Origin of the sequence: Staphylococcus marylandisciuri (assembly GCF_025519785.1) — a bacterium.
GTDB lineage: Bacteria > Bacillota > Bacilli > Staphylococcales > Staphylococcaceae > Staphylococcus > Staphylococcus marylandisciuri.
Genome location: NZ_JAOPKZ010000003.1, coordinates 1 through 57,671, shown reverse-complemented (window position 1 = coordinate 57,671; position 57,671 = coordinate 1). Strand labels below are relative to the sequence as shown.

At 35.8% G+C, this 57,671-nt stretch carries 56 protein-coding genes and 1 pseudogene (1 of these 57 running past the window's edge); 11 read left to right on the top strand and 46 right to left on the bottom strand.

From position 1 onward, the window contains the following. Nucleotides 1-302: the 5' portion of a DUF1798 family protein gene (locus tag N9R04_RS02205; RefSeq protein WP_262854691.1), read on the bottom strand. Its footprint begins 40 nt before the window's first position; 302 of the gene's 342 nt are visible here — the first part of the coding sequence; its start codon is at nucleotides 300-302; the stop codon falls past the left edge of the window. A 17-nt stretch (nucleotides 303-319) separates the two neighbouring features. Continuing rightward, nucleotides 320-454, bottom strand: a complete 135-nt coding sequence (locus tag N9R04_RS02200; protein WP_262854687.1) for a hypothetical protein — start codon at nucleotides 452-454, stop codon at nucleotides 320-322. A 93-nt stretch (nucleotides 455-547) separates the two neighbouring features. Between N9R04_RS02200 and recU the strand changes: the two genes are divergently transcribed. Together recU and N9R04_RS02190 are read left to right on the top strand one after the other, a co-directional pair. Beyond that, on the top strand, nucleotides 548-1,174 hold the full coding sequence (gene recU, locus N9R04_RS02195) for a Holliday junction resolvase RecU (RefSeq protein WP_262854682.1): 627 nt from the start codon (nucleotides 548-550) through the stop codon (nucleotides 1,172-1,174). After that, a complete protein-coding gene (locus tag N9R04_RS02190) occupies nucleotides 1,171-3,393 on the top strand; it encodes a transglycosylase domain-containing protein (RefSeq protein WP_262854675.1) in 2,223 nt (740 codons plus the stop codon). Before recU ends, N9R04_RS02190 begins: the two co-directional genes overlap by 4 nt. A 394-nt stretch (nucleotides 3,394-3,787) precedes the next feature. Here N9R04_RS02190 and N9R04_RS02185 read toward each other — a convergent pair whose 3' ends face one another. From N9R04_RS02185 to cmk, 27 genes are all read right to left on the bottom strand, one after another. Next, complete coding sequence (locus N9R04_RS02185; RefSeq protein WP_262854671.1) at nucleotides 3,788-4,129, bottom strand: YpoC family protein; 342 nt, start codon at nucleotides 4,127-4,129, stop codon at nucleotides 3,788-3,790. A gap of 5 nt (nucleotides 4,130-4,134) precedes the next feature. Next, nucleotides 4,135-4,794: an endonuclease III gene (gene nth / locus N9R04_RS02180; protein ID WP_262854666.1), complete on the bottom strand. Its 660-nt coding sequence runs from the start codon at nucleotides 4,792-4,794 to the stop codon at nucleotides 4,135-4,137. A 1-nt stretch (nucleotide 4,795) separates the two neighbouring features. Further along, entirely contained in the window at nucleotides 4,796-5,470 is a 675-nt protein-coding gene (locus N9R04_RS02175) for a DnaD domain-containing protein (protein ID WP_262854661.1), read from the bottom strand. A gap of 290 nt (nucleotides 5,471-5,760) precedes the next feature. Further along, entirely contained in the window at nucleotides 5,761-7,053 is a 1,293-nt protein-coding gene (gene asnS, locus N9R04_RS02170) for an asparagine--tRNA ligase (protein ID WP_262854658.1), read from the bottom strand. A 203-nt stretch (nucleotides 7,054-7,256) separates the two neighbouring features. Next, on the bottom strand, nucleotides 7,257-9,968 hold the full coding sequence (locus tag N9R04_RS02165; RefSeq protein ID WP_262854653.1) for a helicase C-terminal domain-containing protein: 2,712 nt from the start codon (nucleotides 9,966-9,968) through the stop codon (nucleotides 7,257-7,259). A 35-nt stretch (nucleotides 9,969-10,003) separates the two neighbouring features. After that, the gene (locus tag N9R04_RS02160; protein ID WP_262854648.1) at nucleotides 10,004-10,975 is read right to left on the bottom strand and encodes a biotin--[acetyl-CoA-carboxylase] ligase; all 972 of its coding nucleotides are present in this window, start codon (nucleotides 10,973-10,975) and stop codon (nucleotides 10,004-10,006) included. Next, a complete protein-coding gene (locus N9R04_RS02155; protein ID WP_262854642.1) occupies nucleotides 10,962-12,164 on the bottom strand; it encodes a CCA tRNA nucleotidyltransferase in 1,203 nt (400 codons plus the stop codon). Before N9R04_RS02155 ends, N9R04_RS02160 begins: the two co-directional genes overlap by 14 nt. Beyond that, a complete protein-coding gene (bshA, locus tag N9R04_RS02150) occupies nucleotides 12,157-13,290 on the bottom strand; it encodes an N-acetyl-alpha-D-glucosaminyl L-malate synthase BshA (RefSeq protein WP_262854638.1) in 1,134 nt (377 codons plus the stop codon). The genes N9R04_RS02155 and bshA overlap by 8 nt, the downstream gene beginning before the upstream one ends. Nucleotides 13,291-13,507: 217 nt before the next feature. Next, nucleotides 13,508-13,654: a hypothetical protein gene (locus N9R04_RS02145; RefSeq protein WP_262854632.1), complete on the bottom strand. Its 147-nt coding sequence runs from the start codon at nucleotides 13,652-13,654 to the stop codon at nucleotides 13,508-13,510. Nucleotides 13,655-13,751: 97 nt separating this feature from the next. Beyond that, nucleotides 13,752-13,898: a hypothetical protein gene (locus tag N9R04_RS02140; protein ID WP_262854626.1), complete on the bottom strand. Its 147-nt coding sequence runs from the start codon at nucleotides 13,896-13,898 to the stop codon at nucleotides 13,752-13,754. 3 nt (nucleotides 13,899-13,901) lie between these two features. Beyond that, nucleotides 13,902-14,237, bottom strand: a complete 336-nt coding sequence (locus tag N9R04_RS02135) for a nucleotide pyrophosphohydrolase (protein WP_262854622.1) — start codon at nucleotides 14,235-14,237, stop codon at nucleotides 13,902-13,904. A 593-nt stretch (nucleotides 14,238-14,830) separates the two neighbouring features. Then, a complete protein-coding gene (locus tag N9R04_RS02130) occupies nucleotides 14,831-15,529 on the bottom strand; it encodes a zinc metallopeptidase (RefSeq protein ID WP_262854618.1) in 699 nt (232 codons plus the stop codon). A 245-nt stretch (nucleotides 15,530-15,774) separates the two neighbouring features. Beyond that, nucleotides 15,775-16,365 (bottom strand): DUF1405 domain-containing protein, encoded by a 591-nt coding sequence (locus tag N9R04_RS02125; protein ID WP_262854614.1) that lies wholly within the window; start codon nucleotides 16,363-16,365, stop codon nucleotides 15,775-15,777. Between the two features lie 4 nt (nucleotides 16,366-16,369). Then, entirely contained in the window at nucleotides 16,370-16,927 is a 558-nt protein-coding gene (locus N9R04_RS02120) for a YpiB family protein (protein ID WP_262854612.1), read from the bottom strand. Nucleotides 16,928-16,970: 43 nt separating this feature from the next. Next, entirely contained in the window at nucleotides 16,971-18,212 is a 1,242-nt protein-coding gene (locus tag N9R04_RS02115; RefSeq protein WP_262854607.1) for a tetratricopeptide repeat protein, read from the bottom strand. Between the two features lie 3 nt (nucleotides 18,213-18,215). Next, complete coding sequence (aroA, locus tag N9R04_RS02110; RefSeq protein ID WP_262854601.1) at nucleotides 18,216-19,514, bottom strand: 3-phosphoshikimate 1-carboxyvinyltransferase; 1,299 nt, start codon at nucleotides 19,512-19,514, stop codon at nucleotides 18,216-18,218. 9 nt (nucleotides 19,515-19,523) lie between these two features. Then, nucleotides 19,524-20,591 (bottom strand): 3-dehydroquinate synthase, encoded by a 1,068-nt coding sequence (gene aroB / locus N9R04_RS02105; RefSeq protein WP_262854597.1) that lies wholly within the window; start codon nucleotides 20,589-20,591, stop codon nucleotides 19,524-19,526. A gap of 18 nt (nucleotides 20,592-20,609) precedes the next feature. Continuing rightward, the gene (gene aroC / locus N9R04_RS02100; protein ID WP_262854593.1) at nucleotides 20,610-21,782 is read right to left on the bottom strand and encodes a chorismate synthase; all 1,173 of its coding nucleotides are present in this window, start codon (nucleotides 21,780-21,782) and stop codon (nucleotides 20,610-20,612) included. 218 nt (nucleotides 21,783-22,000) lie between these two features. Next, nucleotides 22,001-22,450, bottom strand: coding sequence for a nucleoside-diphosphate kinase (gene ndk, locus N9R04_RS02095; protein ID WP_262854591.1), 450 nt, complete (start codon nucleotides 22,448-22,450; stop codon nucleotides 22,001-22,003). Between the two features lie 88 nt (nucleotides 22,451-22,538). Then, entirely contained in the window at nucleotides 22,539-23,492 is a 954-nt protein-coding gene (locus N9R04_RS02090; RefSeq protein WP_262854587.1) for a polyprenyl synthetase family protein, read from the bottom strand. 25 nt (nucleotides 23,493-23,517) lie between these two features. After that, nucleotides 23,518-24,219: a demethylmenaquinone methyltransferase gene (locus tag N9R04_RS02085; RefSeq protein ID WP_262854583.1), complete on the bottom strand. Its 702-nt coding sequence runs from the start codon at nucleotides 24,217-24,219 to the stop codon at nucleotides 23,518-23,520. A 14-nt stretch (nucleotides 24,220-24,233) separates the two neighbouring features. After that, nucleotides 24,234-24,791 carry a heptaprenyl diphosphate synthase component 1 gene (locus N9R04_RS02080; protein WP_262854579.1) on the bottom strand — a complete coding sequence of 186 codons (558 nt, stop codon included), beginning with the start codon at nucleotides 24,789-24,791 and terminating at the stop codon, nucleotides 24,234-24,236. Nucleotides 24,792-25,829: 1,038 nt separating this feature from the next. Next, a complete protein-coding gene (gene hbs, locus N9R04_RS02075; RefSeq protein WP_002472176.1) occupies nucleotides 25,830-26,102 on the bottom strand; it encodes a non-specific DNA-binding protein Hbs in 273 nt (90 codons plus the stop codon). A 168-nt stretch (nucleotides 26,103-26,270) separates the two neighbouring features. Then, nucleotides 26,271-27,269: an NAD(P)H-dependent glycerol-3-phosphate dehydrogenase gene (locus tag N9R04_RS02070; protein ID WP_262854569.1), complete on the bottom strand. Its 999-nt coding sequence runs from the start codon at nucleotides 27,267-27,269 to the stop codon at nucleotides 26,271-26,273. 17 nt (nucleotides 27,270-27,286) lie between these two features. Further along, nucleotides 27,287-28,597 carry a ribosome biogenesis GTPase Der gene (gene der / locus N9R04_RS02065; RefSeq protein ID WP_262854568.1) on the bottom strand — a complete coding sequence of 437 codons (1,311 nt, stop codon included), beginning with the start codon at nucleotides 28,595-28,597 and terminating at the stop codon, nucleotides 27,287-27,289. Nucleotides 28,598-29,012: 415 nt separating this feature from the next. Next, the gene (rpsA, locus tag N9R04_RS02060; protein WP_262854565.1) at nucleotides 29,013-30,194 is read right to left on the bottom strand and encodes a 30S ribosomal protein S1; all 1,182 of its coding nucleotides are present in this window, start codon (nucleotides 30,192-30,194) and stop codon (nucleotides 29,013-29,015) included. Nucleotides 30,195-30,517: 323 nt separating this feature from the next. Continuing rightward, the gene (gene cmk / locus N9R04_RS02055; protein ID WP_262854560.1) at nucleotides 30,518-31,177 is read right to left on the bottom strand and encodes a (d)CMP kinase; all 660 of its coding nucleotides are present in this window, start codon (nucleotides 31,175-31,177) and stop codon (nucleotides 30,518-30,520) included. A 79-nt stretch (nucleotides 31,178-31,256) separates the two neighbouring features. Here cmk and N9R04_RS02050 point away from each other — a divergent pair, with 79 nt between their 5' ends. Continuing rightward, entirely contained in the window at nucleotides 31,257-32,225 is a 969-nt protein-coding gene (locus N9R04_RS02050) for an asparaginase (RefSeq protein ID WP_262854551.1), read from the top strand. Nucleotides 32,226-32,314: 89 nt separating this feature from the next. Here the strand turns inward: N9R04_RS02050 and N9R04_RS02045 are convergent, their stop codons facing one another. Then, complete coding sequence (locus tag N9R04_RS02045; RefSeq protein ID WP_262854550.1) at nucleotides 32,315-32,485, bottom strand: hypothetical protein; 171 nt, start codon at nucleotides 32,483-32,485, stop codon at nucleotides 32,315-32,317. Nucleotides 32,486-32,611: 126 nt separating this feature from the next. Next, nucleotides 32,612-33,598: a bacillithiol disulfide reductase YpdA gene (gene ypdA / locus N9R04_RS02040; RefSeq protein ID WP_262854549.1), complete on the bottom strand. Its 987-nt coding sequence runs from the start codon at nucleotides 33,596-33,598 to the stop codon at nucleotides 32,612-32,614. A gap of 214 nt (nucleotides 33,599-33,812) precedes the next feature. Between ypdA and N9R04_RS02035 the strand changes: the two genes are divergently transcribed. Continuing rightward, entirely contained in the window at nucleotides 33,813-35,897 is a 2,085-nt protein-coding gene (locus N9R04_RS02035; protein WP_262854543.1) for a trypsin-like serine protease, read from the top strand. Between the two features lie 246 nt (nucleotides 35,898-36,143). On the opposite strand, the gene N9R04_RS02030 is transcribed toward N9R04_RS02035, so the two are convergent. The 3 genes from N9R04_RS02030 to N9R04_RS02020 form a co-directional block, all read right to left on the bottom strand. Further along, entirely contained in the window at nucleotides 36,144-37,481 is a 1,338-nt protein-coding gene (locus tag N9R04_RS02030) for a LysM peptidoglycan-binding domain-containing protein (protein ID WP_262854528.1), read from the bottom strand. A 122-nt stretch (nucleotides 37,482-37,603) separates the two neighbouring features. After that, nucleotides 37,604-38,992: a RecQ family ATP-dependent DNA helicase gene (locus tag N9R04_RS02025; RefSeq protein WP_262854526.1), complete on the bottom strand. Its 1,389-nt coding sequence runs from the start codon at nucleotides 38,990-38,992 to the stop codon at nucleotides 37,604-37,606. Further along, a complete protein-coding gene (locus N9R04_RS02020; RefSeq protein WP_262854523.1) occupies nucleotides 38,973-39,944 on the bottom strand; it encodes a helix-turn-helix domain-containing protein in 972 nt (323 codons plus the stop codon). Before N9R04_RS02020 ends, N9R04_RS02025 begins: the two co-directional genes overlap by 20 nt. Before the next feature lie 200 nt (nucleotides 39,945-40,144). On the opposite strand from N9R04_RS02020, the gene N9R04_RS02015 reads away from it, so the two are divergent. Beyond that, entirely contained in the window at nucleotides 40,145-40,393 is a 249-nt protein-coding gene (locus N9R04_RS02015; protein WP_262854522.1) for a ferredoxin, read from the top strand. Nucleotides 40,394-40,564: 171 nt separating this feature from the next. Here the strand turns inward: N9R04_RS02015 and N9R04_RS02010 are convergent, their stop codons facing one another. The 7 genes from N9R04_RS02010 to N9R04_RS01980 all read right to left on the bottom strand — a co-directional run bounded on the left by N9R04_RS02010 (nucleotide 40,565) and on the right by N9R04_RS01980 (nucleotide 46,516). Further along, nucleotides 40,565-41,110, bottom strand: a complete 546-nt coding sequence (locus N9R04_RS02010) for an ECF transporter S component (RefSeq protein ID WP_262854518.1) — start codon at nucleotides 41,108-41,110, stop codon at nucleotides 40,565-40,567. A gap of 589 nt (nucleotides 41,111-41,699) precedes the next feature. Beyond that, nucleotides 41,700-41,864, bottom strand: coding sequence for a hypothetical protein (locus N9R04_RS02005; protein ID WP_262854500.1), 165 nt, complete (start codon nucleotides 41,862-41,864; stop codon nucleotides 41,700-41,702). 46 nt (nucleotides 41,865-41,910) lie between these two features. Further along, on the bottom strand, nucleotides 41,911-43,674 hold the full coding sequence (locus N9R04_RS02000; RefSeq protein ID WP_306439795.1) for an ATP-binding protein: 1,764 nt from the start codon (nucleotides 43,672-43,674) through the stop codon (nucleotides 41,911-41,913). Next, nucleotides 43,658-44,383, bottom strand: coding sequence for a response regulator (locus tag N9R04_RS01995; RefSeq protein ID WP_262854486.1), 726 nt, complete (start codon nucleotides 44,381-44,383; stop codon nucleotides 43,658-43,660). Before N9R04_RS01995 ends, N9R04_RS02000 begins: the two co-directional genes overlap by 17 nt. A 133-nt stretch (nucleotides 44,384-44,516) precedes the next feature. Next, complete coding sequence (locus N9R04_RS01990) at nucleotides 44,517-45,257, bottom strand: pseudouridine synthase (RefSeq protein WP_262854479.1); 741 nt, start codon at nucleotides 45,255-45,257, stop codon at nucleotides 44,517-44,519. Then, a complete protein-coding gene (gene scpB, locus N9R04_RS01985) occupies nucleotides 45,250-45,792 on the bottom strand; it encodes an SMC-Scp complex subunit ScpB (RefSeq protein WP_262854475.1) in 543 nt (180 codons plus the stop codon). Before scpB ends, N9R04_RS01990 begins: the two co-directional genes overlap by 8 nt. Further along, on the bottom strand, nucleotides 45,779-46,516 hold the full coding sequence (locus N9R04_RS01980; RefSeq protein ID WP_262854467.1) for a segregation and condensation protein A: 738 nt from the start codon (nucleotides 46,514-46,516) through the stop codon (nucleotides 45,779-45,781). Before N9R04_RS01980 ends, scpB begins: the two co-directional genes overlap by 14 nt. Before the next feature lie 93 nt (nucleotides 46,517-46,609). Between N9R04_RS01980 and N9R04_RS01975 the strand changes: the two genes are divergently transcribed. Next, the gene (locus N9R04_RS01975) at nucleotides 46,610-47,119 is read left to right on the top strand and encodes a DUF309 domain-containing protein (RefSeq protein ID WP_262854461.1); all 510 of its coding nucleotides are present in this window, start codon (nucleotides 46,610-46,612) and stop codon (nucleotides 47,117-47,119) included. A 311-nt stretch (nucleotides 47,120-47,430) separates the two neighbouring features. On the opposite strand, the gene xerD is transcribed toward N9R04_RS01975, so the two are convergent. From xerD to N9R04_RS01960, 3 genes are all read right to left on the bottom strand, one after another. Continuing rightward, nucleotides 47,431-48,318 carry a site-specific tyrosine recombinase XerD gene (gene xerD / locus N9R04_RS01970; protein ID WP_262854456.1) on the bottom strand — a complete coding sequence of 296 codons (888 nt, stop codon included), beginning with the start codon at nucleotides 48,316-48,318 and terminating at the stop codon, nucleotides 47,431-47,433. A gap of 21 nt (nucleotides 48,319-48,339) precedes the next feature. Continuing rightward, nucleotides 48,340-48,786, bottom strand: a complete 447-nt coding sequence (gene fur, locus N9R04_RS01965; RefSeq protein ID WP_262854455.1) for a ferric iron uptake transcriptional regulator — start codon at nucleotides 48,784-48,786, stop codon at nucleotides 48,340-48,342. Between the two features lie 110 nt (nucleotides 48,787-48,896). After that, on the bottom strand, nucleotides 48,897-49,439 hold the full coding sequence (locus N9R04_RS01960) for an NUDIX hydrolase (RefSeq protein ID WP_262854452.1): 543 nt from the start codon (nucleotides 49,437-49,439) through the stop codon (nucleotides 48,897-48,899). 181 nt (nucleotides 49,440-49,620) lie between these two features. On the opposite strand from N9R04_RS01960, the gene N9R04_RS01955 reads away from it, so the two are divergent. From N9R04_RS01955 to proC, 3 genes are all read left to right on the top strand, one after another. After that, nucleotides 49,621-49,788, top strand: a complete 168-nt coding sequence (locus N9R04_RS01955; protein ID WP_262854445.1) for a hypothetical protein — start codon at nucleotides 49,621-49,623, stop codon at nucleotides 49,786-49,788. Nucleotides 49,789-50,211: 423 nt separating this feature from the next. Next, the gene (locus tag N9R04_RS01950) at nucleotides 50,212-51,126 is read left to right on the top strand and encodes an aldo/keto reductase (protein WP_262854435.1); all 915 of its coding nucleotides are present in this window, start codon (nucleotides 50,212-50,214) and stop codon (nucleotides 51,124-51,126) included. A 652-nt stretch (nucleotides 51,127-51,778) separates the two neighbouring features. After that, nucleotides 51,779-52,603 (top strand): pyrroline-5-carboxylate reductase, encoded by an 825-nt coding sequence (proC, locus tag N9R04_RS01945; RefSeq protein ID WP_262854424.1) that lies wholly within the window; start codon nucleotides 51,779-51,781, stop codon nucleotides 52,601-52,603. 553 nt (nucleotides 52,604-53,156) lie between these two features. Here the strand turns inward: proC and rnz are convergent. Continuing rightward, nucleotides 53,157-54,077 (bottom strand): ribonuclease Z, encoded by a 921-nt coding sequence (rnz, locus tag N9R04_RS01940; protein WP_262854407.1) that lies wholly within the window; start codon nucleotides 54,075-54,077, stop codon nucleotides 53,157-53,159. Between the two features lie 144 nt (nucleotides 54,078-54,221). Between rnz and zwf the strand changes: the two genes are divergently transcribed. Both zwf and N9R04_RS01930 read left to right on the top strand, forming a co-directional pair. Further along, nucleotides 54,222-55,706, top strand: a complete 1,485-nt coding sequence (gene zwf / locus N9R04_RS01935) for a glucose-6-phosphate dehydrogenase (RefSeq protein WP_262854398.1) — start codon at nucleotides 54,222-54,224, stop codon at nucleotides 55,704-55,706. A gap of 501 nt (nucleotides 55,707-56,207) precedes the next feature. After that, nucleotides 56,208-57,068 (top strand): AraC family transcriptional regulator, encoded by an 861-nt coding sequence (locus N9R04_RS01930; protein WP_262854976.1) that lies wholly within the window; start codon nucleotides 56,208-56,210, stop codon nucleotides 57,066-57,068. Nucleotides 57,069-57,455: 387 nt separating this feature from the next. On the opposite strand, the pseudogene N9R04_RS01925 reads toward N9R04_RS01930, so the two are convergent. After that, a pseudogene (locus N9R04_RS01925) lies at nucleotides 57,456-57,671 on the bottom strand (hypothetical protein); the annotation flags it as partial.

Genomic DNA, 57,671 nt, shown 5'->3' with positions numbered 1-57,671 from the left:
TCGTATTGAACAGCTTTCAACTTCTCTGTAAAAAGCTTACGGCTTGTCTTAGCGTAATGACACTCGACAGAGAGATCTTTAAGATTACTAATTAATAATTTAAATTTATGCTCATTCATGTAGGGTAAATGACTGATTTCACTTTTGTAATCAGATAATTGTTCACATAGCCGATCGATTTTTTTAGAGTATGGAACGACATCATTATAAAACTCTTTATCAATTTGATTTGTTTTGACATCTACATAACAATATTCAATCACCTTTAGCTCTTTGCTTAAATCTCCTATTAATGTCTTCACCGATAACCTCCTTTAATTCAACCCATCGCAATTCTATTTATATGTCTTCTAATAGTAATATAAGTATCAATTTGTTTAAAGTGCTCTTTAAAGGTAAAATGATTATAGACATATTTATTTGGTACATACATTTGTAGCTTTTTTATCTCCATACTTTATTATTATAGTTTATTGATTTGGAATATGAGCTAAATTTGTGTATAATAAGTAAAGTTTTGATTAACATATAAAAAGTGGTGAAAGTTGTGAATTATCCGAATGGAAAGCCATTTTTAAGAAATAAGACTGAAGACCGAAGTTCTAGAAACCCCTATTCTAGTAAGATAGAATATGGTGGTCGAGGGATGACTCTTGAAAGTGATATTGAACGATCTAATCAGTATTACTTACGCACAGGTAAAGCTGTGATACATAAGAAGCCAACGCCTGTGCAAATCGTTAATGTCCACTACCCTAAGCGTAGTAAAGCTGTCATTAACGAGGCTTATTTTAGAACACCGTCGACGACGGACTATAACGGTATCTATAAAGGTCACTATATTGACTTTGAAGCGAAAGAGACAAAGAACAAGACTTCATTTCCTCTAGGCAACATTCATAACCACCAAGTAGAACATATGCGAGCTTGTAGCCAACAGAATGGAATAGTTTTTTTTCTCATTCGTTTTAAAACACTAGACGAGGTTTATTTGCTTCCTCTATCAAAGTTTGAATTCTTCTGGCAACGCTATTGTAAGGAAGTTAAAAAATCTATTGCGGTTGAAGAATTACGTGAAAATGGTTACTATATTCCGTATCAGTATCAACCAAGATTAAATTACCTCGAAGCTATAGATAAGATGATATTAGATGAAAGTGAGGACCGCGTATGACGGAAAAGAAAGGGGCTTCTCAGTCTAATAACAGCACTAAGAAGTCCAATCAAAAAAAGAATAGAAACATCAAAAGAACGATAATTAAGATCATCGGCTTTATTATCATTGCTTTTATCATACTTGCCCTTGCAGGTATATTGCTCTTCGCCTATTACGCTTGGAAAGCTCCAGCATTTACTGAATCGAAGTTACAAGATGATATACCTGCTAAAGTTTATGATAAGGATGGTCACCTTATCAAGACGATGGATAATGGTCAAAGAAGAGCTCACGTAAAGCTTGACGATGTACCTAAGAATATGCGCAACGCTGTCCTAGCTACTGAAGATAATAGTTTCTACAAACATGGTGCTATTGACTATAAGCGTTTCATAGGTGCCGCATTAAAAAATGTCACTGGCGGATTTGGTGCTCAAGGTGGTTCAAGTTTAACACAACAAGTAGTTAAACGAGCGTTCTTGACTGATAAGAAAACGCTTGGTCGTAAAGCACAAGAAGCTTATTTATCTTATCGTCTTGAGCAAGAATATAGTAAAGATGAAATCTTTGAGATGTATCTTAACAAGATTTATTACTCTGACGGTGTAACTGGGGTTAAAGCAGCAGCTAAATATTATTTTAATAAAGATTTGAAAGATCTGAACTTAGCTGAATCAGCCTACTTAGCTGGCCTACCGCAAGTCCCTAATGCTAACAATATTTACAATAACCCTAAACAAGCTGAACATCGTAAAGATGTAGTTCTTTATCTTATGGCACGTCATCATAGAATAAGTCAAAAAGAGAAAAAAGAAGCGCAGGATACTTCACTTACTAAGAATTTAGTTAAGCGTACTGATAAAGAACGTGAAGTTAAAGATGAAGATAATAATCCAGAGTATGCTTCTTACATTAACTTTGTTAAATCTGAGTTAATGAATAACAAAGCCTTTAAAGGTAAAAATCTTGGCGATGTCTTGAATAGCGGTATTAAAATTTATACTAATATTGATCCTAAAGTTCAAAAATCTCTTCAAGATCATATTAATAATGGCAACTATTATAAAAATGATGACCAGCAAGTCGGTTCTGCCATTGTCGATAGCCAATCTGGTGCGCTAGTGGCTATTTCTGGAGGCAGAAACTTTAAAGACGTAGTTGATCGTAATTCAGCTACTGACCCACATCCAACTGGTTCATCACTTAAACCATTCTTAGCATACGGACCAGCAATTGAAAATATGCAATGGGCAACAAACCATGGCATTCAGGACGAGTCAGAATATCAAGTTGACGGTACAACATTCCGTAACTATGATACTAATGGACACGGCATGGTTAAAATGTATGATGCCCTTAGAGAAAGTTTCAACATTCCAGCGCTGAAAGCTTGGCAACAAACGAAAGAAAACGCTGGTGAGAATGCACCGAAAGACTTTGCTCAAAAAGTAGGTCTTGACTATCAGAAGAACCCGACTGCTCCTGACGTGTTAGGTGGTGCTTCATCAGAATTCTCCCCTACGCAATTAGCATCAGCATTCGCATCACTTGCTAACGGTGGTGAGTACAACAACGCTCACTCTATTAAAAAGGTAGTTAAGCAAAATGGTGATACTGTAGACTATGATCATACTAGTCATAAAGCGATGAAGGATTATACTTCTTACATGTTAGCTGAAATGCTTAAAGGTACTTTCGAAGCATACGGTTCCGCTTATGGTCATGGCGTTGACGGAGTGAACTTAGCTGCTAAGACAGGTACTAACAACTATGATCCTAATATTCGAGCTAAATATGGTTTACCTGAAAATGCTGCTCCAGATACTTGGATAAACGGATTCACTCCTAAATACAGTATGTCTGTATGGATGGGCTTTAATAAAATTAAGCAAGGTGGTACAAACTCATTTGTTGGTCATAGTGAACAAGAATACCCACAATTCTTGTTACGTGATGTAATGAATGACATATCACCTAAAGACGGTGAAGACTTTAAGAAACCTAGTTCTGTTTCAGGCGACTCGAAAGATAGCTTATCCGTTGCAGATCATCCTGACAATAATACAACAAGTCAAAAACCTAATGGCCAAGGTGGAAACAGTAGATCTAGTCAATCAAATAATCGAGGCCAAAATGGCAATAGTAATTCTCAACAACAAGGAAACAACACAGGCGGTAACGCACTATCAAGACTATTCCATTTGAACTCAATATTTAATGATTTTAAGGCCTCTTAAAAAAGCTGAGTTTAACACCTAGAAATTTTAGCAACTTAAAAAACTTCGAGATTTTCGTTTAGTTTACGAAAAATCTCGAAGTTTTTTTATGATATAGAGAGTAGCATACGCTCTTATCCACTTTCATAGAGTTAATGCTATATATACGTAGCCGAATCCCCATCACTTAAAGATACGAAAGTATTTTTAAAGGTAAATTCATGTTAATACGAAGTATGTCTGTTCTAGGAAATACGCCTCAGCCTAAACCATTTTGCTTAGTTTAATAAGCAGCATTACCTACTTAATGAAAATTGAAGAATAGTTATAAGAATATCGAGAGATTAAACTAATTCATTAACTTGCATACTTTTATCAAGTGTATCTTTTGCATGATATAACGCTGTTAATATAATTAGTTTCTTTTGGAAACACCATGTTTTTGGCGTATTTTATATGAAGCGTTCATTTTAATAAGTTCATCTTTCATGGTTTTCATTTGTTTATATCCCATGTAATGGTATTTTCGCACTTCTATATATTGGTAACGTTCTTCAAAATTCATAGGTACAATAGGTAACGAGGATAGTGTCGCCATATCAATTTCAGTCACATCATTGATTGACTTAAAATATTGAATAATTAAATTGAAGTAACTATCTATCAATTGTTTGGCCTGTGTTGTTTTTATTTTCTTGGCTGTTATATAGGATTCAATTTGTTCTTCTAATAAGAGGAATTCATTTTTATCGATCATGCTTTCTACGCCTTTCTAAGTCGGGCCTTGTACCGTTTTTGGCCCTCTCTACAGTCTTCGAAAAGTGGGCAAACATCACATTTTGGAGTTCTAGCTAAACAGTGATATCTACCGAAAAAGATGAGTTGATGATGCGTTTTATTCCATCTTTCACGAGGTACTACTCTGCACAGTTTCTCTTCAACTTGTTTAACATTATCTTTCCAGCGACAGATACCGAGGCGTTTAGAAACGCGTTCTACATGTGTGTCTACTGCTAAAGAAGGTTCGCCAAATGCTACGCTCATAACTACGTTCGCAGTTTTCCTACCTACTCCTGCTAAACTCTCTAATTCTTTATGTGTTTGAGGGATCTTACCATCAAATTTGTCGAGCAGTGAACGGCACAATTTTTGAATATTTTTAGCCTTATTTCTATATAGTCCTATCGTCTTAATGTCTTGTTCAAGTTCTGCTTGCTCTACTGACAGAAAATCTTCTGCGGTTTTGTATTTTTTGAATAAACCTTTAGTTAGACGGTTGACTGAATTATCAGTAGTTTGAGCTGAAAGCAAGACCGCTATAGTGAGTTGAAAAGGATTGTCATGCTTTAATTCACATTCAGCATCAGGAAACATATCTGAGATAACATCGATCATTTCTAAAGCTTTTTTATTTGTTACCATCTTAATCCTCTCCGTTTAACCAGTCTATTTTAGGAATTTCTTTAACGTGATGTGCCATTTTTGGTTTATTAAATTGTTGGCTAATATTTTTAGATTCTTCTATAGTTTGCACATTTTGTTTCTTCCAATTAAGTAAGATACGATCTAAATATTTAAAGCTTAATTTATTATGACTTTCTGCTTCATTTAACGCAGCTTGGATAATTTCAAAGCTGTGACCATCCACATCAATCCATTGATTAAGATTTTCTATTTCAAATGGGGACAATGGCCGACCAAAAGACTGTTCAATTTGCTCAAATAAAGTATTGAATTGAATTTTAGAATTCTCTTGTCTTTTATTAACTTGTGCAGCTTCTATGACATCACTTAACTTTTCATAAAATGGTTCGAGGTTCATATATTCAGTGAATTTTCCATCTTCGTCTTTATTTACGTTTAATTCTAAGAGTTCAGTTTGAATGAGATGCTGAATTATGGTAGTGATTTCTCTTGCTGGTAGCGTGGTGCCTTGTTGTAGGACTTCAATTGATGGTTGCTTATTAGAAGTTTCTGAAGCGTAAATTAATTTAATTAGGATGACGAATTCAGTTTCATTAATGCCTAGTTCACTATAATGGTCTAATAAAGCTTTATGAATAACTACAGGTCTTTCCCTAAGTTGATATTTATCCACCTCGCGCCCCCCTTACTAATAAATTTTTATTAAAATAGAGTGAGATGACGGTATCTAACTCCATAGACCACCCATCTCACCCTAATCATCATCACGTTAACTTGTTGTGAGAGCATAGACTGTCACGTTATAAATTTAACGGCTGATTTGAGGGCCATTAAACTTAAAGATATATTGAAACCACATAGAATTCAATTTGTATTTACCCAATCCTAGACTATTTCCTTGTTTCTTAAAAAATTGTAGTGGTTAAAAAACCAAGCAGAGTTGAGATATAGTTTAGCTATCTCTTAAGGATAGAGACGATTTAATAAACGTGGGAATGGAGCTGTTTCTCGAACGTGTTCAACGCCAGCGATCCAAGCTACCGTGCGTTCAAGCCCTAAACCGAAACCACTGTGAGGCACACTGCCGTAGCGTCTCAAGTCTAAATAATAGTTGTAACTTTCACGATCTAATTGATACTCATCAATTCTTTGTTCAAGAAGATCTAAATCATTAATGCGCTCTGATCCACCGATAATTTCACCGTAGCCTTCAGGTGCTATTAGATCAGCACATAATACCGTGTCCTCATTTGTTGGATTAGGTTGCATATAAAATGGCTTGATTTTCGTAGGATAATTTGTAATAAACACTGGTAAATCGTAATGACTTGCGATTGCAGTTTCATGAGGTGCTCCAAAATCTTCGCCCCACTCTATATCGTTAAAGCCTTCTTCTTTTAAGAATTCAATTGCATCATCGTAAGTAATACGTGGGAAAGGTGATGATACTTTTTCAAGTTTAGTCGTATCTCTATCGAGAGCTTTTAATTCAAGTTGACAGTTTTCAAGTACAGATTTAACTACATGACTTACATATTGTTCTTGTATTTCTAGACTTACGTCATGCTCACAGAAAGCCATTTCACCTTCTATCATCCAGAATTCTATTAAATGGCGGCGCGTTTTAGATTTTTCAGCGCGGAAAGTAGGCCCGAAGGAAAATACTCGACCATATGCCATCGCCGCGGCTTCTAAATATAGCTGGCCACTTTGAGATAGAAAAGCATCTTGATCAAAGTATTTTGTATGGAACAATTCACTTGTACCTTCTGGCGCACTGGCAGTAAGAATAGGTGGATCTATCTTTGTGAAACTTAATTGATTAAAGAATTCATAAGTAGCTTTAATAATTTCATTTCTGATCTTCATTACTGCATGTTGTTTTTTAGAACGTAACCACAAGTGACGGTGGTCCATTAAAAATTCAGTACCATGATTTTTAGGTGTGATAGGATAATCATGCGCTTCGTGTATAACTTCAAATGATTTCACCTGCATTTCATAGCCCAAATCTGATCGGTTATCTTCAGTAATCGTACCAGTAATATATAGAGAAGACTCTTGAGTTATTTCCTTTGCTCTATTAAATGTTTCTTCGTCCACTTCGGATTTAACAACGACTCCTTGCATAAAACCAGTACCGTCTCTGAGCTGAAGAAAAGAAATCTTTCCGCTTGAGCGTTTGTTAGTTAACCAAGCACCAATAGTTACTTCTTGGTTGATATAATTTTTCGCCTCTTGAATAGTTATATTCATACCTAGTCTCCTCTTTCTTTATTTATCCTTAACTAGTTTAACAAAATAGTTAAACTTTCTCTACTTGCCTGTAATAAGTGCAACAATAATCACAGTGATTTTGGTCGCTCCTAGCGTCGCAACTGAGTAGAATACTCGATGTGCGCTCAGAACACCAAACACTCCCGCACAGTTTAGCTCTTTGTATAGTTAGATAGAATAATTTATAAATCAAAATCATGTCTATATTTTTCTTTTATCTTTTTTAATATTTTATTGAACTGCTTTATATCTCCTTTACGTTGACGATAATCTTTAAGTGATTGATTGAAAAACTGTTTGTAATTACTAGTTTGTAACCGATCATCGAAAGAAACGATGATTCCTTGATCGGTCTCAGTGCGTATGAGTCGTCCTAGCCCTTGCCTGAAACGAGTGACTGCATCAGGTAAGACATATTCTTTAAATGGTTGGTCAAATTCTGATTTCATAAGCCAATATTTAGTATTATATTGGTTCATAAAAGGTAATTTCGATATCATCACACACTTGATGCCATGAGCTTGAAAGTCAAAGCCCTCAAAAAATGTATTTGTACCAAGTAATATCGCTTTATCAAAACTATTAAACTGTTGTATAAGTTTATAATTTTGATTTTGTTGTTGGGTTAAAAGGATATAATTCTCTAGTTCAGGTAATTCATACAGTAATTCATAAACTGCATACATCATTTTATAACTCGTGAAGAGTATTAGACATTTCGATTCAATAGTAGAAACAAATTCTACTATATAATTCACCATTCCATGGATGTAATCTTCAATATTTTGATAGTCATATGAGTCTATATCAGTTGGAATGAATAAGGTTGTACGATTCTTGGAAGAAGGCGCTGGTGTATCAATTTCATAAGTATTTATATTTGATGGTGCATGAAACCATTTTTTATAAGTATCAAAAGAATGGTTAAACGTTAAAGTACCAGAGATAAAAGTAAGCGCACTAAATTTATTAAGAACTTGACTAGTGAGGATATCTTTAACTGCATAATCTTTGACGTGTAAATTAATAGTCGATTTTTGATCAAGGTTCTTAATAGATAAATAGCACTGATGCTCATCTTTTAAGCTTTGGAGAATATTTTTATATTTATCATTAATATAAAGTAATTGTTTACGAAACGTTTTAACGGTTTTATGACTCATATTATTAAAGAATTCAAGTGTGTGGTTCAATTTATCTATAATTTTGCTTAAGTGTTTTTCTAGTGTAGAAGTGTTGAAGTTAAAGACGAAATGTTCTTTCTGCATCTCGTCACTATATACTTCTTCACGCTGAATAATAGCATACATTTCTTCGAATAGAGTTTCATTCAGTTCATGAATTTCACTTATATTCATTTTCAAACCAAAGACATCGATAGGAGAAATATCTAGTTTTTCTAAGATCCGCTTTTGTTCAAGCTCATCGATTTCCTGTAATAATTTTTCGTTTTCAGTCTTCCCTATCAGTCCTAACTGATATTTGATATCTGCATAACTCAACGCATTCGTCACCTGATTGAGAGCATAATCTGGTAAACGATGTGCTTCATCGATAATACAATCATCGAATAATTGGTAAATCGTATTATCTTGGGCTGCGTATATTAAATGAGCGTGATTCGTTATACCTACTTGGATGTTGTGTGCATTTCTTTTGAGGTAATTATAATAATGAATATCATTTTTTATAGGTACATAAGTTTCTATTTTTTGCTCGAAATACATCTTTTGGCCGCCCTTTAAGTTGAGCTCTTGTATATCCCCGGTTTCAGTTTCCGTTATCCACACTAATAATTGTATTTTTAGAATATTTACATCATAATTCGTTACTTTTTCTTTTAAAATTTCACTTATTAACCCTAAAGATATATAATCTTTCTTGCTTTTAATAATAGAAGCATTAATATTTATTTGTAACGCTTGCTTCAAGGAGGGTATATCTTTTTCAATGAGTTGATGTTGTAAGATTTTAGTATTGGTTGAAATCATAACATGTTTTCCAGTTTCAAAATTATAAACTAGAGCTGCTAATAAATAAGCAAGAGATTTACCACTACCTGGAGGTGCTTCAATCATTGATTTTTCACTATGCATGAGTTGATCAAGTATAATTTCAGCTAAATACACCTGTTGTGGTCGGTAAACTAAACCTAATCGTTCTGTAACATGTTGATAGAGTTCCCTAAGATTCAGTTCTAATTTATGACTAGGCGCTTTAAAATCTGTTTGTTTCTTGTAAATAATTTGTTCAAAACGAGCGAACTTCTTTTCTAAAGTCATATCGTTATGAGCTCTTACCATTTCAAATATGATGTCATATAAATCATATTTCAGTCGTTTGCTTAAATAATAGATTTGTTTCAGCGTATCTATAGGCAATTGTTGAAGCTTTTGAAAAGCAATAATCATTAACTTAGCGGTTGTCGTTGCATCTTCATCTGCACGGTGAGCTTGTTGTAGCTCTACCCCATGATTGTTAGCTAATTCACTCAGTTGATAACTCTTATCTGTGGGGAAGGTGATTTTAAACAACTCAAGGGTATCGATGACTTTTCTAGGTTGAAAGTTAATATGAACTGAACTGAAAGCCTTTTGAAGAAATTTCAAATCAAAGCTAACATTATGAGCGACAAACACACAATCTTTAATTAGAGAAAAAATATCTTGTGCTATTTCAGAAAAATACGGTGCTTCATCTAGCATCTCTTTTTCTATAGACGTCAATGCTTGAATAAACGGTGGGATATTCAAATCTGTATTAATCATTGAATGATAAGTATCGATAATCTGATTGTTACGTACAAAAGTTATACCAATTTGAATAATCGCATCATGATCTAACTGGTTCCCTGTAGTTTCGAGATCGACAACTGCAAAGCACGGGTTCGCCATGAGGGTACCTCCTTTCTAAAGAAGTTATTATATATTCAAAGTTCAATATCAGCGCTCATTAATTTACGGCGATGACCATTTTCCTCTTCTATAATTAGAAAACCATCCTTGTCTATATCTATTGCTTTACCAATATAGAGGTTCTCATTTTCAGTGAATTTCAATTGTTTATCCCATATATTTGAAGCATCAATATATTCTTGTCTAATGTGGTTGAAAGGTTCACTGACAAATTGATTATACCTTTTGTTAATATTTATAATCAGTTCTTTTAGAAAAGAGTAGCGATTAATCTTAGTATTGGCACTGAGTCGGATACTCGTCGCCTTCTCCTTCAATTCACCTTGAAAGTCTTCACTTAGATGATTCATATTGATACCAATTCCACAAATAACTGCTTCAATTCCATCATTATTGGCCACCATTTCAGTTAGAAAGCCGCAAACTTTTCGCCCGTTGATGTAGACATCATTAGGCCACTTGACAGTAACAATTTCATCTGTGAAAGGTTGAATTGCTTCTTTAATACCTAACGCTATAAATAAATTAAATGTCGTGATCATCGAGAAAGGAACGCGCGGTCTCAGGACGAGTGACATCCATAACCCCTTCCCTCTGGAGGACTTCCAAGGACGATTAAACCGACCTCGCCCTTTTGTTTGTTCGTCACTTAATATAAGATACGAATCATTATTTCCAACTAGTAATTGTTTAGCTTTTAATTGTGTTGAATCTAAACTAGTATATACCTCTATATGGTCGAAACAGTCTTGTTCCTCAACGAGTGGTTTCACAATACCACTATACCATTTATCAGGTAAATCAATTAAGCGGTGCCCTTTCTGATTCATAGATTCAATTTTGCAACCTTCTTTTTTGAGCTGATCGATAATTTTTTTGACAGCTGTTCTGGAAATTTGAAGTTGAGTGGCGATATATTGGCCAGAAATATATTCAGATTGGTGCTCATATAACATTTGAATAACATCTTTACTATATTTCGACATGTGTTTCCATCCATTCTATTATATCTTTTTTATTATTTTTAACTTGATGATTGACGACTCCGACTTCTATTTGGCGTAAGGTATCTTTAATCCATGCTCCGCCCTTTTTGCCTGTATGTTCTAATAAATCTTTTCCCGAAACACTTAAATCTCTACGGCTTAGAATAGTTAAATTACTATGTATATCGTTGATAGCAGCTTTATTAAATATTAAAGCAGACGGGATATGGATGTTATTATCTTCTAATATAGGGAGCAGTTTAATCATTCGGTGAAGGTTTTCAATCCCAAAATCATAGACATACAAGCGTAGAGATTTTTTTGAATCGATGTCCTGTAGCCGTTGTATCATGTTTATCATAGTTTGTACTTGTTTTTTTTCTACATTACTAACTTTTAATTTAGCTAAGGTGGTTTTTTCTTCTTGAAGACAATTTAATATTGCAAGAAATGAAATAAAGTCGACAGGCTGGCGTATGCTTAGTGCATCAATCTGGAATTCTTGAAAGTAAGGTATATAATTGAAGGCGTTCGTTTTTAATAAGTGACTAAAGGCTTGCGATACATTAATTCCTGTAAATAATTTTTTTAACTCAACCACTATTCGTTCTATTGAAAGATGTTTAATCGATGACATATTATCATGCATTGCATCTAAAGTATCTTTCTCAATATCGAAATTTAACTGTGCTTGAAATCTAAGGCCCCTAAGTATACGTAGCGCATCTTCGCCAAATCGTTCAGAGGGTTTACCTACCGTACGGATGAGGTGACGTTCAATATCTTTAGTGCCCTCGAAGTAATCGATAATGTCATAGTTGATGTTCATTGCTAGTGCATTAATAGTAAAGTCTCGGCGTTTCACATCTTCGTATAAATTTCGTACGAAATATACCTCACTAGGTCTACGATGATCTCGATATTCGGCTTCTGCTCTGAAGGTGGTTATTTCATAGTTATTACCTTGATGTACTACGTTAATAGTTCCATGTTCTTTACCTATAGGTATCGTCTTATTGAATATTCGCTCGATCTCCTCAGGTGTAGCACTTGTAGTAATATCTATATCGTGTATAGGGCGATTCATTAAGTAGTCACGGACAGCCCCGCCGACAAAGTATGCTTGATACCCTTCTTCCTCTAAATGATTTAATATAGGTTTAGCTTCAGCGAATTTAATATTAGTCATAATTTCCCTCTAACATTAATTTATAATAGTATTCGTATTGGTCAGTAATTAAATCAGAAGAGAATCGTTCTGTTATATCTTTTAGCATGTTGTCTTGCATGTTTTGATAAAGTTTAGGATTCTGCAATAAACGTATAGCATGCCGGCTAGCAGTATCACTGTCGCCTATTTCCACAACATAACCAGTCTCTCCATGTTTAATCACTTCTTTTATTCCCCCAGCATCTGACCCTATCGGTACAACGCCAGTCTTCATAGCTTCAAGTAATGTAAGTCCAAAACTTTCTTTCTCACTTAGTAATAAGACAATATCTGCTAATTGGTAGAATTCACTGATCCACTCTTGCTTTCCTAAAAATAAAATCCTGTCTTCTAATCCCATCTCACGAGCCTTTTCTTTCATATCCATTAGTTCTGGACCGTCACCTAATAATAATAGTTTAGATGACACTTCTTGATTTACTTTTGCAAAAGTATCAATAATAGTATCTATACGTTTCACCTTTCTAAAGTTAGAAACGTGAATTAAAACTTTTTCATCAGGCTCTATATTATAGTAAGGTTTCAAAGATTCATCGTGTTTAGTTTCAAATTCTGTCTCTCTAACGAAATTATATACAGTATAGATATCTTTGTTTGGTTTAATAATTTCGTGCGTTTGCCTTGCTAAAGCATGGCTTACACTAGTTACTATATCACTTTGCTCTATACCAAATTTGATACCATTCTTTAAAGAATGATCATAGCCGAGTACTGTAATATCTGTTCCATGTAGAGTAGTAATAATCTTAACATTTTGTTTGCGAGACATTTGTTTGCCTAGAATCCCACATACTGCATGTGGTACAGCATAGTGCATGTGCAGGATATCTAAATCATATTCATCGATAACTTCAGCTATCTTAGTACTCAATGTGATATCGTAAGGAGGATATTGGAAGACGGCATACTGATTGACTTCAACTTGATGAAAAGTAATGTTGGGTAAGGGTTTGCGTAGACGAAATGGTATGTTTGAAGTTATAAAGTGTATATCATGGCCTCGTTCAGCTAGCTTAATACCAAGTTCTGTAGCTATGATGCCGGAACCTCCCATAGAAGGATAGCATGTAATACCTATTTTCATTTTCATTGCCGCCTTTCTTTATAGTTGAGACGTAAAGTTTCTGTGCTTTAGCAAACCGATAAACGGTGTCCCAAAAACAGGATTTTCGACAGAAACGCTCACGATTCGGGAGCGGGACAGAAATCTAATTTGAATAAAAAGATTTCGTAGTCCCGCCCCGGCAAGGATGACTAGAATTGAAAAAAGCTTGATACAAGCGCATTTTCAAATCAGTCATCTACTGCCAAGATGCTGAAAGAGGTTGAGACATTACATTATGTCCCAGTTTCTCTGTGTTGGGGCCCAACCCCAACTCGCTGTGCTTGTTGGGAGCGGGACAGAAATCTAATTTAAATAAAAAGATTTCGTAGTCCCGCCCCGGCAAGGATGACTAGAATTGAAAAAAGCTTGATACAAGCGCATTTTCAAATCAGTCATCTACTGCCAAGATGCTGAAAGAGGTTGAGACATTACATTATGTCCTAGTTTCTCTGTGTTGGGGCCCAACCCCAACTCGCTGTGCTTGTTGAAACTGGAGTCCCAGTTTCTCTGTGTTGGGGCCCCACCCCAACTCGCATTGCTGGTGGAAACTGATGAACCAGTTTCTTTGTGTTGGGGCCCCGGCTCACATCCTAAACGCTTTTGTCCCGACTTCTTTTTTCAAATCTATCTTTATCTCTTGTATTGAACTTGTGCATCGTCTTATCAAAGCTTTGAGTCATATCTATATCTAAAGAGTTGGCGATACATAATAATACAAACAAGTTATCTCCTAATTCGGCTTCGATTGTATTATCTGCTTCTGTTTGCTTCTTCTTTTTTTCGCCATAGTAATGATTTATTTCCCTAGAAAGTTCTCCAACTTCTTCTGTGAGACGAGCGAGATTAGCTAAAGGTGAGAAATATCCTGCTTTAAATTGATTGATGTATTGATCTACTTCTCGTTGCATATCATACATTGATTTCATATTACTCTAATCCCCCTATAATATAAGTCTAATCTAGTATAGCTTAAATTTGAGTGCTGTGCATTTCTTCTGCAATTAGAAATGGAGTATGATAGAAATCTAATTGACTTAGTAGTCATACCCCTGACAAGTTAACTAAAATTGTTATAAAGCTTAAGCAGATGAGAACACAAGTACCTGCTAGTAATTCTAGAAATAAAAAATTTTCTCGACTAAAATTAAAGATACAAAAGATGCCTTCTCATAGCGGTTAATATTTCATATTTTAAAATTGCAATTAAAGACATACTTAGATTAAAGCCTGGGACATAAATCCCAGAAAAAGAGCACTCAAATGATTTAAATCATTTCATCTGAATTTTAATAGTGAAAGGTTTATTAAAATAGCGTACATTAAAAGGGAGCGGGACAGAAATCTAATTTGAATAAAAAGATTTCGTAGTCCCGCCCCGGCAAGGATGACTAGAATTGAAAAAGCTTGATACAAGCGCATTTTCAAATCAGTCATCTACTGCCAAGATGCTGAAGAGGCTGGGACTTCTGTCCCAGCCTCTTCCTCACTTATTCAAGAACTTTATGATTTGGCCTCGTTATCAATCATTTCCTCTAGCCATCAATATAAAACGTGACAGTTCGGCTAATGCTACTGCAGTTGAAGCTACATAAGTCATCGCAGCAGCTGAGAGAACTTTTCTAGCATGTTTATGTTCTTTCTCATTAACAATATTAAGTTGTTGAATTTGTTTCATTGCACGATTACTGGCGTCAAATTCAACGGGTAAAGTAATAATAGAAAATAGTACTGCTAATGAGAATAATGCTACGCCAATCCATAACGCTGTTGAACCAAGTGGTGAGTGTACAAATGCAGTTAGGATAACGCCTGCCATGATACAGAGATAACCGAGGTTACTACCTACATTTGCTAGTGGTACAAGCGCGCTTCTGAATCTGAGGAAGAAATAACCTTCAGCATGTTGAATCGCATGACCCACTTCATGGGCAGCTATAGCAGTACCTGCAACTGACGGTCTGTCGTAATTCGCTGGAGATAACACGAGTACTTTTTTACTTGGATCATAGTGATCAGTTAAAAAGCCTTCTCCTTTAACAACTTCAACGTCATAAATCCCGTTAGCATGAAGTATTTCTAATGCGACTTCTCGCCCAGTCTTACCACTAGTTGAACGCACTTGAGCGTACTTTTCATAGTTCGACTTAACTTTGTGCTGAGCCCATAATGGAATAATCATGACAATAATAAAGTATATAATCATATAAATAAAAGACAAAATACTCACTCCTTAATCTTTATTTTACTGTCTTCAAAAATACCGGTCAACTATTATAACCTGCTTCTTCCTTAGTTTTATGCGAAATGTAGAGATGGGTAATCAGCGATGAAATAAGACCTTGATAAACTTTATGGAAATGATGCTTATTATATGAAATGGTTAATGATAAAACGATTAACTATCATAGCCTTTTATTTCCTAATAAGAACAGCACAATCTTAAATTCAACCTGAAAGTCGCAGTTATTCTCTATTTCGCATAGAACGAGTGAGTAGAATGTAGCAAACTAGTGATAAGACGCTTAGCCAAAAAGTTAGATATGCTACTAAACTTAAATGAGAAGCTATAAAGGGATAGATCGGATACTGCATGAAAACGTAATCTATTACATCATTATGGAAGATCCAAATCAGAGCAACTATACAAGCAATCCAATTGAACTTAAAACGCGGAGCAAAAATGATTGCTTCTAAAGCCATGATACTATGAGAAATTAATAAAAAAACACTAGTTACTGTAAACAAGTTATAGTAAAACATCAATATAACATTAATAAGTACAGCCCATAAGCCGTACTTTACTAAACTAACAAACGCTAATCCTTCCAACACTGGCCAATTTCTTCCTATGATAAACAGAAATAGCACTATTGTTAAGAACAAGGTAGCTGTTGGGCTATCGGGTACAAAGAACTTGAATAGCCCTTTAGTTTGATGTATTTGATTACTGTACCAAACATATCCGTAAATTGTACCTATTAAGTTACAGATGAAGAATAACCACAAGCACTTCTTTGAATAAATAAAATAGAACCATATCGAACGTAATTGCATACTTTTAGCCCTTTGTTGATGAATTGAGTGAACGTAATTTAAATGTGTTGAGCAAATGTGAAAAGTGATAGAATAAATCACGATCATTTAACCTTAGACTTAAATCAATGTTATCTTTTAAAAAATCTATGATGAGTTGTTCTTTATAGGGTGATAATTGAAGTGAATAAATATCACTCAAATATTTTGAATACTGAGGTGAGTGTAGCAGTTGCTTTACTAATATATCTTCTTGTCTAGAGTCCTGTTCTTGATCTTGAGCAAAGTGGACTTTGATATCTACAGACTTTTTAGCATCAACGATTTGATGGAATATTTCATTAGAGTTTTTTAAAGATAGATGTTTACTCGATAATTTTATCCCTAAGTTGTGTGAGCCGCTTGTACTGATCTCTAAAGTATCGTGCCCTTTTATTACATGTTTAACAAAATGAATTTTACTGAGCAATTCCGGTTGAGTTTTTATATAGTTTAGCAACCAAACGGTTATCCTTGATTTAAAGGTATAGTTAAATAATAAATATTCTATATAATCAGCTTTAAAACGAGACAGCTCGTTCATACACTCACCCCCTCTCTTATCCAAAAGATCTAAAATCTGACTTTTATTGAATTCTTTCAGCTTCTTCATGCCATGTTGGGTTAGCAGGGTCTAGCTCTACAAGTTTGTCAAGTAAAGGTTTCGCTTTGTCAACTTGACCAATTTCAATAAGGTAGAAGTAATAGTCTGACAGAAAGGCAGATTGTGTTTGAAGCGTTGGATACGCTAAGTCATAAAAATGTTGCGCTTCTTTATCTCTTTCCTCGTGACTATAAGCTACCGCAAGATGCCATTCAAATACTGGATCTAAATCCTCTTCATCTACATACGATAATAATTGAATAATTGAATCATAATCTTCTTCATTTCTGTAGAAATCACTTAAAATCAACACCGGCTCGTGATACGCAGGATCAACCTCTAAAGCTTGTATAAGATGTTGTACCCCGTCATTCTGGTCTCCGTGCTCTAATTCAAGCACACCAGTAGAAACCATAAGCTCTTTATAGAATTGACTTAAACGTAGCCCTTCATTACCAATTTCAATGGCATCAGGATAATTTTTCTCAGTGTTATAAAGATGTTGTAAGTAGAGATAACCCTGCATGAAATCGGGATCTTTAGATAACAGAGTCCGGACTAATTTTGTAGCTTCTTGCACTAAATCATTTTTTTCGTAAGCGATTGCTTTTTTGAAATAGTCTTCTGAATCCATTTCTTCTTCGTTCATCTCATCAAACATTGCAATTGCATCTGTATAATTACCACTTTGAAGAGCACAAACAGCTAAACGAGAGAAAAGGTTCACGTGATTAACTTCATATTCTCCTGTTTCGAGTACAGTTTCATATTCACTTGTAGCTCTGAGATATTGACCATCGTAGTAGAGCAATTCCGCCAACGCAAAATGAATAATAGGATCATTAGGTTCAATGTCAATAGCTTCAGTTAGTTTATCTATAGCTACTTCCAGCATATTGAGTTGTTGATATAAATCAGCTTCTAGCATAAGCCGCTCTACTGATAACTCTACTTCACTTAAGTATTCTAATGCTTCATCTGTTTCATCTTCTGCCATTAAGCCTTCAATAAAATAAATTAATACTTCACTTTCATCAGGATATTTGTGATATAAAGTACGAAAAACTTCTAGCCCTTGAGGCGTTAGTCCGAAGTTATACAATGTTTCCCCTAGAATAAATAAAGCATCGTCATTGGAAGTGTTTAAGACATTATCAACTCGAGAATCGAGATTATCCAATTTCTGCATATTTATGTCGTCTATGAGTTTATATATCTCTTGCATAAATTAAACCTCTTTTTCTAACTTTTTTAAATGAGTTAAGAAACCTGGATATGAGATGTTAACCGCTTCGAATTGTTTAATATCAATAGGTTTAGTACTTAGAATTGATGCTATAGCAAGCATCATACCTATTCGATGGTCTTTGTGACTATCCACCTCACACATTGTTTCAATATGAGATGGTTTAATTAGCAGACCATCTGCTGTAGGTATCAACTGGCATCCTAGTTTATTGAGTTCAGATGCAGTAGTATCAATGCGATTCGTTTCTTTATACTTTAGTTCTTCAGCATCGCTAATTTGTGAAATCCCACTCGCTTGTGTACACAGTAACGCAATAATAGGTATTTCATCAATAGCTCTAGGTATGAGTTCTCCATTAATATGAATAGGTTTCAAATCAGGCGTATATTGAACTCTTATACTAGCAGTTGGCTCAGGGCCGTTCGTAGTATTAAACTGCTCTATATTGCCATTCATAAGTTTAACGACATCGATAATACCAGATCTAGTAGGGTTTAAACCAACATTATGAATTGTTATATCACTTCCAGGAGTGATCAAACCTGCAACAATAAAGTAAGCGGCGGAAGAAATATCTCCCGGCACTTTAAAATGACTTGGTTGGATATGTTCAATTGCCCTTTTCTCTAAGGAAATTTGGTATTTCGACACTTTAATCGGTATTTGATAATGTTGAAACATAGTTTCGGTGTGATTTCTAGTAGTGGTGCTTTCATAAATCGTAGTCGTGCCGTTTGCAAATAGACCTGCGAGTAAGATTGCGCTTTTAACTTGAGCACTCGCGACTTCCATTTTATATTGAATACCTCTTATCGAAGCGGGTTTAATAATTAAAGGAGTATAATTATCCTCGATCCCCTCTATATGTGCCCCCATTTTACGTAGAGGTTGAATAATGCGGTCCATCGGTCGTTGCCCAATAGAGCTATCGCCTGAGAGTACAGCATTGATACCTAAACCACAAAGGAGGCCAGCGACTAAGCGCGTTGTCGTCCCTGAATTACCAGTGTAAAGTACTTGGTGCGGAATGTGAAGATGTTGATAACCCGGTGAACGTACTACAATCGAATCTTCCTTCACCGTGATCTCTACGCCAAGCTTGCGAAAAATCTCAACAGTACGCAAGCAATCCTCACCTAATAAAGGTTCAGAAATGATTGAGGTTCCTCTAGCTAGTGCACTCAGTATTATAGCTCGATGTGTCATAGACTTATCGCCCGGAACATGTATCTGACCTTTAAGCGGGCCTGAAATATTAATATTTTGCAAGTTGCTCACATTTACCACCTACTTTAGAATATATTCTTTAAGCTGTTTAAAAGCGAGTTTATGTTCTCGTTTACTTATATCTCTTATGACAGGTTCGCCGATGGATTTGAGTAAAACCATTTTAGTGCCTGCTGCGGTATTTTTCTTATCTAATAACATGAGTTGATAAAGCTCTTCAAAATTAAATGAGTTTATAAGGGATACTGGATAGCCCAGTTCGTTAAAGTAAGTGATATAACTCTTAACATCGAAGTTAGCATTTATACTAATGTTAGAGACTATAAATTGATAAATTATGCCTATTGCTACTGCATGTCCGTGAGGAATTTTATACCGATACTCAATAGCATGCCCTAACGTATGACCTAAATTTAGAAATTTACGTAAGTTACGCTCCTTCTCGTCAGCCACTATGATATTAAGTTTAGTTTGAATCCCTCTATGAAGGAATTCTTCAATCCGTTTCATTGATTGTAAACACTTTTGATCTGGATACGCTTCTTCTAAATCATGTTTGAAATCATTATTACTTAATAGAGCATGCTTATATACTTCAGTATAGCCACTCAATATTTCTGAGTAGGGTAAGCTGCGTAGAAAATCTAGATCGTATAGTACTGCTTTAGGTCTGTAGAAAGCACCGATTAAATTTTTCCCGTGTTGAGAATTTATACCTACTTTACCGCCGACACTCGAATCATGAGCTAATATCGTGGTTGGAATTTGGATAAAATCTACGCCTCTTAAAAGTGTTGAGGCTATGAAACCAGTAAAGTCTCCAGTAGCACCACCGCCTACTGCAACTAAGCAAGTATTGCGTGTTAACTTATATTCAAGCAATTCCTCTATCGTTTGTTCATAATAATAAAGTGTTTTAGTAGACTCTCCGGAGGGCACCGTTTTAATAACACCATCTATTTTAGTAGACAGAGATAGAATTTTGTCTTTCCATATTTTAAAAATCTGCGCATCAACAAGTAATATCACTTTATCATGATTGGAAACGATATCTTCAATTTTATCTATAGCACCGCTCTCGATATATATGGGATAGTTATTACTATTATAAGTTGTTTCTAAAAACATACATTCACCTATTTCTCTTTAAAACTGCGCGTTTAATTTACGACGTTCTTCAACCTGATGCTTGAATTGATCGATGTGGTTAGATTGAAATTCCTCTAGCAACGCTTTAGCAATTTCAAATGCAACTACATGCTCAACTACTACACTCGCTGCAGGTACTGCACAGCTATCAGAACGTTCAACTGAAGCTTTAAAGATTTCTTTGCTGTTAATATCTACTGAGTTAAGTGGCTTATACAATGTAGGTATAGGCTTCATCACTCCATTAACAACAATAGGCATGCCATTAGACATACCCCCCTCTAAGCCACCTAAGTGATTAGATCCTCGGTAAAAACCTTTAGTTTCAGAATATAATATTTCATCTTGGATTTGACTACCAGGCTTTTCAGCAGCTTTAAATCCTTCCCCAAAACTTACACCTTTAAATGCATTAATACTCACGACGCTTTGAGCTATACGCCCATCAAGTTTACGGTCATAATGAACATAACTTCCTATCCCAATTGGCATATTCTCAACGATTGTTTGAACTACGCCGCCAATTGAATCTCCTTCTTTTTTAGCTTCGTCGATTCGCTCACGCATAGCTTGTGCGATAGAATCGTCTATCACCCGAACATCATTTGTATCGATATTCTGTTTAATTGTTTCTAATGTATGATTAGTTGAATCTTTAATACCACCTATTTCAACTACCCGACTATAGAGATTTATATTTAGTGTTTCTAACAAGACTTTACAAACAGCACCAACAGCTACACGTGCGGCAGTTTCACGTGCAGATGATCGCTCCAGTACGTTGCGCAAGTCTCGATGATTGTATTTCATACCCCCAACTAAATCAGCATGGCCAGGTCTAGGCTTAGTTATAACACGTTTCATATTTTCTTGCTCTGCTTCACTTATAGGTGCTACACCCATGATTTTCTTCCAATGTGAAAAGTCGTCATTTGTAACAATAATGGTTACGGGGCTTCCTAAGGTATATCCATTCCTTACCCCAGAGACTATTTCTACAGAGTCCTTTTCAATTTTCATGCGTCGCCCTCGACCATAGCCGCCTTGGCGTTTAAACATTTCTTTATTGATATCTTCTGGTGTTATAGCTAAGTTAGCGGGTAAACCCTCAATGATAACAGTTAGCTGTGGACCATGTGATTCACCAGATGTCAAAAATCTTAAACTCATCACGTCTCACTCCGATCAAATTACAGTTTAATTCGTATTATAACAATTTTACCACATAAGATTACTGATTATAAAAAGGGTGAGACTGAAAATCTAGATGATTTTCTTCGTCTCACCCTAAAAGTTCAAGACACATAAATCTAGTGCATAAATTCAATGATATTCAGTAATCTAACTCTAGAGAATGACTTAAAGCAAAGAAGCGGTTAAAATGCGGCTTATTCGTATATCCATTCTTCATTGTTTGCTTTATAATCACTTAACTCTTCAGGTTTAAACCATAAGTTAATTTCTTTATCTGCTGATTCTGATGAATCAGAACCGTGAATAATGTTACGACCGATAGTTAAACCGAAGTCCCCACGAATAGTGCCTGGTGCAGCTTCTGATGGATTTGTTTCACCGATGATATGACGTGAAACATTAACTGCATCTTCACCTTCTACAACCATAGCAAATACAGGTGCTGAAGTAATGAACGATACTAGACCTTCATAAAATGGTTTGCCTTGGTGTTCAGAGTAATGAGTCTCTGCTAATGAACGTGGTACTGAAAGGAGTTTAGCACCTACTAATTTAAGACCTTTTCGTTCGATACGTGAAACGATTTCTCCAATTAAATTTCTTTGTACCGCGTCAGGTTTTAACATAAGAAATGTTCTTTCCATTATCAATTGCCCCCTATGATGTATATCTTATTTATCGCTATTTTACATCTTATCAGTTTACTCAAGCGCTTTCAATATATTTTAAATTTCAAGTATTTCGTTTGCTCATTCTTTGAAGTAATTTCTTAAACAATGTCTTAGGATACTCAGTGTCGAGCGTTTCAATAAGTTCTTCCGCTTTATATAAGTAGCGATCACTTACTCTTTTTGAAGTTTGAATCGCCGTAGACGCTCTCACCATTTGGATACAATATTGAAATTCTTCTTTAGAGCTATTAGCGTCAAGCTGTTCTATTTGTTTCTTAAAATGACTATTAGATTTCATTTCAAGTAGAACAGGTAAGGTTAAATGTCCGTTAAGTAAATCACTACCTACTGGCTTACCTAACTGTTTCTCTGAACTCGTAAAGTCTAATATATCATCGACGATTTGAAAGCTCATCCCAATATAGTAGCCTATCATCTTAAGCTTACGCACAGTTGATTGATCAGCTCCAGACGTAATAGCTCCTACTTCAGTGGCAAGTTGAATGAGTAAAGCAGTTTTTCGTTTAATACGTCTCAAATAATTGGTAATCGTTTGTTGACTATTAAATTGATCTTGAAATTGAAAGAGTTCACCTTTACAAACATCTATTATCGCATGTGAGATTACTTTGTGCACGCGCACGTCTTCAATTGCAGATATATATTCGAGTGCTAAAGCCAGTAAAAAGTTCCCGGTCAAAATTGCAGTATTTTGATCCCATTTTCGTGCTATTGTAAGTCGGCCACGGCGTTTGTCGCTTTTATCTATTACATCATCATGCACTAAAGTAGCCATGTGAATTAGTTCTAGTGCAACCCCAACACGATATGTATCTTCGTTCATTGACTTGCCAAATTGGCTACTCAATATAACAAATGCAGGTCTGATACGTTTACCACCCGAAGTTAGTAAATGTTTGGACGCATCTTCAAGCACTTTATCCTTACTGGTTATTAACTTTTCCAACCTTTTTTCTATCACTTTTATTTCTTTGTTCATGTTTAACTTTGCCACAGTTATCACCTTTGGTAGTTATTATTTACTTATAGCCAAGGTGCATTGCAGCAACGCCACCTGTAAAGCTACGAATCTTGATATTGCTAAAGCCAGCTTGATTAAACAAACGCTTGAGTTTTTCTTTGTCAGGAAAGTCAAAAGTGGACTGTTGTAGCCATTCATATTCATCTTTAGATTTGGCGAATATCTTTCCGAAGATCGGCATGATGAATTTAAAGTAAAGTTTGTACAGTTGCTTGAATATTGGTGCGGTAGGTTGACTCGTTTCTAAACATACCACTTTCCCCCCTGGTTTCAATACGCGGTACAATTCTTTTAAAGTAGCAAGATAATCAGGTACATTTCGCAAGCCAAAACCGATCGTCACATAGTCGAAAGTATTGTCGTTGAAAGGTAGATTCATCGCATCGCCATGCACTAAGCGAATATTTGAAAATTCTTTCGTTTTCTCCTTGCCAACTTTCAGCATATTTTCACTAAAATCAAGTCCAGTTACTTCTCCTGTATTACCTACAGCTTTGCTGAGGGCGATGGTCCAATCAGCAGTTCCACAACAAACATCAAGAGCTTCACTACCTTCCTGTACATTCATCTCTTTCATAACCTGTTTACGCCATATTTTGTGTTGTTCGAAACTAATGATATTATTTAAACGATCATACTTTCCAGATATATTCTGAAATACTTTGTGAACTTGCTCTTTTTTTGCTTTATTATCAGCCATGTTATTACCTCTTTTTAAATATGTCTTGTTTCTATATCTTCTAAAATAGAATTTAATTCTTCGTGTTTAAACTTCAATAAATAGGAAGGACAATTGTCTTTTAAATTATTTAATATTTTGTTGTTAAGCTCTTCAAGATCAACGTTTGAAGCGAAATAACTAAGTGTGATTGATGGGAAAGCAGTTTCAATCGTGAGTATAGCTTTAGCTAATTCCTCATTTGAGAGCGTATCGTGATGTATAGCCGATTTTAATTCGTTTATTCTCACAATTGCAGTACTGATTTGTTGTTGATACTCAGGTTCATTTAATTCCGCTAATAATGTATAAAAATGGGCACTTAATAAGTCACCTACTAAAATAGCATTTCTTGAAAGATTTCTATTTGTAATAGAGTCTAAGTGTCGCATTGCAGTGTCTATAGTGAGGCACGCGAGTTTAGCATCTTCACTTATATCGTACTGATCTAGTATTTGACTTAAGTTCAGATTATATTCAATGGTTTCATATGTATTTACACCTTTTAGGTGAGCTTTAATTTGATTATCTAATAGACGATATGTTGACTCCATGTTTACACCTCACGTTAGTATCACTATACATATTAACATTATAAGCATAAAAATTAAATCGCGGTATCTTAAATTAGCTTGTACTCGTTGTACATTTGTGATTTTTAAAAATGATATTCTTTATAACCACAGCTCTTAGATTCAAGTGTTGTCCAATTATTGGTTTATGTTTGAGAAATAATATAGTTGGCGGCTTAAATAAGTGCAATTATTGTATCGATATGATACGAGCTTGTTCATCTAATCATATACTAGTATAGTACCTTTTATACATCATAGGTAAGGCGCAGAGGACGCTGAGCTTAACTTATAATATATTTTGCGTAAAGTATGTAGGATGTTTTTTTGTACTTTAAATTAATTTGTTGCTATCGATAGTTTTAAAATTATGTATAAATAGATGAATGTCATGGATTTGAAAGGATTCAACAAGTCTAGTATAAGCCTTAGGCACAATACCCTTTCATTTGATTTATAAGGAGATATTTATCATGGAAGAGTCGTGCCTTTTCCATTTCAAAAATAAATAGAGCCTGGGACATAATGGTCTTTGACTAGAGAGAAAGAGGCTGTGACATAATGTAATGTCTCAGTCTCTTTCAGCATCTTGGCAGTAGATGACTGATTTGAAAATGCGCTTGTATCAAGCTTTCTTCAATTCTAGTCATCCTTGCCGGGGCGGGACTACGAAATCTTTTTATTCCAATTAGATTTCTGTCCCGCTCCCTCCAACATCTTGGCAGTAGATGACTGATTTGAAAACGCGCTTGTATCAAGCTTTTTTCAATTCTAGTCATCTTTGCCGAGGCGGGATTACGAAATCTTTTTAGTCAAATTAGATTTCTGTCCCGCTCCCGAATCGTGAGCGTTTCTGTGCACAATCCTGCTATGGGGACGCTGTTCATCGGGTCCCAGAGCACAAAACTTTATGTCTCAACCTCTTAAACAAGTCATCAGTTGTGAAGCCAAACGATCTTTATATCAATAATTAAAGGCTGAAACATAAATATGTCCCAGCCTTTAGTAATAAGTAAAGAATTATTTAACTGCATCTTTTAAAGCTTTACCAGCTTTGAATGCTGGAACTTTGCTTGCAGGAATGTCAATTTCTTTACCTGTTTGAGGATTACGTCCTTTACGTGCAGCACGTTCACGTACCTCAAAGTTACCGAAACCAATTAATTGTACTTTTTCACCTTTAGAAAGTGAAGATTGGATTGATTCGAATACTGCATCTACAGCAGCATTAGCATCTTTTTTAGTTAAGTCAGCTTGTTCTGCTACAGCATTGATTAAATCTGTCTTATTCATTTCAAATTCACCTCCCTAGGATTAATAATGATACCTTAATATCATTATGCTATGACTTTAACACACGCATAACTGTCACTGCAATGATTTATACGTAAATTCGATGGTATTTATAAGAATTTTATTAAAAATAAAGCTCGATTTAATTAAAAGTGTAAAAGTGCTATGCTATTCAGCTTTTTTATCTCGTCCCATCAAATACTCTAAACTTTTATCGACGGGTTGATCTTCGAATAACACGCCATATAACGCATTTGTAATCGGCATATCGACGTGTTGAATTTGGGCTAAATCATGAACTGATTTAGTGGTGTAAATACCTTCAACAACCATATTCATATCGTTTAATGCTTCATCAAGAGTTAGGCCTTTACCTAGCTTATATCCTAGCGTAAAGTTACGAGAATGAGTAGAAGTACACGTCACAATTAAGTCACCTATACCTCCTAGTCCTAAGAAAGTCATAGGGTCCGCACCTAATTTTTCACCTAAACGACTAATCTCTGCTAAACCTCTAGTTATTAGAGCTGCTTTAGCATTGTCGCCGAAGCCCATACCTGAGACTACGCCGCTTGCGATAGCGATGACGTTTTTTAACGCACCGCCTAGCTCAACTCCTACCAAATCTTGATTAGTATAAACACGTAAATATTGATTCATAAATAAATCTTGGATAAGTTGACTAACTTCTGCTGACTTTGATGAAGCTGCGACTGTTGTGGGCTGTTTGATCACCACTTCTTCAGCGTGACTTGGGCCTGAAAGGACACCGATACCGTTATTATGTTCAGGTGAAATCGAATCTTCAATCATCTCAGAAACGCGTTTAAATGTATTATTTTCTATACCTTTTGCTACATGAATGAAGGTTTTAGGTGACGTAATAATCTGATCGATTTGAGTGACGATTTCTCTAATAGCTTTAGTAGGTAAAGCTATTAAATAAATATCTGCAAAAGCAGTAGCCTCTTTGATATCAGCAGTAGCTTTTATATTTTCGCAAAGTGTAACATCAGATAAATAACGTGTATTTTGATGATTTTCATTTACCTCTTTAATTGATTGATCGTTCTTACCCCACATAAGTACTTTATGACCATTTTGAGATAAGACGTTAGCTAAGGCAGTACCAAAACTCCCCATACCAAATACTGTAACTTCCGTCATAACCCATCCTCCTATGATTAATTTCTTTTTCTAGGAACTATGTGAACTGGCGTACCCTCAAAGCCAAAGGCACTACGAATTTGATTCTCTAAGTAGCGCTTATATGAAAAGTGCATAAGTTCTACATCATTAACAAAAACAATAAATGTAGGCGGTTCAATTGCTACTTGAGTAGTATAGAATACATTGAGACGTCGACCTTTGTCAGTTGGCGTTGGATTCATCGTTATCGCATCGGTAACCACTTCATTAAGAGTTGAACTCTTAACACGTTTTTTGTGATTCTCACTCGCTTCATTAATATATGGAAATAAAGTTGTAAGACGTTGCTTTTCTTTAGCTGAAATAAAAGCAATTTGTGCATAATCTAAAAATTGAAAAGCTTGACGAATTTCATCGGTAAACCTTTTCATTGTATTGCTATCTTTATCCACTGTATCCCATTTATTAACTACTATAACGATAGCTTTTCCTTCTTCGTGTGCATAGCCAGCAACTCTTTTATCCTGTTCAATAATACCTTGTTCGGCGTCTATGACCACGAGGACAACGTTAGAGCGTTCTATAGCCTTAAGTGCTCTGAGCACTGAGTATTTCTCAGTGGTTTCATATATTTTTCCTTTTTTACGCATACCCGCTGTATCTATCAGTACATAATCTTGACCTTCATAACTGTATTCAGTATCGATTGCGTCACGAGTTGTTCCAGCTATATTAGAAACTATGACACGTTCTTCGCCTAATAATGCGTTAATTAAGCTAGATTTCCCAACATTAGGGCGGCCGATGATAGATAATTTAATTGTGTGTTCGTCATAGGGATCAGGTTCTTCCTTAGGGAAATGTTTAACCACCTCATCAAGAAGATCACCTAGCCCTAGACCATGTGAACCTGAAATAGGATAAGGGTCTCCAAATCCTAGAGAATAAAAGTCGTAAATATCATTTTTCATTTCTAAATTATCAACTTTATTCACAGCTAAGACGACAGGTTTTTTAGATTTGTATAACATTTGGGCTACCATCTCGTCACTTTGGGATAGACCTTCTCGCACATTCACCATAAAAATGATTACATCAGCTTCGTCTATAGCTATTTCAGCTTGAGCGCGAATTTGTGCTTGAAAAGGTGCGTCCCCAATCTCTATGCCCCCAGTATCAATGAGGTTAAAGTCATGAGTGAGCCACTCACCACTAGCATAAATACGATCACGCGTGACACCTGGTGTATCTTCAACAATGGAAACCCTTTCCCCTACGACCCGATTAAAAATTGTAGACTTACCGACGTTTGGCCGGCCTACAATAGCAACTACAGGTTTCGTCATTTAGAACTTCCTCTCTACTTTAATCTCTATAATTTTATCATAACGTATGTTAAAGCTAAAGAAATACTCTTGAGTGGTTCAAATTTAAATAGTAGCAATAGATCTATATTATGTAATTGTGAACTAACTACATTTGCTGAAGAAGAATGAAGAGAGATAAAGATTTTGTGCTCTGGAAACAGGTTAACGTCTTCCAAGAACAGGATTGTCGACAGAAACGCTCATGATTCGGGAGCGGGACAGAAATCTAATTTAAACAAAAAGATTTCGTAGTCCCGCCCCGGCAAGGATGACTAGAATTGAAAGAAGCTTGATACAAGCGCGTTTCAAATCAGTCATCTACTGCCGAAATGTTGAAGAGGCTGGGACTTATGTCCCAGCCTCGATAAACACAAACATATTGAAATATTTTACTTTAAAATTTAAAGTCTTTTAATTTATCTCCAAAGACATCACCAAGAGTTGGATTATCTTCGTCTTCATTCTTGCTTGATAAATAACTTTCGGTCGTCTCATCGTCACTTTCAATGACATCCTCAGCTGGGATAGTAGCTTTGATTGACAATGAGATACGCTCTTCTTCAGGGTCGACACCTAAGATTTTAACAGTGACTGGTTGACCTGGTTCGAGCACTTCGCCCGGTGTTCCAATGTGCTTATGGCTAATTTCTGAGATGTGAACGAGACCTTGTACGCCTGCACTAATTTCAACAAAAGCACCAAAGTTAACTAAGCGAACTACTGTGCCTTCAATCATGTCGCCTTCATTAATTTGCCCTTTTATTGCTTCAAACGGACTTGGTAGCGTATCTTTGATTGACAACGAAATTCGTTCATTGTCTTTATCAACAGATTTAATCTTAACTTTAACTTCATCACCGATTGAGACTGCATCTTCTGGCGATTTAATGTGTTCATGTGATAATTCGGACACGTGAACTAATCCATCAACGCCGCCGATGTCGATAAACGCACCAAAGTTAGTTAAACGGGCAACTTTACCGTCGATTATATCGCCTTCATTAAGAGAGTCTAATAGTTTCTCTTTCTTTTCAGCATTCTCTAGCTCTTCAACTGCTTTATGACTTAAAATGACGCGATTATTTGCAGGGTCTAACTCTTCTACTTTGAGTTTAAGTGTTTGCCCCTCGTAATCCGAGAAGTCCTCAATAAAGTCAGTTGAAATAAGTGAAGCAGGAATAAAACCGCGTTGGCCTACATCTACCACTAAGCCGCCTTTAACTACCTCAGTGACTTCTGCTTCGATTGTTTCATTATTATCTAATTTATCTTGTAAAAATTCATATGATTTTTCAGTTTCAAGCTGACGTTTAGATAAAATGTAAGCGCCACTTTCATTTTCTTCATCTACTTCAATTTTTGTTACGTAAGCTCCTACTTCATCTCCAACTTTAACAGCTTCATTAGGATTGTCTATACGATGAGTAGAGAGTTGACTAATTGGGATAATACCATTAAACTTACCACCGTTTACATGGACGATTACTTGCTTATCTTGAATTTCTTGAACTTCAGCAGTAACCTTATCCCCCTCTTTGATTTCGGAAATCATGGATTCGTTGAATTCTTCAGTCATCATGTCTGCCTCCTTAAACACTACATAATTATAACATCTTATAATTAGACAGAATTGTCAAGGAATACCACTTTAAAGAGTGGTCCCTATTATAGCGCCTGTATTATTTTAAAGTGTGTGCTTCTTCGTACTTCTTTAATTAATATATTGTTCTTTTCACACTTCTTCCTGTAACCTATACCCAACCCGGTGAGGTATTTAAACGTCAGTTCGGCTTAATCTTTTAATAAACTTATATAAGAATTAAGACACTAATTTGACTAGTTAATATAAATTTTAGAGAAGAAATATCTAGAGTTTGAGAATTAAGTTTTTACGTATCATTAGTTTAGCTTTGATACGTAGGACAAAATTTCTGTAGTTACTTCATCGATAGACTTTCCTGTAGTATCAAGCGTAATTGCGTCTTCTGCTTTTCGTAAAGGTGAGATTTCACGATTCATATCAAACGTATCACGCTTAGATATTTCTTCTTTCAATTGTTCTAAATTAGAATCAATTCCACGTTCTTCATTGTCTAACTGGCGACGTTTTGCACGTTCCTCTACTGAGGCGATCATATAGATCTTCAATTCTGCGTCAGGTAAGACTACAGTACCTATATCTCTTCCATCCATAACTATTCCTTTTTTAGCTGCTAGTTCTTTTTGTTTATTTACAGCAAACGTCCGTACGGGTTCTTGCGATGCAACGTATGAAACATGTTGAGTGACGTCGTTTTCACGTAAGAATGGCGTGACATTCTCGCCGTCTAGTATAATAAGCTGACCTTGTTCTTCATCATACGTCAGTTCTAAAGTAGTATCGTCTATGAGATGTTGAATGTTCTTGGGCTGGTTCACCCGTAAGTATTTATAAGTTATAGCACGGTACATTGCTCCTGTATCCACATATATCATAGATAGTTTGGCTGCAACACGCTTAGCAATAGTGCTTTTACCTGCTGCAGCAGGCCCGTCTAACGCAATGTTAATTGATTTCATAATTCATATCCCTTTCTTGTGGAAATTTAATTATTATTCTATCATAGGAAGGTAATTGATTTACAGGAGGAATGCGTAAATGGAGAAACTCCTAGTGATACACACTGGTGGCACGATTAGTATGTCGCAAGATGAAACTCAACACGTGTCAACGACTAATTCTAATCCAATTGCATCTCATCAAGATATCATTAAAAATTATGCTCACATAAAAGAAATAATCCCGTTTAATGTGCCTTCGCCGCATATGTCTTTAGCACACGTTATACAGTTACGCGATATTATCCAAGATGCTGAAGATAGTGGAGAATATAGTGGGTACGTTATAACTCATGGAACTGATACACTTGAAGAAACAGCTTTTTTACTCGATCTTATCATCGATATAAGCAATCCTATAACAATAACTGGTGCTATGCGTTCATCAAATGAAATCGGCTCGGATGGTCTCTATAATTACATTAGTGCGATCAGGGTATCCACTTGTGAGGAAGCTAAAGACAAAGGCGTTATGGTAGTCTTTAACGATGAAGTACATACTGCAAGAAATGTAACCAAAACCCATACATCTAATACGAACACGTTCCAAAGCCCAAATCATGGGCCTCTCGCTATTTTAACTAAAGCCGATGTCTTATTTCATCACCGGCCCAATTCTCAAATAGTCTTACCTGAAGTTGATAGTACGCTGACTGTTCCTTTAATTAAGGCTCATATGGGAATGCAAAGTGACATTTTAAATTATTACGGAGAAAAGAAAGTAGATGGGATCATTATTGAAGCGCTAGGGCAAGGTAATTTGCCCCCAGATTGCTTAGATGGACTCGATTTTTGCTTGGCTCAAAATATTCCTATCATTCTAGTTTCTCGTTCATTTAATGGTATTATTGGACCTGTGTATAGTTATGAAGGAGGCGGCGCTGATTTATTAGATAGAGGCGTCGTATTCTCTAATGGGTTGAATGGACCAAAAGCACGGCTCAAACTTTTAGTGGGATTAAGCAATCAGCTCAGTGATGAGGAATTGAGAAGATACTTTAACGCCTAACAGTTGTTCTAGCACAGCCAGTCTCTATATAAACTAACTGGAGTAAAGAATAGTTTTTATCTTTAATTCCAAGTGTTGTTAGTATAATATTAAACATAAGGGAGCGGGACAGAAAACTTTTTATTCAAATTAGATTTCTGTCCCGCTCCCTTTCTTCTTATTCTGTACTTCATATTGAACGGCTTCGCTTTTATAAGGCCGCCCCAACTCGCAGTGCTTGTTGAAACTGATTTACCAGTTTCTCTGTGTTGGGGCCCCACCCCAACTCGCAGTGCTTGTTGAAACTGGTTTACCAGTTTCTCTTTGTTGGGGCCCCCTGCTCAAATCTTAAACGCTTTTGCCCCGACCTCTTCACTTCTAGCTTTTATCGTTTTATACGATTCCAATTATGATTCTAAAGGTGTCTGCTTCTTAGATAATATACTTTGCGTAATAATACCTCCGTGATATTTACCATTTTCAATAAATATTGTATTGGCGTCGTTCCCAGCGGCGATCACCCCTGCAATGAAACAATTTTCAACATTCGTTTCATAAGTTTCTCTATTATACACTGGTGCTGATCCATATTCGTTTGTGTTGATTTTAATACCTATTGATTTTAGAAAATCATAATCTGGATGATAACCGATCATAGCAAAGACATGGTTATTAGGTATAACATGTGTTTCCCCATATTGTTCATATTCTACAGTGTCTTCAGTAATTTTAGTCACGTTAGCATTAAATTGCATTGAAATCTTTTCATGTCTGACTAGTGACTCAAAATTAGGTAATATCCAAGGTTTAATTGCACTAGGATAATTTGAACCACGATAAAGAACTGTGACATTCGCTCCGGCTTTCTCCAATTCGAGAGCGGCGTCAACAGCTGAGTTTTTGCCACCAATAATCACTACATCTTGGCCAAAATAAGGATGAGCTTCTTTGAAGTAATGAGAGACTTTAGGTAATGTAGCCCCCTCGACCTCTAGTGTATTATGCTGACCATAATATCCTGTTGCAACAGTTAAAAATCTAGATTGATATACACCTTTCGTCGTTGTTATTGTGAAGCGATTATCCACCTTATTTACTTTAAGCACTTCTTCAAATGGATTGATGCGCAGTTGATGATGTTTAACTACTTCACGATAATAGACGAGTGCTTGATTTCTTCTAGGTTTACTTTCTTCAACGATAAACGGTATATCGCCAATGCTTAATTTATCACTTGAGGAGAAGAATGTTTGATGAGTTGGATAATTATAGATAGCTTCTACTACATTACCCTTCTCTATGACTAAAGTATCTATCCCTTTCTTCTTTTGTTCAATAGCAGCGCTAAGACCGCACGGGCCGCCGCCTATAATAATACTTTCAACTGTTTTCATAACAGTATGCCCTCCTTCTTACCACTCATATATTATACCAATAGAAATTTTAAAACCAAATAATTAATACTGAATCCCCCCTCTATTAGGACCTGAATTTCATATCAAGGTGATAGATCTGAAAATTAATTGATAATAATTATCATTTTCATCTTGTGCTCGTCGACTTTATTAGGTATATTTATTTTAACAACTAAGAAAGGAAGAATTTCATATGAATAGAAAATTTACTAACCTCAGAAAGGGAGTAGTAACATTGCCAATAATCGTGGCCGGTGTGTACTTCTTCTCCCAACCCTCATCAGCTCATGCTAGTGAAACTACTTCCGTGACACCACAAAAAGAATTAGTTTCAAATCAAGTAGAAAAGGATCAAAATACGAATACTGGCACTTCACTAAGTACTAATCAGTCAAGCGACAAAGACCTTAATAAATCTAGTTCCTATAAGTCACAGAAAGAAGATACTTTAGCTCACACAGAAAGTACTGATAAAGCAGTAGAAGTTAGTGGTCAAACTGACAGTTCTGTCCAAGTTACAAATCAAACTGAGAGATCAACGCAACAGAAGTCCCTTTCTAACTCTCCAGGTTATACGGGCTTCAGAGCATATGGTTATAACGAAGAAGATTCAGTGGACTATGATACTTCAAAAGACCCTAATTATGATGAAGATGGTGTGCTCATCGATACGCGAAGAAAGTTAGAGAACTACGAAGCTTATAATAATACTGTCTATGTGTATGTCGAAAATGATAAGTATAAAGGTTCAATTGAAAATCTTAAACACGGTGAAGCAACAGGAGCCCTTATAGGTAAAAATTACATTTTAACTGCAGCGCATGTAATTTATAATAACAATTATCCTAGAGACTATATGACTGGCGGATACGTCGTTCCAGGTAAACATGCAGGTAATGAGCAATTTGGGCAGTTTAAAATTAAGAACTTGTATGTTCCAGATAAATACAAAGAAAGCCCGTTATTAAAGTACGATATTGGAATTATAGAGGTCGATCCTAGCACTGATGAAGAAGTGTCAATAACGAGAATACCACCTAATAAAATTAAAGCTTTTTCAGATGATATGATTGGCAAAGAAGTTTACTCTCGAGGCTACCCGCTGGATAAAAATGTAGACTCAATAGACCAATATGGAGTTAGTGGAACGATCATACAACGACAAAAAAATGGTAATATTGAATACTCTATGTATGGCCATTCGGGACAATCTGGAAGCCCTGTATTTCTTGAAGATACCGGTGAAATTATCGCAGTACACTCATATGGTATGAGAGGAAATAAATATGGTACCTTGGGCACACCTATTACTCCAGAATTGTACGATTGGATCATGTCAATCATTAATAAACCAACTGAAACTACAGAGGAACCATCTAAGCCAGTGAAGCCAGCACAACCAGTAGAACCGACTGAGCCAGAGGAGCCAGCGCAACCAGTGGAACCGACTGAGCCAGAGGAACCAGCGCAACCAGTGGAACCAACTGAGCCAGAGGAGCCAGCGCAACCAGTGGAACCAACTGAGCCAGAGGAGCCAGCGCAACCAGTAGAACCAACTGAGCCAGAGGAGCCAACGCAACCAGTGGAACCAACTGAGCCTAAGGAGCCAGCACAACCAGTGGAACCAACTGAGCCAGAGGAACCAGCACAACCAGTGGAACCAACTGAGCCAGAGGAGCCAGCGCAACCAGTAGAACCAACTGAGCCAGAGAAGCCAACGCAACCAGTGGAACCGACTGAGCCTGAGGAACCAACGCAACCAGGGCAACCAACTGGTACAGATGAGCCAGCACAACCAATTGGAACGATAATTTCTTCACCAGTTAAACCAAGTCAATCAACGACTGCGCTGCCAGCATCAATAGATAGTTCTAAAGTTATCCAAACTCATACCCCAGCAGTAATTGTTGATAAAGACTGCAAACCTATTCATAACGAGACGTTAGGTAAATCTAGTAGCTCATTGAATGGTAAAGGTTCAATTCAAAATGAAAAAAATAGTCTAGTTAATTCGCAAAATAGTAATAAAGCTAATCATGTTCAACCTTCTGTAGAACAAACCACTGTTGAATTACAACAGCCTAGTTTGAAGAACGTGCGCGCACAAGAAGCTAGAACTGCTTTAACCTCTTCTGCTTCAGAAATTACGAAACCAAACACTAGCGAAAAATTACCTGAAACAGGTCATGAAAAAAATATGTCTCCAGGTATATTTGCCACATTCGCAGCACTACTTGGTAGCTTACTATTTTTAAGAAAACGTAAGCAAGAGAAATAACAAGTTATTGACAATAAAAAGAGGCTGGAACATAAAGGTCTTTGACTAGAGAGAAAGAGGCTGGGATATAAATCCCAGCCTCTTTCAGCATGTTGGCAGTAGATGACTGATTTGAAAATGCGCTTGTATCAAGCTTTTTTCAATTCTAGTCATCCTTGCCGGGGCGGGACAGAAATCTTTTTTATTCAAATTAGATTTCTGTCCCGCTCTCTTTCTCATTAATACTATATTTTAATCAAAAGTGTATTATTGTGGTATGACTAAACGTTGACCATTGTGAATGTTGTTTCCTTGAATATTGTTTGCTTTACGTATCTTTTCAACGTTTTCAGGTGAGCCACTACCATAGTACTGAATAGCTATGCGGTATAAATTCTGTCCGTGGACAACGTGGGTTTGTTGGCCATTACCGGTTGATGGTTGGTTATTACTTTGAGCTTGGTTATTTTGTTGACCACTGTTTTGTTGACCATTATTTTGTGAAGCTTGATTAGACTGACCTGTGTTGCTGTTAGCAGTTGCTTGGTTATTTTGTTGATTATTATTTTGGGCATCAGTCTTCGCTTGATTGTCATCAGCGCTATTATTGTTTGAATCATCTGCACTGCTATTGTTATCTTTATCAGATTTTGCTTTATCGCTCTTAGAGTCGTCTTTATCTGCAGCTGCTTTATCTTTATCATCTTTGTCATCAGACTTATCATCATTAGACTTTTTATCTTTATCGGATTTGTGACTTTCATGACTAGCTGTTTTATTATCATTATTATTTTTATTGTGATCATGATGGTTTAAAGCCATGCCACCAAAGATAGCCAAAGCGCCTAAAATAAGGATAGCTGCTATTATCGGTAGTAGTATACCTAATAATCCTTTTTTCTTACCCTTATTATCTTCATTGCGATGTTCTTGTCGATTATGTTGATGGTCGCGGTTACCATTTCCACCGTGATTGTTTGCTGCCTTTGAAACACCAGCAGCTCCGGCAGCGCCTACTCCTGCTGCACCGGCAGCTTTTTTACCTGTATGACTTTTATCATTAGGAGATTTCTTCTCTTTCTCCTCATTCGCATGTGCTGCATCCTTTTCATGGTCTTGGTGCTTTTTAACCCCGGCAGCACCTGCCCCAGCAGCTGCAGTTCCACCTGCTACAGCAGCACCTTTCTTATCCGCGTTTGAATCATTTCTCTGACGTTTATTCTTTTCATCTTGAGTTAATCTGTTATCATCTGTAAGTTGGTTAGCATCTCTTCTTTCTTTAGAAGATTCTGTGCCGACTTCACTTTGATCATTTGACCCATGCTTACTTTCTTGAGGGTGTGTTTCATTATCTGTAACTTCTTTTTTTGAGACCTTATCATCTTGTTGATGAACGCGATCAGAATCATTTTGATTCGTTGCTTTATCTCGACGACGTTGACGACGTTGAGCATTTCTTGGTGGGAATTGTTCATCAGCATGATCTGTCACATCATTTTTGTGATCTTCCACTTGATCATTAAGATCATCTTGATGTTTATCCGTGTCTATAGACTGACGATTCTTCTCGAATTCGTCTCTAAAGTTGTTGGACACATTAATCATCCTTTCTCTAGGTATTTCATTCTTATTTATACACTATACCCTTACTTTTAGTATGTATGTGTATTTTAATAAAAAATATCAACATCTTTAGTATTATAGCCTTCTTTGAGCTAATAAGAAAGTTATTTGTTAGTATTAAAAAGCTGTTCGAGTTTTTCTTTATAATTTTGTTTTCGCTTGACCTTCTTTTTATTAGTTATTTTCAATGAAGGCAGTTCAGAATCGTTATCACAACAACGTGAAAATTCTTCTTCAAGCCCTTCATTAAAGTAATTGAGCAGATAAACGCGACGACACGTAGTTAAATCTTTATAACCTAGAATACGATGAAACCCCTCTTTTTTTCTGAGATATGCTTGTTTAAAAATAGAAACAAGTTGATCTAGGCGATAGTGGCTTGAGAGCGTATCTAAAATATTAAGTTTATACTCATCAAGCAGTTGACCATATTTATATAGTTTAATATCTTCTTCCTTAATAGCATCCGTGAACAACAGAGTTTCTAGTAAAGAAGTATCATCGGGTTGATATAAACTGATAGCTTGACTATATTTACCATCTCTTCCTGCTCTTCCTATCTCTTGAAGATAATTTGAAGGACTAGTAGGTAAATGAAAATGTATGATAGTACGTACATCGGGTTTATTCACGCCCATGCCAAATGCACTAGTTGCGACTATAATTGAGATAGTATTATTGATAAATTGTTCTTGAACCGTTTGCCGTTCTTGATAACTCATATCACCATGATAGATACCAGTTAAGTACCCTTTTTGATATATAGATTTAGCTAATTCATAACATTTTTTCTTACTTGAAACATAAATGATTGTAGAGCCAGAACGTTCGATAAACTTGAGTAACCAATCAATCTTCTCTTCATCGCTAGCTAAGTTTTTATGAGATAGACTAATATTTGGACGATTCATGCTCGTACGCACAAGAGAAAATTGAGTCGACAGGATATAATTTAAATCATGCTCTAGAGTTGGTGGTGCGGTCGCTGTTAAGGCAAGTATTGTCGTGTTATTAAAATGTTTAGTAATCTTGCCAACCAAAGCATAATGAGGGCGGAAATCATACCCCCATTCTGTTAAACAATGGGCTTCATCTAATACGATGAGACCGAAGTTTAAATGTTGTATCAATTTAATATTATTAGGTTGCAGTATAAATTCAGGGCTTAAGAAAATAAAGCGACTACTTTTCAGCGCTTTTATATTGTAATATCTTTCTTTCTCGTCCATCCCTGAATGTATATAACTCACACGGTATTCGCCGTTAGCCTTGAGCTGAGCAACTTGATCATCCATTAGAGAAATCAAGGGAGAGATGATTAAGGTTGCTTTCTCATTAATATAAGTAGGCAGTTGATAACACAAGCTTTTTCCACTGCCAGTTGGTAGGATTCCTAACGTATCTTCATTATTAAGCACACGCTCAATAACTTCTTGTTGTCCCTCTTTAAAACTGTCAAAGCCAAAATATTGTTTAAGCGCTCGATGTAACACGGAGATCCCCTCTTTCTATCCCTACGATCATCAGTTTAATTTGAAAATATGTGAGAGATGAGAACTTTTCTTTAAACATTTTCAATCTAAGGTGTTTATTATCGTTATAGAATGAGATGAAATGAGTCATATTGTCATAGGTAACAAAATGTAAATAATCAGTGAAGTATCCTTTAATAAATAGTTCAAGTACATGATCTTCTAGTGTACTTAATTTAATGTTTTGGTATGCAGCAATATCTTGAAAAGTCTTTTTATGTTTAAGTAGTTTGTAGGTTTTGTAAGTGTTTCGTGATAGAGTCGGTAACATAACTAGTTGAGATAAGAGAGGGTATTTATCAGGATTATTTATAGTTGATACGAGTTGAATTAATTCATTAAATTCATAAATCTTTAACTGTTCGAGAGGAATATCTTCAATTAAACTCACTTGATGCGACGTGTACATGCTTTCCTCATAACCAATTAAATAATAATGTAACACATTTTTTAAAGAACTTTCAGACAGAGCGCTGAATAACTGTTCTAGTTCAAGAATATAATGTTCTATCAGTGCTTCTTCTTTAATTTTATGAAATAAAATTTTAACACGTTGCTGAATATCCTTATGTTCAGTGATAGGAAAGAATTGATATGTTCCATTTAAATGAAACGAAATAGTTTGAGTCATAAGTTGTAATGCTTTAAAAGTGTGAACCATACTATCGTAAGTGAATTTAGATTGAAGGATGACGTCAGTTTGATAGTTACTATCCTTACCCTTTTCTGCTAAAATTCGCTCAAACGACGGATATTTTAAATTAGGCATGACGTGATATAATGACATAAGTCTCTGACTACATGCGTCAAAAAGGGTTTGATGAGACTTTTTACCTGTGATAATATTATATATGCTTTTTGTGGTTTTGTAAGGATATGCCTGCTCTAACGCAAAGGTAATGATTTCATTCATATAATTAACCTCTTTTAGTTTGATACGAAAATATTGAAAAATAAATATGTTGTGCTTAAAATGTTAATTATCGACGTAGATATTATCGCATTCCATATAGATTATATTAGAAGGCAATCAAGCGAATATAAGTCGATTATTTGTTTGATCCTCTTAAATTATGTCATTAGTTTAATTATTTATCAAAGGAGGCGAAATGAATGGCGAAATACACTATTGTAGATATGGATACTTGTATAGCATGTGGTGCGTGTGGTGCCGCAGCCCCTGATATATATGACTATGACGATGAAGGTATAGCTTATGTTATATTAGATGACAACCAAGGTACTGCAGAGGTGCCTGAAGAATTATACGAAGATATGGAAGACGCCTCAGAGGGATGCCCAACTGATTCTATTAAAATTGAAGAAGAATCATTCGATGGCGATGCCCTTAAATTTGAGTAGAGGCTAGCCTTAATATGACTAAAGTATTTCTCTTGAGCGTTTAGCTAAACTTGTGCATATTTGCCATATAATAAGAGAGGCTGAGACATAATGGTCTTTGACTAGAGAGAAAGGGAGCGGGACAGAAATCTTTTTATTCAAATTAGATTTCTGTCCCGCTCCTTTTTTATTTTACTGTTTAATTACTCTTTTTAAACGTTTATATAATAATAAGAATACTATCGAAATTGCTACACCTTTAATAATATTAAAAGGAATAATTCCTGAAATAATAATTATCTTTAAATTTTTACCTATATCATCTAACTGCACGATCATTCCATATAAAGGCAATAATACAAAGTAGTTTAAGATGCTTAATACGATGGTCATCACAATCGTGCCACAAACTAAACCTATTATTAGTGATTTCAATGTATCTCGATGACGACTTACGAAAAATGCGGTAAGTAGAAAACTTGTAGCCGCAAAGAAATTAGCAAGTGGCCCAACTGGTTCACTCAAATTGAACAACAGATGTAAGATAATTTTTATCGCTTCTACAGCTATTCCAGCAAGAGGTCCTAGTGAAAAAGTGGCCAGCAATGCAGGGACGTCACCGAAATCTAGTGTTAAATATGGAGGCAAGAAAGGTATAGGTATGCGAATCCACATAAGTATAAAGCCGATTGCCCCTAACATACTGATAGTGATTAAGCGTTTAGTATTTCTTTGCATGAACTAATTCTTCCCCTTTCATTCATCTTATCAAGAATAGGAGGAATAGTTGCATAACAAATAACCTCCATCTTCTCCCATCCAGACTATACTGTCGGCTCTAGATTCTCACTAGATCAGGAGGTTGAAATCGTACTTGGCCATCAACGATGAACCCCAGTTTATGACGTAAGAGATGATAGGTCGTAACTGACTCCTCTACACATAAGCGGATAATTAGTTATCTAAAGCCGAGTTAGGATATTAAGGAGTTGATGATAAAATCAAATAAGATTATTATTACACCTATGTCTCATCATAAGATTTCAACCTCGTCGCAGGCTTAAATTACTGCCGGTTGGGAATTGCACCCTACCCCGAAGATGAATTGATTTTATTTTACTTATATCATAGCTTATAACTCTGATAAAAACAATGGTAGTATAAGGGAGCGGGACAGAAATCTAATTTGAATAAAAAGGTTTCGTAGTCCCGCCCCAGCAAAGATGACTAGAATTGAAAAAAGCTTGATACAAGCGCATTTTCAAATCAGTCATCTACTGCCACGATGCTGAGAGAGGCTGGGATTTATCTCCCAGCCTCTCTCTAGTCAAAGACCTTTATGTCCCAGTTTCTCTTTGTTGGGGCCCCACCCCAACTCGCAGTGCTTGTAGAAACTGATATACCAGTTTCTCTCTGTTGGGGCCCCACCCCAACTTGCATTGCTTGTGGAAACTGATGAATCAGTTTCTCTGTGTTGGGGCCCCCTGCTCAAATCCTAAACGCTTTTGTTCTGACCGCCTACCCGTAAAGTTCTTAGGTCATGAATTTAATTTAGGTAGTTTAATTATAAATGTAGTTCCGTGCCCTAACGTACTTTGCACTTCAATATGTCCACCATGTTCCTCGATTATCATTCTACAAATAAACAGGCCTAACCCCGTACCTTGCTTACCTCTTTTACGAGAAGCATCAACTTTATAAAAACGCTCAAACACTTGTTCAAGGTGCTCTGGTGCTATTCCAGTACCAGTATCAGAGATATAGAGAATATCATAAGCAGAATTGTTATCCACTTGTATATGAATAGCGTCTCCAGGCTCAGTATATCTAGTAGCGTTGTCTACTAGATTAGTAAGCACTTGTTCAATGCGATCCAAGTCATAATACCATAAATGCCCGTCGGTTGAAGGATTTAAGTTCATATCGAGTTGCAGATCATTCGCTTGTTGTCTGTATTTTTGTTGTATTTTATCTAATAATATGTCTATAGGTTGAGCTTTCTGTTCTACGGTGAGTCCTTCAGCGTCCATTCGTGCAACATTTAAGAGTTCATTTACAAGTCGATTTAATCTCTTAGTTTCATCCAGTACAATTGATAACGAATCTCTAATTTCATCTGGTTCAGTAACTATACCATCAACGATTGACTCGGTGTAACCTTGTAATAGTGAAATAGGCGTCCGCAACTCATGAGATACATTAGCTATGAAGTCTTTCTTCATTTGATCTACATTATGCTCATTAGTCATATCTCTTATAATAGCCACTACACCGCTTCTGCCATCAGGTTGTATTTGTTGGATATAACTCATAATGATAACGTAGTAGCGCGTGTTGATTTCGTATTCTTCAAACTGTGTTTGTTTTTCATCTATAGTGCGTTGATTTTGTTTCTCTAGTTTGTTTAAAGTTTCATCGTCTAAGGTGTTTAAGATTTTCTCAGCCATATAATTAGATAAGATAATTTCTTTATTATCGTTAAAGCCTAATACCCCTTCGACCATCGAATTAATTAAGCTATCTCTAATATTTTTTGAAGAAGAAATCGCTTCAATATGTTGTTGTATTTCTGAACTCATAGTGTTGAAGGCACGTGATAACTCTCCAATTTCATCTTTAGTATGGGCAGGTAGAGTTTGAGTGTACTCGCCTTTTGAAACCTTTAGAGCTTGAGCGCGTAACTGTCTTAATGGTTTAGTAATTCGAGATGATAAGAAGAATGCGAATACTGTAGTTATAGCTAAAAATATGACCGCCATAATTAAAATGATGAGTGCTATCACATTATTGGTATGTTCGATACTTTTAAGATCTTGATAGATAAAGACGCCACTGAATTTGTGATGTTGATCTTGCTTATGTGATAGATGTTGAGTGGGATAGCCAATGAGGACGTACGTTCTTGACTTACCATCCACATTAATCGTTACATGTTCAGAAATATGTTTCCCATTGTCAAAGACTTTGTGATAATCTTTGTTTCTCTTAATTTCGTTTAACATTTTATATTTCGCTTGATCATCGCGCTCTTTAGCTACCACGTTCTTATCTTTCATGATTATGAGTCCAACGGGGCCCTCTATTAAGGAACGACTATGTTCAATCGCTGTGTCAGTATCATCAGTATGTTCTACAAGATGACTGATACGTTGCGCATTATCCTTAAGTTGATTTTCGGTATCTTGTGTGAAATAGGATTGGATAAAGGTTATCAATGCAATACTTAGTAAAATTAAAACTGTCGTTACTATAAATATTATAGTTAACCACAGTTTAATAACTACATTATTGAGCCGGTTCATCATGTTCAGCTACCTCAAATTTATATCCGACACCCCAAACAGTTTGAATCATACTCGCTGCTTCTTCGGAGACACGATTTAACTTTTCTCTTAGACGCTTAACATGAGTGTCTACAGTTCTTAAGTCTCCATAGAATTCATAGTGCCAAACTTCTTTTAACAATTGCTCTCGATCAAAGACTTTATTGGGTGTCTTCGCTAAGAAGATGAGAAGTTCATATTCTTTCGGAGTTAAATTGACTTCTTTTTGATCAGCTTTAACGCGATGGGCATCGTTATCAATGATTAAATGTTGAAACTCTATTAAATCTCTCGCGTGAGGTTCGCTTTGCTCAGTAGTACTGCCTTGAGTACGTCTTAATAGTGCTTTTACACGTAATACAACTTCTCGTGGGGAGAAAGGTTTGACGATGTAATCATCAGCCCCTGATTCAAAGCCCTCAACTCGGTTCGTCTCTTCTCCTTTAGCAGTCAGCATGATAATCGGTGTATCTTTCTGTTCGCGTAATTTAGAAGCCACACTGATGCCATCCATTTCTGGCAACATTAAATCAAGTAATATACAGTCAAAATCATGCTCTATTGCTTTTTGATATGCTTCCTTACCATCTTTAGCCTCTTCTATTTCAAATGATTCTCTTTCTAAATACAATCTGAGTAGTCTTCTAATTCTGTCTTCGTCATCAACTACAAGAATTTCATTAGGCATTTGTCTACCTCCCACACTTCTACATATCTCTTCACTACTATTATATCATATGTTTGAAGGTAAAAGTATTTTATAAAAAAGCTTCATTATAATTGTGCTAAACACGTTTTAAGTTGATTCTAATCGTGGATTGTCAGCCCTTACCATGTTCGGCTAAGTGGCGGAGCGTCTTTACTTCATGCGGGGTCATTACACGTCCTTCCCCAGCGTTGAGACCCTTCAGGTTTAATGGTCCTACTTGAGTTCGTTGCAATTTGTTTACCTTATAACCTAAGTATTCAAACATACGTCGAACTTGGCGATTTCGGCCTTCATGTATTGTGATTTCTACTAAAGTCGTCTCTTTCTCTTTGTCTTGCCGTTTAATCTTAACTTGAGCTGGTTGGGTCCAACCATCCTCTAACTTTACACCTTGCTCTAAAGATTTGACTTCTTCACGTAGTAGATAACCATTTATTTTAGCGACATATTTCTTTTTTATCTTATAACGTGGATGAGTGATTAAGTTTGTGAACTCTCCATCATTGGTAAGGATAAGTAAGCCTGAAGTATCATAGTCTAGACGACCTACTGGGTAGATTCTAGTTTCAATATCTTTAAAATAATCTGTAACTACTGTACGACCTCTATCATCTGATACGCTAGTAATGACTTGAGCAGGTTTATAGAAAAGAATATATAGTTTATCTTCTTGTTCAATTTTAACACCTTCTACTTCGACTTCATCACTGGCTTTCACTTTAGTTCCGAGTTCTGTGACAGTTTCTCCATTAACTTTCACTTTACCGTCTACGATTAAACTTTCAGCTTTACGTCTAGAAGTATAGCCGCTGTTGGCAATACGTTTTTGTAACCTTTCAATATTACTATTCATCGTCTTCTCCTTTTTGATTGATTAAATTACTAAAGAATGCTTCAATTTCTTCGTCTTCTTCCTCGGTTGTCGGCAACTCATCTATACTTTCAATTCCAAAGACGTTTAAAAATAAGTTCGTCGTATAAAGCTGTTGGCTACGAGAATTAGTTTCTGACTTTGCTTCTATTAACCCCCTAGCTATAAGCGTCTTTACAGCACCATCACTATTTATACCCCGAATCATTTCAATATCGCTTCTAGTAATTGGTTGATTGTAAGCGATGATAGACAACGCTTCCATAGCTGCTTGAGAGAGCTTCATATGATTATCTTGTTTGATTAATTGTTCTATGTATTGTGAAGCATCTTCGCGCGTTGTGAGCACGTATGTATTACCGTAACGTTGTATATTTAGTCCGTGTGAAGTATAACTTTCAACCAAAGATTCTATTTCCTTGGGAGCCACATCCATTACTTTACTTAACTGACTGATCTCTAAACCTTCATCTCCAGCCGTGTAAAGTAAGGCTTCTAGTATATCAAGACTTTTCAATTTGATAATTCACTCCTCTGACGACGTTGATATCCTCAAAACTGTTAAGTTGCTCTATATTTACAAGACCTGACTTAGACATCTCAAGAATAGCTAAAAAATGGGTAACTACATGTTCAACTGGCTCTTTGAATGTAAATAAGCTAAAGAAATTAAAGGATTGGTTCACTCTCAATTTTTGGTTCACTATTGATGTCGCTTGTTGAATCGTAAACGCTTCTTTACGAATCTCTACAGATTTTGGTTTCTGATAATCCATCCGAGTCTTCACTCGTTGATAAGCTATAATGAGTTCAGTTAAATCTATGGTTTGATTGGCATCCCATGTATCAGCGGTTTCAAGGTGTGATAAGTCAGTGGGATGTTTAGAATAAAGTTTAGAACGTTCGGCTTTTTTTTCATTTAAAATGTCTGTATATTCTTTGTAATTTTGATACTCAATTAAGCGACCAACTAACGATTCTCTCGGATCTTCTTCTGTTACTTCCTCTTCTTCGTGTTGAGGTAAGAGTAATTTACTTTTTATCATTAATAATTCAGATGCCATGACTAAATATTCGCTGGCTAAATTAATTTCTAATTGATTCATTGCGTGAATATAGTGCATGTATTGCTCCGTCAATTCTTTCATAGGTATATCATAGATATCAATTTCAAATTTTTGAATAAGGTGAAGCAATAAATCTAATGGTCCATTGAAAGCATCAAGCTTTACTTCATACATTTTATCTACCTCAATCACTTGCAATTTAAGTGCTTAATTCACTCAAATATTATAGCATGAAGTTATAGATATTTAAATTTGGAGTGGGCTATGATGTCACAAGCATTAATCGCTTTTTATTATCACTTTCACTATCACCAACATTATTTTCTCTGTCATGATATTCTAGAGGAAGCTTGGAAAGAGAATAGGTATTTCACTAAAGAAGATTCAATAGTAAGCTTAATACTGTGTGCCACAGCTTGCTATCACTATAGAAGAGGAAATTTGAAAGGAGCTTATAAATCGTTTAAGAAGGCTTTAAAAGTTATCGATAATCAAACGGCGCCTAATGATATTGATTTGGGGTTGATTAAGTATGACTACCAAAGGCTTTTAAAATTGCAAATGAGTAAAGTAGAGAACAAAGAACAATTCACGCCTGTTAGAATTCCTCTTTCACAACATATGATCGATCAAATTATGATGCACTATCCAGATTATACATTTACGTCACGTGTTGTTGAGGATAGTTATATTAAGCACCATCACCTTGAAAGAGATCGGACGGCTGTAGTACAAGCTCGTAAGGCAGCGCTAGAGAACAAGCGCTTAAATTATTAATCGTGTCAAAGGTATAGAAGATAGTAGTTCTATACACAAAATTTAAGTTTGATCTTTCATAAACGAGGGAATAGCTACCCAATTTAGTCACTTTTAATCCACAAGAAATACTTCTAAAGCCAACGAATAAGACTTGCTTTATGAGCGGAAGCGAAACAGCATGAATGACGACTTCTCTACAAATTATCTTGCTGGCAACTTAGCTTAGTCTGGTAGTCATGCTCAAATATGGTTCTCTTTTAATAATACTTCTTGGTAATACTACTGTGAAATGAGTTAAAGTACGTTAATTAATATAAATCCGTTAGATTTTAAGCTCTAGGATGGAAATTATTATATATTTTACGAATTTGAGATTTTGATACGTGTGTGTATAGTTGAGTAGTTGAAATGTCGGAGTGCCCTAACATTTCTTGAACTGCTCGTAAATCCGCACCGTTTTCTAACAGATGTGTAGCGAATGAATGACGTAAGGTGTGAGGAGTTAAAGTTTTGTGAATCTGAGCTTTAACGCCATATTGTTTAATCGATTTCCAAATGGCTTGTCTCGTTAATGGCTTACCACGTAAATTTAAAAATAACCCGTCGGTAACTGTATTTTTCATGAGTTTGGGTCGAACACTGTTTAAATAATAATCTAAATAATCAATAACTGTATCGCCTAATGGGACGATGCGCTCTTTATTACCTTTACCGAACACGCGTACGAACCCCATCATAAGGTTAAGATCTTCTACCTTTAAATTAATGAGTTCAGTTACTCGTATACCAGTTGCATATAATAATTCAAGTATAGCACGATCTCTACAACCGTTATTCTTTGAGGTATCAGGAGCTTCAATCAACCGTATGACTTCGTCTACTTCTAAGACGTCTGGTAGCTTACGCTCATATCTAGGGGTTTCTATTAATACCGTAGGATCTTTTGCAGCATATTTCTCTCTTAAAGCGAATTGATGAAAGCTTTTTAATGTTGATATAAACCGCGCAATTGATTTAGCAGATGCACCCTCATCTTGGAATTTACCTAGACAGAGTTGGATGGTCTCTCTCTCTACAAAATCAATGTGGCTGATATGATGGTTATCTAAGAAAGCCTGATATTTGTTTAAATCCCTACGATATGCTCCTATAGTGTTAGCGCTTAGCCCTTTTTCCAGCTGAATGAACTTTAAATATTCTTCGATTATCTCATCCATAGTCATACCTCTTAATGAAGCTTATTTCCCCTTAGCTTGGCAGTCGGAACATACGCCATGAAATGTTAAACGGTGGTCAGAGATTCTAAAATTAAAGTCTCGTTCAACCTTATCTTCCACTTGAGGTAAGAGATCTTCTTCAATCTCTTCAACCTTTCCACATTCCATACAAACTAAGTGATGATGGAAATGTTTAGCCCCTTCTTTGCGCAAATCAAAACGAGCTACCCCATCACCGAAATTGATCTTATCAACAACTTTAAGCTCAGCAAGCAATTCTAAAGTACGATAGACTGTTGCTAAACCAATTTCTGGAGCGCTTTCCTTTACCTTTAAATAGACATCTTCAGCGCTAAGGTGATCTTTTTCATTCTCAATTAATACACGTAATGTTGCCTCGCGTTGAGGAGTTAGTTTATAAGATGATTGTTGTAATTGTTGCTTCACGCGATTTAAACGTTCTTCCACGGAAGGTTCACTCCTCTACCATAATTATTTTAAGAAACTCATTTATCATTGATAATGATTCATAATTAAAATACCAGTAATTGATAAAATTCGCAAGTTAGTAACATTATTTATTTAGAATGATTATAATTAAGCAACATATGTTGTAAAGCAATTATTGTTTTAGCATCTTCTAATTCGCCACGTTGTAACATTTCCGCGATTTCTTCAATTGAGAATAATTGAATCTCTATAAATTCGTCTTCGTCTGGATGCATATCTCCTTTTTCTAATTGATCAGCAAAGTAAATTGATAGTCGTTCATTGGAGAAACCAGGTGAACCATACATATCAGTCACCCATTGAAGGCTTTTAGCGCGATATCCAGTCTCCTCTTCTAATTCGCGGGCTGCTGCTTCTTCTCGATTCTCACCTTGATCAAGCTTACCTGCTGGAATTTCCAATAATGGCTTTTCGCACGGTTTACGGAATTGTTTTACCAATACAATTTTATTGTCGGGGGTAAGCGCACATACAGCTACTGCACCATTATGAAAGACAAGTTCTCTTTTAGAAGATTCACCATTTATTAATTCAACTTCGTGCACTTCTAAGTCTATAATCTTCCCTTGATAAATACTTTCTTTACTGATTGTCTTTTCATTAAATTCCAATTTTTATTCTCCTTTGTATGTATTTAAATGATTGTTATTATCATATTATAGTCTTAACTCAATGAGAGTAAAAGCTCAAGAGTTTATTCTAACAGCTTGAAAAAGTATGGATTATAATTACAAAAAGGAATAAATGGGTAAATATGACCGTGTAAGAGGTCGAGACTAAAGCGTTTAGGATTTGAGCAGGGGGCCCCAACAAAGAGAAACTGGGAAACCAGTTTCCACAAGCACTGCGAGTTGGGGTGGGCCCCAACAAAGAGAAACTGGGAAACCAGTTTCCACAAGCACTGCGAGTTGGTGTGGGGCCCCAACAAAGAGATACTGGGACATAATGGTCTTTGACTAGAGAGAAAGAAGCTGGGACATAAATCCACGCCTCTTCAACATCTCGGCAGTAGATGACTGATTTGAAAATGCGCTTGTATCAAGCTTTTTTCATTTCTAGTCATCTTTGCCGGGGCGGGACTACGAAATCCTTTTATTCAAATTAGATTTCTGTCCCGCTCCCTCTTTCAGCATCTTGGCAGTAGATGACTGATTTGAAAACGCGCTTGTATCAAGCTTTTTTCATTTCTAGTCATCCTTGCCGGGGCGGGACAACAAATTCTTTTTGTTCAAATTAGATTTCTGTCCCGTTCCCGAATCGTGAGCGTATCTGTCGACAATCCTGCAGTTAGGACGCTGTTTATCGGTTTCCCAGAGCACGGAAACTTAAGGTCTCAACCTCGGTTGATATAGCGAACTTATAGTGGATGAAAGGAGACAAATGATGAATAAAGTAGAATTAAAAAGTAATATTAAACTTTCTGAACTAGGCTTAGGTTGTATGAGTTTAGGCACAGATTATAATCATGCTGAAGGGATAATTAATCATGCGCTTGAGAACGGAATAACTTATTTTGATACTGCTGATGTTTACGATAAAGGTGTAAATGAGGAAATTGTTGGTAAAGCTTTAAAAAAGTATCAAAACCGAGATGATATAGTTATTGGTACTAAAGTAGGTAATCACCGACAAGAAGACGGTTCTACTTTTTGGGATCCTTCTAAAAATTACATCAAGTCACAGGTTAAAGCATCACTTCGAAGATTAGGCTTAGATCACTTGGATTTATATCAGCTTCACGGTGGCACAATCGATGACCCATTAGATGAAACGATTAGCGCGTTTGACGAATTAAAACAAGAAGGACTAATCAGAGCATATGGTATCTCTTCTATACGTCCTAACGTTATCGACTACTATTTAAAACATAGTCAAATTGAAACCTTAATGTCTCAATTTAATTTAATAGATAATAGACCGGAAGCATTAATGGATGAGGTAAATCAAAAAGGTGTAAAAATGCTTGCTCGTGGTCCTGTGTTCAAAGGTCTTCTCACCTCAAATAGTAACCAAGTATTAGATGATAAATTTATGGACGGTATATTTGACTATAGCTATCAAGAACTAGGAGAAACGATAGCTTCAATTAAAGAAGTAGAAAGTAATTTAACTGCTCTTACATTTAATTATTTATTAGGACAGGAACCGATGGGATCAATTATCGTTGGAGCAAGTAGCAAAGAACAAATAGACGAGAATATTAAAAATTTTGATTACGCCAAAGAAATTAGTAGGGATATCGTGAAAGCAGCGCGAAATCGCGTGAAAAATGAAGAATATACCAATCATTTGAAATAGTTATCTTTCGTAAAATAGGACTGGAGTTCTGACCTCCGAGGATAATTAGCATGGGTAGGAGGAGCGGGATAGGAATCTTTTTATTCAAATTAGATTTCTGTCCCGCTCCCTTTTAACTTTGTACTAACAAAGCATGACCTAAGATTATTATAAAGTTGTTGTTCATCAGCTTGTGTTAAGAATTAACCCAGTTCAATCATTTTTTATTGCAACAAATTAGAGGATATTAAGGTATTAACTTACGTCAAATAAGGGTTTGATTCTTAAACGCTCGTCAATGCGAGCAACCGCATTATATTTAGACGCTTGCATTACTCATAAAGTAGGATGTAGACTCCTCTGTTAATTTAATCATTCGTTCCATAGATAAAGTAAGACAAAGTCTATACGATCGCCATGAATTCTGATTTTATCGTTTACTCTCTAACGTTTTATTATGAGAGAAGATGAATAGAGAAAGTACAAATAAATACTTTATAACTTTAGACTTAGCTAATATATTATATGTATAATGTTAACTGTATATGTTTCAGCAACGCCTCAATGATTGAATGAGACACACTATATTAAGTAATTTTCAACTCTTCCCTAGCCTATCATTGTATCTATGTTAATATGGATACATATTAATAAAAGGAAGTGATACAACATTATGAAACTCGTATTTTACGGTGCAGGTAATATGGCACATGCAATTTTTACAGGAATAGTTAACTCTAATGTAGTAAATTCAGATGATATTTACTTAACTAATCGCTCTAACGAGGAGGATTTAAAAAAACATGCTGAGGAATTAGGTGTCCGTTATAGTTATGATGATGAACAACTAATGAAAGACGCAGATTATGTTTTTTTAGGTACGAAACCTTATGATTTTGACAAACTAGCAGAACGCATTAAACCTCATATCTCTGATGAGAATCGCTTTATTTCCATCATGGCTGGACTACCGATTTCTTATATACAAGAACAATTAGAAACTGATAACCCTGTGGCACGAATTATGCCAAATACTAATGCGCATGTTGGTCACTCTGTCACTGGCATTAGCTTTTCTAATAATTTTGGACCTAAATCTAAAGAGGAAGTTCATGATTTAATCAATGCTTTCGGTTCAGTTATTGAAGTTCCGGAAGATCATTTACATCAAGTTACTGCAATAACAGGCAGTGGTCCAGCTTTCTTATATCACGTATTTGAACAATACGTTACCGCTGGTACTCGGTTAGGTTTAGAGAAATCTCAAGTTGAAGAATCAATTCGTAATTTAATAATTGGTACGAGTAAAATGATTGAACGGTCAGAACTAGGCATGGATCAATTACGTAAAAATATTACCTCTAAAGGTGGTACTACTCAAGCTGGATTAAACGCTTTATCGCAATATGATATTGAAAGTATTTTTGAAGACTGTTTAAAAGCAGCAGTTGAACGTAGTGTGGAGCTCTCTTCTCAAGATGAAGATGACGACGAATAGACTATCGCTAAGTCGAAGTACTAATATGAGTTAGAGGTTGAGACAAAAGTCTCTGTGCTCTCGTAATCGATTAATAGCGTTCCAAAAGTAGGATTATTGACAGAAACACTCACGATGCGTCAAGACTTTGAACATAATTTTACCTATCGTTCGGTTCTGCGTAAATCCTAAACGCTGTTATCCGGCCTCTTTTCTGTTCGTCAATTTAATACGTATTGTTATGGGAGCGGGACAGAAATCTAATTTGAACAAAAAGATTTCGTAGTCCCGCCCCGACAAAGATGACTAGAACTGAAAAAAGCTTGATACAAGCGCATTTTTCAAATCAGTCATCTACTGCCAAGATGCTGAAAGAGGGAGCGGGACAGAAATCTAATTTGAATAAAAAGATTTCGTAGTCCCGCCCCGGCAAGGATGACTAGAATTGAAAAAAGCTTGATACAAGCGCATTTTCAAATCAGTCATCTACTGCCAAAATGTTGAAGAGGTTGAGACATTACATTATGTCCCAGCCTCTTTCTCTCTAGTCAAAGACCTTTATGTGCCAGCCTCTTTAAAATTCTACAACATCAAAATCTTTGACTATATTAAAATCATTACGACCATATTCCTCTTTGAGTTTCTCCTTTAAGTTGTCTACCTCTTCAATGTTATAACGGTTACTTATGTGTGTAACTAGAGTATGTTTGACTTGTGCTAGATCGACTAAATGAAATACATCATCAATGTGGCTGTGAAAATAATTGTTAGCTAACGTTTTATCCCCTTCTAAATAAGTACCTTCATGAACCATGATATCAGCGTGATGTGCTATCATTTTTTCGTTTGGACACGGCTTGGTATCGCCAAATATCGCTATTGTCGGTCCTAACTTTTCTGGCCCTTTGAATTGTGTAGAATCATATATATGACCGTTATGTTCGAATGTTTCTTCTGTTTTGACTTGTTGATACTTCGGTCCCGGTTCTAAACCGATTTCTTTTAAGGCGGCAACATCTATAGTTCCTGGAGTTGAAGGTGCTTCAATACGGTAACCGTATGAAGCAATACCGTGATTCAAAAGGTGTGCCGAAACTTCAAAGCCATGGTGCTGATAGGAAAGTTCATTATCTATTTCAATGAAAGTGATAGGATAATTAAGTTTTGAAGCGGAAAGACGAAGCGTAGTCTCTACGAATTCCTTTATACCTTTCGGACCGACGATGGTTAATGGTTTACCTTCTCCGCCTTGAAAAGATCTGCTAGTTAAAATACCTGGTAACCCAAAAATATGGTCTCCATGCATATGAGTTAGAAAGATATGATCCACTTTACCTAATTTGATCGAGTGATGTAGAATTTGATGTTGAGTACCTTCTCCTACGTCAAACAACCAAATGTGGTTGCTATAGGGAGCTAAATTTAAAGCAACTGCTTGCGTATTACGTTCTTTAGTGGGTAAGCCAGCACTCGTGCCTAAAAAAGTTATTTCCATGCATTCTTCCCCCTTTTCGAAAGTATTTTATCATAGAATAATTAGAAAGATATACTCACTTATAAACTTAAGCAAAAAGGTATGAATAAATTTCCTACTTGTTTTATAATAAACTAAGATTAAAAAAGAATTGAGGTTTTAATCTTGAGTACTAAAATAAGGAACATTCCATGTCTAATCACTATCTTTGGCGCTACTGGTGATTTAAGTCATAGAAAATTATTCCCCTCACTTTTCCATCTCTTTCAACAGGATAACTTAAATGATCATATTGCTATTATTGGAATTGGAAGAAGAGCTTACTCTAACGAAGAATTTCGCGCACAAGTTAAGAAATCCATCCAAACCCATGTAAATAATACCAAACATATTGATAAATTCATGGAGCATGTTTTCTACCATATGCACGATGTGAGTGATGCTAAAAGTTATGAACAATTACTAACTTTTAGCAACCAGCTCGATCAACAATTTGGTCTTGAAGGCAATCGCTTATTCTATTTAGCCATGGCGCCGAAATTCTTCGGAGTGATTTCCGATTACCTCAAAGACTTTGGGTTAACTGATACGTCCGGTTTCAAACGTCTAGTCATAGAAAAGCCCTTCGGAAGTGATTTAGCTTCAGCTGAAGAACTTAATAATCAAATTAGACAATCTTTTAAAGAAGAAGAAATCTATCGTATCGACCATTACTTAGGTAAAGACATGGTTCAAAATATTGAGGTTCTGAGATTTGCAAACGCTATGTTCGAACCTTTATGGAATAATAAGTACATATCTAATATACAGGTCACTTCCTCAGAGATACTTGGAGTCGAGGATAGAGGCGGTTATTACGAAACAGCAGGTGCCCTGAAAGATATGGTTCAAAACCACATGTTACAAATGGTGGCATTGCTCGCTATGGAACCGCCAATCTCGTTAAATAGTGAAGATATACGAGCTGAGAAAGTAAAAGTTCTAAAGTCATTACGTAGATTAGAACCCGAAGAGGTAAGACATAATTTTGTACGTGGTCAATATGACGAAGGTACTATAGATGGCGTACCCGTTCCAAAATATCGTGATGAAGATCGAGTAGATCCCAATTCAGACACACCTACTTTAGTAGCAGGTAAGTTATTGATAGATAACTTTAGATGGGCTGGAGTACCCTTTTACATCAGAACAGGTAAGCGAATGAAAAGTAAAACAATTCAAGTTGTGGTTGAATTTAAAGAAGTACCATTAAATTTATATTATAAAACTGATAAGAAACTAGATTCTAATTTACTCATTATTAACATTCAGCCTAATGAAGGAGTGTCCCTTCACTTAAATGCGAAGAAAAATGTACAAGGTATTGAAACAGAGCCTGTACAACTATCTTTCTCAATGAGCGCTCAAGATAAAATGAATACAGTAGATGCCTATGAAAATTTATTGTACGATTGCCTAAAAGGTGATGCAACAAACTTTACCCACTGGGAAGAATTGAAATCCACGTGGAAATTCGTAGATGCTATCCATGAAGAATGGTCTCAAACGCCAGCAGACTTTCCGAATTATGAAGCTGGCACGAATGGTCCATTAGAGAGTGAACTTCTACTAAGTCGTGACGGCTTCCATTGGTGGGAAGATGTTCAGTAATCGCAATTGGTTGAGCAACAGTTGACAAGGTTGAGACATAAAGCTTTAGTACCCTGGGAAACCGAATAACGGCGTCCCAAAAGCAGGACTTTCGACAGAAACTTCTCACGATTCGGGAGCGGGACAGAAATCTAATTTGAATAAAAAGATTTCGTAGTCCCGCCCCGGCAAGGATGACTAGAATTGAAAAAAGCTTGATACAAGCGCGTTTTCAAATCAGTCATCTACTGCCAAGATGCTGAGATATTACATTATGTATCAGTTTCTCTTTGTTGGGGCCCCTGCTCAAATCCTCAACGCTTTTGTCCCGACCTCTTAGCTGTTGCTTTTTATTAAGCGATTATCTGTGTTAAAGTTAAAAATTGTTGAAGACATATAGGAAAATAGTTATTTTTCTCATATACAACTTTATGATGTAAGTATTGATGGAAATAAGTTAAAATGAGTATAATTGAATTTAATACAATAGGAACTACGCATTGTAAATTAGGAGTGGAAGAATTGGATGTTATCAAGCAAATACAACAAGCAATCATACATATTGAAGACCATTTGCTAGAATCATTTCAATTACAAGAATTGAGTGATTACGTAGGTCTTTCACCATATCATTTAGATCAGTCTTTTAAGATGATTGTAGGTAAATCTCCTAGTGACTATGCTAAAGCGAGAAAAATGACGCTCGCTGCAAAGGATGTAATCAATAGTTCTGGAAGCGTTGTAGATGTAGCAAAAAAGTATAAATATAAAACAGCCAATGATTTTGCTAACGATTTCAGTGACTTTCATGGTATTTCGCCAATTCAAGCCAATACAAAAAAAGATGATTTGAAGATGCAACCCCGTTTATATTTAAAACTGTCTACTACTGAACGCGCACCATATAGTTATCGTTTGGAAAAAGTTAAGAGCATGCCTTTAGTAGGTTATGCTAGATATTTAAATGCTGATGAAATAGAGAACCCTTATAAAGTGCCTGATTTCATAGAAGACTTACTGGTCGAAGGTTATATTAAAGATTTACAGAGATATAACGATATCTCTCCTCACGAATTATTTGTAATTAGTTGTCCGTTAGATAATGGCATGGAGATCTTTATAGGCGTCCCAAGTGAACGCTATCCAAGTCACTTAGAAAGCCGTTATTTACCAGAGCGTCAATATGCTAAATTTAATTTGCAAGGTAATATAGATTATGTGGTAAATGAAGCATGGTACTATATAGAAACAAGTTTACAAATGACGTTACCTTATGAACACAATAGTTTATATGTTGAAGTTTATCCTTTTGATGTGAATTTTAATGATGATTTAACTAAATTACAACTGTGGTTGCCTATCGATCAAGAGGGATACGATTAAAGTAGGCGAAGGAGTACCTTTAACATAATAGACTCATCTATTTCCTATACCACCTTAAATAAAAAGATAATAAATGATCTAGGATTAATTCAAGTCAAAATGTTTAAAAAATAATTAATATAGCAGATTAATACACTATCTCAATAGTTGTATAAACTGCATTTCATTGCCAAACGTATCTAAAAATCCTGGTATATTAACTGTTCATTTAGAGTTTTTTCTACTTATAACTTGAAAGAATAGACTGTAATTTAATATTATTACTTAATTTCCTGTTCATTCATTTGAAAATGAAAATAAGCTTAACGCTATATTTCTTGTGAATACATCAGTTATAGGTACTCAACTAGTAAGTGTCAACACTAAAAACGGGAGCGGGACAGAAATCTAGTTTGAATAAAAAGATTTCGTAGTCCCGCCCCGGCAAAGATGACTAGAATTGAAAAAAGCTTGATACAAGCGCATTGCCAAGATGCTGAAAGAGGCTGGGACATAAAGATCTTTGATTAGAGAGAATAAGGCAATTTCTATTGTAATAATACAGAAATTGCCTTTTTTACTATTATTTTGACTATAGTTAGCTCGTTGAGCTACTACTTTTCT

Excerpts from the sequence above, each read along its gene's own strand:
- N9R04_RS02155 (WP_262854642.1), bottom strand. The coding sequence starts at position 12,164 with ATGACTAATATTAAATTCGCTGAAGCTAAACCTATATTAAATCATTTA.
- N9R04_RS01950 (WP_262854435.1), top strand. The coding sequence starts at position 50,212 with ATGAATAAAGTAGAATTAAAAAGTAATATTAAACTTTCTGAACTAGGC.
- rnz (WP_262854407.1), bottom strand. The coding sequence starts at position 54,077 with ATGGAAATAACTTTTTTAGGCACGAGTGCTGGCTTACCCACTAAAGAA.
- ndk (WP_262854591.1), bottom strand. The coding sequence starts at position 22,450 with ATGGAAAGAACATTTCTTATGTTAAAACCTGACGCGGTACAAAGAAAT.
- N9R04_RS02015 (WP_262854522.1), top strand. The coding sequence starts at position 40,145 with ATGGCGAAATACACTATTGTAGATATGGATACTTGTATAGCATGTGGT.
- N9R04_RS02135 (WP_262854622.1), bottom strand. The coding sequence starts at position 14,237 with ATGAAATCAATGTATGATATGCAACGAGAAGTAGATCAATACATCAAT.
- hbs (WP_002472176.1), bottom strand. The coding sequence starts at position 26,102 with ATGAATAAGACAGATTTAATCAATGCTGTAGCAGAACAAGCTGACTTA.
- bshA (WP_262854638.1), bottom strand. The coding sequence starts at position 13,290 with ATGAAAATAGGTATTACATGCTATCCTTCTATGGGAGGTTCCGGCATC.
- N9R04_RS02080 (WP_262854579.1), bottom strand. The coding sequence starts at position 24,791 with ATGGAGTCAACATATCGTCTATTAGATAATCAAATTAAAGCTCACCTA.
- proC (WP_262854424.1), top strand. The coding sequence starts at position 51,779 with ATGAAACTCGTATTTTACGGTGCAGGTAATATGGCACATGCAATTTTT.
- N9R04_RS02020 (WP_262854523.1), bottom strand. The coding sequence starts at position 39,944 with ATGAATGAAATCATTACCTTTGCGTTAGAGCAGGCATATCCTTACAAA.
- N9R04_RS02165 (WP_262854653.1), bottom strand. The coding sequence starts at position 9,968 with ATGGCGAACCCGTGCTTTGCAGTTGTCGATCTCGAAACTACAGGGAAC.
- N9R04_RS02070 (WP_262854569.1), bottom strand. The coding sequence starts at position 27,269 with ATGACGGAAGTTACAGTATTTGGTATGGGGAGTTTTGGTACTGCCTTA.
- N9R04_RS01990 (WP_262854479.1), bottom strand. The coding sequence starts at position 45,257 with ATGAATAGTAATATTGAAAGGTTACAAAAACGTATTGCCAACAGCGGC.
- N9R04_RS02185 (WP_262854671.1), bottom strand. The coding sequence starts at position 4,129 with ATGATCGATAAAAATGAATTCCTCTTATTAGAAGAACAAATTGAATCC.
- N9R04_RS02030 (WP_262854528.1), bottom strand. The coding sequence starts at position 37,481 with ATGATTAATGTGTCCAACAACTTTAGAGACGAATTCGAGAAGAATCGT.
- N9R04_RS02085 (WP_262854583.1), bottom strand. The coding sequence starts at position 24,219 with ATGGCTGATAATAAAGCAAAAAAAGAGCAAGTTCACAAAGTATTTCAG.
- N9R04_RS02115 (WP_262854607.1), bottom strand. The coding sequence starts at position 18,212 with ATGCAAGAGATATATAAACTCATAGACGACATAAATATGCAGAAATTG.
- N9R04_RS02035 (WP_262854543.1), top strand. The coding sequence starts at position 33,813 with ATGAATAGAAAATTTACTAACCTCAGAAAGGGAGTAGTAACATTGCCA.
- cmk (WP_262854560.1), bottom strand. The coding sequence starts at position 31,177 with ATGAAATCAATTAACATTGCGTTAGACGGGCCTGCTGCAGCAGGTAAA.
- N9R04_RS02050 (WP_262854551.1), top strand. The coding sequence starts at position 31,257 with ATGGAGAAACTCCTAGTGATACACACTGGTGGCACGATTAGTATGTCG.
- N9R04_RS02125 (WP_262854614.1), bottom strand. The coding sequence starts at position 16,365 with ATGCAATTACGTTCGATATGGTTCTATTTTATTTATTCAAAGAAGTGC.
- nth (WP_262854666.1), bottom strand. The coding sequence starts at position 4,794 with ATGGTAACAAATAAAAAAGCTTTAGAAATGATCGATGTTATCTCAGAT.
- asnS (WP_262854658.1), bottom strand. The coding sequence starts at position 7,053 with ATGAATATAACTATTCAAGAGGCGAAAAATTATATCAACCAAGAAGTA.
- N9R04_RS02000 (WP_306439795.1), bottom strand. The coding sequence starts at position 43,674 with ATGAACCGGCTCAATAATGTAGTTATTAAACTGTGGTTAACTATAATA.
- xerD (WP_262854456.1), bottom strand. The coding sequence starts at position 48,318 with ATGGATGAGATAATCGAAGAATATTTAAAGTTCATTCAGCTGGAAAAA.
- N9R04_RS01975 (WP_262854461.1), top strand. The coding sequence starts at position 46,610 with ATGTCACAAGCATTAATCGCTTTTTATTATCACTTTCACTATCACCAA.
- N9R04_RS01995 (WP_262854486.1), bottom strand. The coding sequence starts at position 44,383 with ATGCCTAATGAAATTCTTGTAGTTGATGACGAAGACAGAATTAGAAGA.
- N9R04_RS02160 (WP_262854648.1), bottom strand. The coding sequence starts at position 10,975 with ATGTCGAAATATAGTAAAGATGTTATTCAAATGTTATATGAGCACCAA.
- ypdA (WP_262854549.1), bottom strand. The coding sequence starts at position 33,598 with ATGAAAACAGTTGAAAGTATTATTATAGGCGGCGGCCCGTGCGGTCTT.
- rpsA (WP_262854565.1), bottom strand. The coding sequence starts at position 30,194 with ATGACTGAAGAATTCAACGAATCCATGATTTCCGAAATCAAAGAGGGG.
- N9R04_RS02120 (WP_262854612.1), bottom strand. The coding sequence starts at position 16,927 with ATGAACGAGCTGTCTCGTTTTAAAGCTGATTATATAGAATATTTATTA.
- N9R04_RS02200 (WP_262854687.1), bottom strand. The coding sequence starts at position 454 with ATGGAGATAAAAAAGCTACAAATGTATGTACCAAATAAATATGTCTAT.
- der (WP_262854568.1), bottom strand. The coding sequence starts at position 28,597 with ATGACGAAACCTGTAGTTGCTATTGTAGGCCGGCCAAACGTCGGTAAG.
- N9R04_RS02190 (WP_262854675.1), top strand. The coding sequence starts at position 1,171 with ATGACGGAAAAGAAAGGGGCTTCTCAGTCTAATAACAGCACTAAGAAG.
- N9R04_RS02010 (WP_262854518.1), bottom strand. The coding sequence starts at position 41,110 with ATGCAAAGAAATACTAAACGCTTAATCACTATCAGTATGTTAGGGGCA.
- N9R04_RS01980 (WP_262854467.1), bottom strand. The coding sequence starts at position 46,516 with ATGTATGAAGTAAAGCTTGATGCTTTCAATGGACCATTAGATTTATTG.
- aroC (WP_262854593.1), bottom strand. The coding sequence starts at position 21,782 with ATGAGTTTAAGATTTTTGACATCTGGTGAATCACATGGTCCACAGCTA.
- aroB (WP_262854597.1), bottom strand. The coding sequence starts at position 20,591 with ATGTTTTTAGAAACAACTTATAATAGTAATAACTATCCCATATATATC.